The 42,298-nt window shown below is 46.4% G+C and carries 31 protein-coding genes and 1 tRNA gene; 15 read left to right on the plus strand and 17 right to left on the minus strand.

Annotation, left to right across the window (positions count from 1 at the left end; genetic code table 11):
• Positions 1–160 precede the first annotated feature (160 nt).
• Both QUA77_RS18860 and QUA77_RS18865 read right to left on the minus strand, forming a co-directional pair.
• On the minus strand, positions 161–349 hold the full coding sequence (locus QUA77_RS18860) for a chlorophyll a/b-binding protein (protein ID WP_006634850.1): 189 nt from the start codon (positions 347–349) through the stop codon (positions 161–163).
• A 94-nt stretch (positions 350–443) separates the two neighbouring features.
• Positions 444–1,460, minus strand: coding sequence for a succinate dehydrogenase/fumarate reductase iron-sulfur subunit (locus tag QUA77_RS18865; protein WP_333451768.1), 1,017 nt, complete (start codon positions 1,458–1,460; stop codon positions 444–446).
• A gap of 240 nt (positions 1,461–1,700) precedes the next feature.
• On the opposite strand from QUA77_RS18865, the gene QUA77_RS18870 reads away from it, so the two are divergent.
• The 3 genes from QUA77_RS18870 (at position 1,701) to radC (ending at position 3,867) form a co-directional block, all read left to right on the plus strand.
• On the plus strand, positions 1,701–1,943 hold the full coding sequence (locus QUA77_RS18870) for a hypothetical protein (RefSeq protein ID WP_333451770.1): 243 nt from the start codon (positions 1,701–1,703) through the stop codon (positions 1,941–1,943).
• Positions 1,944–2,389: 446 nt separating this feature from the next.
• Entirely contained in the window at positions 2,390–3,013 is a 624-nt protein-coding gene (locus tag QUA77_RS18875; RefSeq protein ID WP_333451772.1) for an excalibur calcium-binding domain-containing protein, read from the plus strand.
• A gap of 122 nt (positions 3,014–3,135) precedes the next feature.
• On the plus strand, positions 3,136–3,867 hold the full coding sequence (gene radC / locus QUA77_RS18880; protein ID WP_190736147.1) for a RadC family protein: 732 nt from the start codon (positions 3,136–3,138) through the stop codon (positions 3,865–3,867).
• A gap of 32 nt (positions 3,868–3,899) precedes the next feature.
• Here radC and QUA77_RS18885 read toward each other — a convergent pair whose 3' ends face one another.
• Positions 3,900–4,028, minus strand: a complete 129-nt coding sequence (locus tag QUA77_RS18885; RefSeq protein ID WP_333041245.1) for a hypothetical protein — start codon at positions 4,026–4,028, stop codon at positions 3,900–3,902.
• A 156-nt stretch (positions 4,029–4,184) separates the two neighbouring features.
• On the opposite strand from QUA77_RS18885, the gene QUA77_RS18890 reads away from it, so the two are divergent.
• Complete coding sequence (locus QUA77_RS18890; RefSeq protein WP_015176985.1) at positions 4,185–4,523, plus strand: DUF1815 family protein; 339 nt, start codon at positions 4,185–4,187, stop codon at positions 4,521–4,523.
• Positions 4,524–5,351: 828 nt separating this feature from the next.
• Here QUA77_RS18890 and QUA77_RS18895 read toward each other — a convergent pair.
• Complete coding sequence (locus QUA77_RS18895; protein WP_333451775.1) at positions 5,352–6,440, minus strand: endonuclease/exonuclease/phosphatase family protein; 1,089 nt, start codon at positions 6,438–6,440, stop codon at positions 5,352–5,354.
• Positions 6,441–6,651: 211 nt separating this feature from the next.
• Between QUA77_RS18895 and QUA77_RS18900 the strand changes: the two genes are divergently transcribed.
• The 3 genes from QUA77_RS18900 (at position 6,652) to QUA77_RS18910 (ending at position 10,099) form a co-directional block, all read left to right on the plus strand.
• Positions 6,652–7,131, plus strand: a complete 480-nt coding sequence (locus tag QUA77_RS18900; RefSeq protein WP_333041247.1) for a DUF4079 domain-containing protein — start codon at positions 6,652–6,654, stop codon at positions 7,129–7,131.
• Positions 7,132–7,342: 211 nt separating this feature from the next.
• Positions 7,343–9,952, plus strand: coding sequence for a ComEC/Rec2 family competence protein (locus QUA77_RS18905; protein WP_333451777.1), 2,610 nt, complete (start codon positions 7,343–7,345; stop codon positions 9,950–9,952).
• A gap of 60 nt (positions 9,953–10,012) precedes the next feature.
• Positions 10,013–10,099, plus strand: a tRNA-Ser gene (locus QUA77_RS18910).
• A 409-nt stretch (positions 10,100–10,508) separates the two neighbouring features.
• Here the strand turns inward: QUA77_RS18910 and QUA77_RS18915 are convergent.
• From QUA77_RS18915 to pilM, 8 genes are all read right to left on the minus strand, one after another.
• On the minus strand, positions 10,509–15,986 hold the full coding sequence (locus QUA77_RS18915; protein WP_333451778.1) for an AAA family ATPase: 5,478 nt from the start codon (positions 15,984–15,986) through the stop codon (positions 10,509–10,511).
• A 620-nt stretch (positions 15,987–16,606) separates the two neighbouring features.
• Positions 16,607–18,082, minus strand: coding sequence for an NAD(P)/FAD-dependent oxidoreductase (locus QUA77_RS18920; RefSeq protein WP_333451780.1), 1,476 nt, complete (start codon positions 18,080–18,082; stop codon positions 16,607–16,609).
• A gap of 162 nt (positions 18,083–18,244) precedes the next feature.
• The gene (locus tag QUA77_RS18925; protein WP_333451782.1) at positions 18,245–19,510 is read right to left on the minus strand and encodes a threonine-phosphate decarboxylase; all 1,266 of its coding nucleotides are present in this window, start codon (positions 19,508–19,510) and stop codon (positions 18,245–18,247) included.
• Between the two features lie 15 nt (positions 19,511–19,525).
• Positions 19,526–19,834, minus strand: coding sequence for an HU family DNA-binding protein (locus tag QUA77_RS18930; protein WP_278187376.1), 309 nt, complete (start codon positions 19,832–19,834; stop codon positions 19,526–19,528).
• Positions 19,835–20,723: 889 nt separating this feature from the next.
• On the minus strand, positions 20,724–23,111 hold the full coding sequence (locus QUA77_RS18935; RefSeq protein ID WP_333451784.1) for an AMIN domain-containing protein: 2,388 nt from the start codon (positions 23,109–23,111) through the stop codon (positions 20,724–20,726).
• A gap of 369 nt (positions 23,112–23,480) precedes the next feature.
• Entirely contained in the window at positions 23,481–24,281 is an 801-nt protein-coding gene (locus QUA77_RS18940; RefSeq protein WP_333041253.1) for a pilus assembly protein PilO, read from the minus strand.
• The gene (locus tag QUA77_RS18945) at positions 24,278–25,177 is read right to left on the minus strand and encodes a PilN domain-containing protein (RefSeq protein ID WP_333451786.1); all 900 of its coding nucleotides are present in this window, start codon (positions 25,175–25,177) and stop codon (positions 24,278–24,280) included. The genes QUA77_RS18940 and QUA77_RS18945 overlap by 4 nt, the downstream gene beginning before the upstream one ends.
• A 406-nt stretch (positions 25,178–25,583) precedes the next feature.
• The gene (gene pilM / locus QUA77_RS18950; protein ID WP_333062549.1) at positions 25,584–26,678 is read right to left on the minus strand and encodes a type IV pilus assembly protein PilM; all 1,095 of its coding nucleotides are present in this window, start codon (positions 26,676–26,678) and stop codon (positions 25,584–25,586) included.
• A gap of 172 nt (positions 26,679–26,850) precedes the next feature.
• Between pilM and QUA77_RS18955 the strand changes: the two genes are divergently transcribed.
• From QUA77_RS18955 to QUA77_RS18965, 3 genes are all read left to right on the plus strand, one after another.
• Positions 26,851–27,141 carry a hypothetical protein gene (locus QUA77_RS18955; protein WP_333451788.1) on the plus strand — a complete coding sequence of 97 codons (291 nt, stop codon included), beginning with the start codon at positions 26,851–26,853 and terminating at the stop codon, positions 27,139–27,141.
• Complete coding sequence (locus QUA77_RS18960; protein WP_333451790.1) at positions 27,131–28,414, plus strand: sugar ABC transporter substrate-binding protein; 1,284 nt, start codon at positions 27,131–27,133, stop codon at positions 28,412–28,414. The genes QUA77_RS18955 and QUA77_RS18960 overlap by 11 nt, the downstream gene beginning before the upstream one ends.
• 390 nt (positions 28,415–28,804) lie before the next feature.
• Complete coding sequence (locus QUA77_RS18965) at positions 28,805–29,380, plus strand: Uma2 family endonuclease (RefSeq protein WP_190737295.1); 576 nt, start codon at positions 28,805–28,807, stop codon at positions 29,378–29,380.
• Positions 29,381–29,538: 158 nt separating this feature from the next.
• Here the strand turns inward: QUA77_RS18965 and QUA77_RS18970 are convergent, their stop codons facing one another.
• From QUA77_RS18970 to QUA77_RS18980, 3 genes are all read right to left on the minus strand, one after another.
• On the minus strand, positions 29,539–29,991 hold the full coding sequence (locus QUA77_RS18970; protein ID WP_333451792.1) for an Imm30 family immunity protein: 453 nt from the start codon (positions 29,989–29,991) through the stop codon (positions 29,539–29,541).
• The gene (locus tag QUA77_RS18975) at positions 29,991–30,278 is read right to left on the minus strand and encodes a hypothetical protein (RefSeq protein WP_333184189.1); all 288 of its coding nucleotides are present in this window, start codon (positions 30,276–30,278) and stop codon (positions 29,991–29,993) included. Before QUA77_RS18975 ends, QUA77_RS18970 begins: the two co-directional genes overlap by 1 nt.
• A 235-nt stretch (positions 30,279–30,513) precedes the next feature.
• Complete coding sequence (locus QUA77_RS18980; RefSeq protein ID WP_333451794.1) at positions 30,514–31,776, minus strand: folylpolyglutamate synthase/dihydrofolate synthase family protein; 1,263 nt, start codon at positions 31,774–31,776, stop codon at positions 30,514–30,516.
• Between the two features lie 142 nt (positions 31,777–31,918).
• Here QUA77_RS18980 and QUA77_RS18985 point away from each other — a divergent pair, with 142 nt between their 5' ends.
• The gene (locus QUA77_RS18985) at positions 31,919–32,908 is read left to right on the plus strand and encodes a DNA cytosine methyltransferase (protein ID WP_333451795.1); all 990 of its coding nucleotides are present in this window, start codon (positions 31,919–31,921) and stop codon (positions 32,906–32,908) included.
• A 192-nt stretch (positions 32,909–33,100) separates the two neighbouring features.
• Here QUA77_RS18985 and QUA77_RS18990 read toward each other — a convergent pair whose 3' ends face one another.
• Together QUA77_RS18990 and rsmI are read right to left on the minus strand one after the other, a co-directional pair.
• Positions 33,101–34,318: a glycosyltransferase gene (locus tag QUA77_RS18990; RefSeq protein ID WP_333451797.1), complete on the minus strand. Its 1,218-nt coding sequence runs from the start codon at positions 34,316–34,318 to the stop codon at positions 33,101–33,103.
• 129 nt (positions 34,319–34,447) lie between these two features.
• Positions 34,448–35,299 (minus strand): 16S rRNA (cytidine(1402)-2'-O)-methyltransferase, encoded by an 852-nt coding sequence (gene rsmI / locus QUA77_RS18995; protein WP_333451799.1) that lies wholly within the window; start codon positions 35,297–35,299, stop codon positions 34,448–34,450.
• A gap of 49 nt (positions 35,300–35,348) precedes the next feature.
• On the opposite strand from rsmI, the gene QUA77_RS19000 reads away from it, so the two are divergent.
• The 4 genes from QUA77_RS19000 to QUA77_RS19015 all read left to right on the plus strand — a co-directional run.
• Positions 35,349–36,206, plus strand: coding sequence for a PfkB family carbohydrate kinase (locus QUA77_RS19000; RefSeq protein WP_333451801.1), 858 nt, complete (start codon positions 35,349–35,351; stop codon positions 36,204–36,206).
• A 232-nt stretch (positions 36,207–36,438) separates the two neighbouring features.
• Complete coding sequence (locus tag QUA77_RS19005) at positions 36,439–37,563, plus strand: cupin-like domain-containing protein (protein ID WP_333451803.1); 1,125 nt, start codon at positions 36,439–36,441, stop codon at positions 37,561–37,563.
• A 99-nt stretch (positions 37,564–37,662) separates the two neighbouring features.
• Positions 37,663–38,541, plus strand: coding sequence for an inositol monophosphatase family protein (locus tag QUA77_RS19010; protein ID WP_333451805.1), 879 nt, complete (start codon positions 37,663–37,665; stop codon positions 38,539–38,541).
• 404 nt (positions 38,542–38,945) lie between these two features.
• Positions 38,946–42,298: DUF4347 domain-containing protein (locus QUA77_RS19015; protein ID WP_333451806.1), on the plus strand; the 3,353-nt coding region annotated here is incomplete at its 3' end.

Consider the following 42,298-nt stretch of genomic DNA (forward strand, 5'->3'; position numbering starts at 1 on the left):
TGATAGCTGGTATTTATAATTATGAACTTTCTTTGAAGACAAATTAGCCATCGCCTGAGACTTTCGCAAGAGGTCTACTGTATTTTAAATAACTCTTAAAAGTAGAAGGGAAGTTGAAAGAGCTATAAATTTTCAACTTCCCTTCTTGATTTAGATTAATTTAACGAAAACCCAGCCAGGTAAAAAAATCCTGGCGGGTGAAGAATTCTAGCAGCAAAAGTCCCACGAATCCCACCATCGCAAATCTGCCGTTGATTTGTTCTGCATAGGCATTCCACCCAAAGGCTGGTTCTGGTTTTGGGGTATTTGGGGTTGTCGGTTTTGGGGAGGGAGGAGTTTTAGCAGTCATTTAAAAGTTTTGAGTTTTGAGTTTTGAGTAATGACTTTTGGGAAGCTTTGCGATCGCACAACTTGTAATTTACCAGGAAAATGACAGCCGATCACTAATCTGCTGACTTTTCTAAACTTTGAACCGATTCGATCAGATTTCGCACGGTTTCAGTACCTTCTGAAGGTTCAAAAAACAGCGGGAACTTGCCGCGAGCGATCATTCTCAAACCCAAGGGGCCCAGACTCAGCAAACCTTTAACGTCGCGGAAGTAGTTTCCTACTACTTCGATGCCAAATTTGCGCTCGTCTATCCAGCCGCCTTCTTTGACGAGATCGATTAAAACTTTGCGGTGGCGGATCGATCGACTGGCTTGGTCGTCTTTGCGATCGAGAATCTCTTGTTTAATCTTACCAATTTGATCCATCGGCGCAACTTCCATCGGACAAACCGAGTTGCAGTAGTAACAGCGGGTGCATCCCCAAACGCCTGCGGTGCCTTCGTTGTATTTTTCCAGTCGATTTTCGGTTTCGCTGTCGCGGGAGTCGGCGATCGTGCGGTAAGCTTTGGCGAGGGCGTGGGGGCCGACAAATTCCTGATTGACTTCGCGGGCGTTGCACTCCGAATAGCAAGCGCCGCAGAGGATGCAGTTGCCAGTTTGGTCGAGTTTCGATCGCTCTTCTGGAGTTTGCAGAAATTCGCGTTCTGGAATTGCTCGCGAGGCTGTGCTGATATATGGTTCAACTGCTTCTAGGTTGTCCCAAAAACTGGTCATGTCAACAACCAAATCTTTAATTACCGGCATATTTCCCATTGGGGCGACGGTGATTTCTGGGATGAAATCGGCCGGCTTTTCTGCTGAGCTGGAATCAGCTATTTTTTGCAGTCTTGCGAGTTCGCTGGCGACATTTTCTTTGCAAGCTAATGCCGATCGACCGTTAATTCGCATAGAACAACTGCCGCAAATTGTATTGCGACAATTTTTGCGAAAAGCTAAAGTGCCGTCGTGTTCCCACTTAATACTGTTGAGGCAGTCGAGGATAGTATTGCTCTCTTCAACGTCTAGAGTGTAAGTGTGAACCCGGGGAGCCTCGTTTTGATTTTGGCGGACTACGTTAAAGCGGACTTTCATATTTTGAGTGAGGAATTTAGTTTCTATTTTAAGCTGATTTTTCGGGTTCGGTAAAAAGCTCTTATTTTTTTAAACCACTATCTAAAGTAAGAGATTTAAGCATTTTTATTATTGTTTAATAAGAGGCAATAAGTCCAAAGTCATAAATTCTAAATTATAACTTTTTTTAGCGGATTTTTTGAGATGTTAAGTGGAGAGAACAGTAATTGATCGCTGCAGTTTGCGAGTCGGAGGTGCCTTATGTCCAGCTTGTTTGTATTAACTTTCATGTTTTCAACGCCGGCTTTTTGTCTGGGTCTGCTAAATCCTCAATGGGTGGGACAGGGAAATCGCAAGCGCTCGGCTGCCTTGTACGGCGGAGTGATGGCAGTTTCGTTCCTTTTGCTTGGAGTTACAGCACCTAAGCCGCCGCAACCAGTTTCCTCGGGGCTGCTGGCCTCAACTGAATGGCCAGAATTTACGGTAAGCGCACCTTTGCGCTGAACGTAGCTGGGTATGCATCTCACTTTTCTGCCAGCATTACGAGAAATTTTACCAGGACTTACGCCCGGTTAGGGCGAGAAACGTAGTTTTTTAATAAAAATACTTGGTTCTACTCATTTACTGCAATTAAAAACCCCGGTTTATAGGCGTCGGAGTGCGATCGCGAACTGTAGGAAAAAATCGTGGGTTTAGTAAGGAAAAATACACTCACCAACCGAGTTTCACCAGCGTCCGGTGTCTAGGGTTATATTTACGAAGTAAATCCTACGGATTTGTGAGTTGTTTGCTGATAAATAAGGAAGTTAACTTCTCAGGACTTACGCACAGAAATTAAAGAAATCGGGTTGTTTAAACATATATCCTTCGTGCTTCACCTCGGATTTTGGGAAAAGAAACCCGGTTTCTGCGTCCTGGATTACTTCTCTTTTTTACTGTTAAAAGTCGCGATGTTTAATTTTTTCGTCTTAAGCTTTCTATTGTCGATACCTGCCTTCTTTCTGGGTATTGTTAATCCGAAATGGGTGGGCGCACCAACCCGCAAGCGATCGATCGCGATGTACGGCGGGTTGATGGCGGCTTCGTTTGTACTTGTTGGCGTCACCGCACCCCCTCCGTCTCAGGAAGTTTCGGTGGCGCTTTCGGCCCCAAGCGATCCGCTAGTATCCTCTCAAACCGCTAAGCCGTCACCGCTTTCGGCAGCGCCGACACTGAAGCCGGAGACTGTGAAAACGCCGACACCAACACCGAAACCTGCCATTTCTGCGGAGGTATCTCCACTTGCCAAACCAAGGCCCGATCGCAAATTGCCATCTTCGGTCAAATCTGTTGAACGAACCGCAGAGATTGCTGTTGATGCACAGCAGCCAAAGAAAGACACCAAGAAAGTTATTGACGAGTCTTCTAAAGCGAAGGTTAAAAGTGCCGATTTTCCGAGTTGCGTTAACTCGGATTGCAACTGTTCTGACTTTGCGACTCAAGCTGAAGCGCAGCGAGTTTTAGAGGCATATCCGGGCGATCCGTTTAAGCTCGATCGAGATCGAGACTCGATCGCTTGCGAAACGCTAGGTTAGATTTGCTCTGCCAACAGCCTCGGTTAATGATGAAGGCTTTTTTGGGTGATTGTACGAATTGAAGAACGCAAATCGATCGGCTAAAATTGTCTAATTGTTGAGCTTGCGGTGCGGGTGCAGCTATGACTTACAGCTTGAGAATTGTCGATTTGCCAACGAGTGAACGGCCACGGGAACGGTTGATGGCGGGTGGCCCGAAAAGTTTGGCGACTGCAGAATTGATTGCGATTCTCCTGGGTACTGGTCAGGGACCCGGCAAGCTTTCCGCCGTCGGGCTCGGACAGTATATTTTAAATCAGTTGAGTTTGCACCACCGTGATCCTCTGGCTGTGCTACGCACTATTAGCGTTCAGGAGTTGACGCAGATTCACGGGATTGGCCCTGCTAAGGCGACTTCGATTTTGGCGGCGGTGGAGTTGGGGAAGCGGGTGTTTCAGTCGCGGCCGCCGGAAATGGCTGTGGTTGACTCTCCGCAAGCGGCGGCGGATGCCCTGAGTCAGGATTTGATGTGGCAGTCTCAGGAACGTTTTGCTGTGGTGTTGCTGGATGTAAAAAATCGGCTGCTGGGTACTCAGGTAATTACGATCGGCACAGCAACGGAAACTTTGGCTCACCCACGGGATATTTTTCGCGAGGTGATCCGCCAGGGGGCGACGCGGGCGATTATCTCGCACAATCACCCATCGGGGATTGTGGAACCCAGCCCGGAGGATATTGCTTTGACGCGGCAGTTGCTGGCGGGAGCGCAGTTTTTGTCGATTCCGCTGCTGGATCACTTGATTTTGGGGAATGGCGATTTTCGGAGCTTGCGGCAGACGACGACGCTTTGGGACGAGTACCCGCAGGGTGATTGAACTCTTATACTTAACTAATTTCATTACTATCATTAGTTATTTGTATCTTTGGGCTCTCCGACGGCTGAATCACCCGTGACAGCAGGCAAATTTTCCGGCTGGAGTACCCCGCTAGAGCCTGTTTTGGCTGAATGTCGCTGCTGATACTTCGTTTCGATCACAACTCGGTTAATCTAGTATAGGTAGGCTGAAGAGGTCGCTAATCCGATTTTTTTTGAGCATACTAAACGTATACTGAACCAGCACCTAAATACCCACTTATTAAGAAATTATTAAATGGGATGTAAAATACACGGTGTGGTGATAGGAGGAGAACTGTGTTTCTGAGACTTGCAGAACAACACCGTAAATTCGTTCAAGATTTGGTAATGAACCTTCAAGCTTTAGCGATCGTGCTAGAGCATCGGGGTTATCTGGCATCCTGCTACACTTGCGGGGGTCAGATGAACAGTGCCTCATTTATGGTCAGTTTGACGGACAACCATCTGATTCGATTTTTAGTGTCAGATTACGGTATCACTTGGACTGAGATGCGGGACGACCGCGAACTGATGAAACTAGAAGGTGCAGAAGCGATTAATCAGTTACAAGAACTGGCAAATCTCGTAAAGTATCAAATCCAACCTTCGGAAGCTACTTTAGCGACGGCGCAGTGAGTGTAGCGATTGCACGGTTCCGAGGAAGGCGACGCAAGAAAGTGGGTGCTTGTCTGCTAAAACCGAATCCCCAGCGAGTTAGTTGAGAGGGTTCATTTAGGTGCACAGCGATGGCTGCTCAACAGACAAGGGTGCTATCAGGGTGCCTTCAGACGGTTTAGCGCTCAGTCTATCGAAGTGAGCCTGGGCAGACGGCATACTTTATGCCAGAAGTCTCAAACTTGGAACCTCTAGTTTTTTTTCAGCAGTTGGTTCTCCCTTGAGAGCGATTAGCAAAATGTAGAAGTGGGAGTGTTCGTCGGCTGCGATGTTAATTTCTAACTTTGGCATTCAAAAGTCAAGGAATTGAAATTAACTTTGAGCAGGCAGGTAGGATTTAACATCCAGAGTGAGAATGAGGCTGTGAAGATTGGGTGAAGCGCAGACCCAGGGCTATGGCATACGGGCGATTCAGCAGTCAAGTGCAAAGCCAGTAAGGCTTAATTCGAGCCATTCGTCTGTGCTTGGTTGAAAACATCTTCATTTGTCTAAAATTCCCTGTTTGTATAATCGCGCATTCCATGAGACTGTTGGCGAATCAATACTTTGTTTCTTTGGGGGGTTTAATAATGAACCGCCAAGACGCCAACTACGCCAAAAAGGAAGAAGAAAGAGGAAGAAGGATAGAAAAATTAATTGCGGGCAATTATCCGGACACGCTCTAAGAGGGGTGCGACGGGAGCAAATGTAAAATGTCACCCTTCACGGATTCGCCAACAGCATCACGGCGCGGAGCTTAAATTGATACCAATGCCCTTGTGGTTGCCCCACCAAAGTGTTGCCAACCCCCTACACTCGTCCAAATTCCGGTCGCATCCGCAGTTGGGCCGACACCGGCAGATGCTCTGAACCAATTGGCGGTAAAACATTGGCTGATTTTGCCCCCCAGTGGTGAGAATACCAAACATAGTCAAGCCTCACCAGGGGAAAAGTTAATTTCCAGTTTAACTGTTTAACCAGTAAACTCAGATCCCACCCGTGCGGAAAAGTAAAGCCAAAACCCACTCCTGCTGTTCGGAAAGCATCTTGCATAACGGCTCTCAAATAATAGTAGTCTTGAGATTGGTCAGTCAGATTAAAGTCCCCGGCAGCAATAGTCGGCAGCGTTTCTTTCTGGAGTCGCCGCACTAAATCTTGAATTTGTGCCGGTCGGTCGCCGTACTCGTAAACTGGGATTTTGAGGAAAGGCAAAATTTTATGCTGGCGAAACCACGGTGGGGTGGTTGAAATGTTATAAAGAACTACATCTTGCTGGTTCATTGCGATAATAGCTCGTTCCTGTGGTTCGTTCCCACCCGCTAGCTTTAACTTTTGGAAAGAGCGAATGGGATATCTGCTGAGAATCACATGGTATCCGCGCCCCAGGTTGTGCGGGTATAATGCGGCCAACTTAGAGAATACTTCTTTGGCGTAATCCTCCTTAATTTCTTGCAAACAAATGAGGTCTGGTTTTTCTTCTTCAATTAGGTTGACCAAAGCTTGTGGGGATTTGTGATGCCAGCCGAGGTTGAGAGAAAAAATCTTGAGGGTTGGCTGGGAATCACTGATGTTCGTCTGCTGGGGAGAAAAGTAGGTGACGTGTAGCCAACCCAGCAAACAGATGCCAGCGACAGAGGAAACAATCGCGAACCAGCGTTTCTTTATGATAAAAAACCCTAGAATTGGCAGCAGGAAGATTGGCAAGAAAATCCAAGGAACAAAATCCCCCATCAAGGCAATCGGCCACAGCCTGTCCCAAAAGATCAGTCTCAGAATCAGATAGCTGACAATCAGTGCGGAGTAAGCGTAGGCGAGCAGTTGAGCAATTCGCTGCAAAAATCGGTAAGGCTTAATCATAGCGCCGTCTGCAATAGCATCCTCTTGCGGGTGTGGGGACAAAAAACTGGATTGTGATCAGCTCAAATTAACTGAAATGGGCGCTCCCCGGCTGATGCTAGGGAATACACTTCTCCTGTGTCCGGCTCTTTTATTTTATACAGACTTCTGGCTGGAAACAGTGATGGAAAATCGCGATCGATAATATTGCTATTTAGAGTAAGTTGTTGGTTAAAGCAAAATTAGCGATCGCAAAGTTAGGAATCTCAAGCAAATGATCAATCTCAGCGAACTACTAGAACCCATCGCCAGTCAATTTCGCAGTCTGGGAATTCCCGAACCAATTACCCATTGGGGACACCCTGTAATGATGGGGATCGTGGTGGTGGCGATGGGCAGTTTTGTCGGGTATACGGGATGGCAGGGACGTTTGGCCGCCGATAAAGATGTCGCACTCAAAAGTCGCTCGGATCACCGCAAGCTTGCACCCTGGATGTTTCTGTTTCTAGCTTTGGGCTATACAGGTGGCTTGCTGTCGCTGGTGATGCAGCACCAGCCAGTCATGGAAAGTCCGCATTTTTGGACGGGTTCGGCAGTGCTGGTTTTGCTGGCTGTTGGCAGCTTGATTTCGCTAACGGGTTTTGGGGGCAATAAGCTAGCACTGCGCGCGGTTCACGCCTATTTAGGCACGACGGCCCTTGCACTTATGGTGCTGCACGCGGCTTTCGGTTTAAAATTGGGGCTGTCTATTTAGAAGAGGAAGAGGAAGGGGAAGGGGAAGGGAAAGAATGTAAGGAAAGAAATTTTCCCATAACTTACGCAGGGGTAGCCAGAAACTGGGTTTTTTATCTAAATACACGGCGTTTAGCTTTTTACTCCGATTGAAAAACCCGGTTTATTTGGTAAGTATTGCATAATTCCTGCATCGGTTTCCCTGAAATATTCCCCCTCTGAATTACTAATTAATGAATCAAGCAACGGGTGCCATTTTCTGTCTTGCCTACATTTTGGGATTGATTTCTACAGCGGTTCCTTGGGGGAGATACGGGATACTTGCTTTGGGAATAGCGGTGGCGATCGCCATGCCGAAATTGTTGCGAAAATTTACTCTAAATTCTGTAAAAGTTACTAAGAAAAGACGCAGCCGACAAAAGGAAAATACTCTAGAAGAGCCATTAGATACGAGGGAAGAGTTGAGTTTTTTGGAAAGGCTGCCGAGAGCGAAATGGGTGTGGGCAGTGGCGGGTTTGGTGGCATTTCTAGCTAGCATTTATTTTGCAGTTCGATCGCCCCAACCGGCAGTAGATGACATCAGCAAACTGATTCCGGCTGGCGGGAACACTCAAGAAGTGGCGGTGACAGTTCGCGGTAGAGTTGTCAGTACGCCTCGATTGACTCGATCGGGTCGATCGCAATTTTGGCTAGAAACAGATTTAGTTAGCGAAATCAACGGCGGCGAGGGAGGAGCAGTCGTAAACCGCCCAGTATCCGGCAAACTCTACGTTACAGTGCCGCTGCTGCAAGCAACGGGTTTGTACGCCGACAATACGATCGCAGTTGTGGGTTCTTTGTACAAACCGCAGCCGCCGTCGAATCCAGGGGCTTTTGATTTTCAAGCATATTTAGCCAGAGAAGGGGCTTTTGTCGGACTCAAAGGTCGTCAAATTGACTGGACGAGAGAAAAGGCGATTGCGGATGTAAATCGAGTTAACAGCCAAACGGCTGCTTTCTTGGAGCCCAGCGGGATGCAGCCATCGAAAATTCAAGCGATGCGGCAGCGGATCGTGCGATCGCAACTATCGCAGTTAAATGTTCCCGAAGGGCCCTTGATAAGTGCGATCGCCCTCGGCAAACAAGCAGTAGATTTACCTTACAATATCCGCGACTATTTTGTGCAGGCTGGATTGGCCCACGCGATCGCAGCTTCCGGCACGCAAGTTTCAATGGTTTTGGCTTTAGTTCTAGGTTTGACCAGACGTTTTTCCAAACAATTACAATTTAGTTTTGGCGTCGGTGCTTTATTTTTGCTAGTGGCATTAACTGGCTTTGAAGCTTCAGTATGCCGTGCTGCTTTGATGGGATTTGGAACATTATTTGCTTTGGTGCTGAGCCGCCAAGTTAAGCCGCTGGGATTGCTGTTAATCGCTGCTACTATTTTACTGCTGGTTAACCCTTTGTGGATTTGGGATTTAGGTTTTCAACTGAGTTTTTTGGCGACTTTGGGGTTAATCGTGACAACGCCCCCGCTGATGGCAAAGTTGGACTGGATGCCTCCCGCGATCGCTTCGATTGTTGTGGTTCCGATCGCCGCTTCAGTTTGGGTGCTACCGCTGTTACTTTATGTTTTTAGTGTGGTATCACCTTACAGCATTTTAGTTAATATTATTGCGGCTCCTTTGCTGTGGATTTTGAGTATTGGGGGGATGGTTAGCGCTTTAGCGGGATTGATTTTTCCGCCGGCTGGCAGTATTTTAGCGCAACTGCTCGATTATCCGGCAAAGGGGTTAATTGCGATCGCCCAATATTTCTCGCAATTACCTGGTAATTCGGTAGCTGTCGGTCAAGTATCAGTGTTTCAACTAATAGCGCTTTACAGTTTAATTTGCTGGGTTTGGATCGGGCGAAGTTCGGCAACGAGCCATGTACGGGATGTAACGGATAGAAAAAGGAAGGAAGAAAAAAGACGGAACCCGGAAGCAGTCAGAGGGAAAAACCAGGAAAAAGGGAAAGGGAAGAAGGGGAAAAGCAGAGTTATTGCGCTGCCGGTTTTTTCTGCGGCTTGGATTTTACCGCTGGCGCTGGTGGCGGGAATAAGTATCATAGTTTTGCCAGCTTGGCACGTTCAAGCATCTTTGTTTCAAGTTACTTTGCTGGCGACATCTGGCGAACCTGTTTTAGTAATTCAAGATAGGGGAAAAGTGGCGCTAATTAATAGCGGTGATGAAAATACCGTAAGGTTTACAGTGTTGCCTTTTTTGCAGCAGCAAGGAGTTAATTCTGTGAATTTTGCGATCGCCACTCACGGTCATTTAGGTTTGAGCAGTGGTTGGGGAAAATTACTAGAACGCTTGCCAATTAAAACATTTTATGATAACAAGGCTCCGAAACAAATTCACCGCGGCAACAATCAGGAATTTATGACGGCTGTGCAATCTCGCCAAGGCGTTTACTTTCCTTTAGAAACTAACAGTACAGTTGATCTGGGTTCGACGCGGTTGCAGTTGGTGAATGCGGAGATTCCGGTGGTAGAATTCCTGGTGGGAAATCGAACTTGGTTGCTCGTCGGTGAAATGACACCGGAGGCGCAAAAACAATTGGTCGCAACGGGAACCTTGAAGCCGGCTCAAGTGCTGTGGTGGTCGGGAAAAGCCCTGACGGCTGAGTTATTGGGCGCAGTTGGGCCGCAAGTGGCGATCGCATCTGCTGACGAAATAGACCCAGAAACCGCAGCCCAACTGCGTCAAAGCAAAACCCAGATTTTCTGGACAGGGCGCGACGGAGCTCTCCAGTGGACTCCAGCAGGGGGATTTAAGACCACTTTGGAATCTGAAGAAAATCAAACTTCTTTTTTATAAAGATTTACAATCTGGCGCACTGTGCGGTAAAATACTTTTAGCTCACATCTCAAATCAATTGGAGAGGTGGCAGAGCGGTTGAATGCGGTAGACTCGAAATCTACTTTAGGGGTAACTCTAACGTGGGTTCAAATCCCACCCTCTCCGTACATCTCAGCGTCAAGCGTCAAGCGCGCACCTTATTAACCTAGGGTGCGCGCGCCTTATCATATTATGAAATTTAACTCCAAAATCTCAGTAGCATGATAGCTGCTTTCATTTCGGTAAGGTAGAGGCTTAAAATCTCAAGGAAACTCTTAACTCTAAACAGGGCACAAAAAAAGGGAAGAGTGTTGGTAAAGCGGGCAGTTGCAAACCGCTGTCTCAATCACGAATAAGGTGCGGGCGGATGATGGGGGAATTAGTCTAGATTCTTTGTTTCCCTAGTTTGTAGTCGCTAGTTCCTAGCCTGAGAGCAAGAGAGCCTGTTGCCCGTTACCCGTGTCCTCTTTCTTCTAATAACGGGGTTCCGAGTTTGGAGGCGGTGTTCTATGCGTTAAAGCCTAGCACGAACTGCTCATACTGGAATAGAAATCACAAACTCCGAACCCTGCCCCAAGGAGGAATTCACCACTAATGTACCTCCATGTTTTTCCACAACAATTTGGTGGGCTATAGACAATCCTAATCCGGTTCCTTGACCCACAGACTTGGTTGTGAATAAGTGGTTAAAGATGTTTTCCTTGACTTCATTCGACATCCCCACTCCATTATCCTTAATGCGAATTAAAACCTGATTTTGGTCTTTGCTCAGAGCAGTTTGAACCGTGATTTGATTAGGTCTGACTTTAATTTCCTGAAAAATGCGTCCCTTATTTGACTCCTCCAGAGCGTCAATGGCATTTGCCAGTACGTTCATAAATACCTGGTTTAACTGTCCGGGAAAACATTTCACTAAGGGCAAGTTACCATACTCTTTCACAACTTCAATGGCAGGGCGGAACTCGCTCGCTTTTAAACGGTGCTTGAGAATCAGGAGAGTGCTTTCGAGTCCGTCGTGAATATTGAAAGAAACTGGTCGATCGCTATCTGCCCTGGAAAACGTTCTCAAACTCGTACTGATATTGCGGATGCGATCGACTCCTTCCTTCATTGAGCCAATCAACTTGGGCAAATCTTCTCGCAAATACTCCAAGTCCATATCCTTAATTTCTGCTTCAATTTCCCCTCCCGGATTGGGAAAATTTTCTTGATACAAATCAATCAAATTGAATAAATCACCCACGTATTCTTGAGCAGGCTGCAAGTTGCCGGCGATAAAGCCTACGGGATTGTTAATTTCGTGGGCTACCCCTGCGACTAAATTGCCGAGAGCAGACATTTTCTCACCCTGTACCAATTGCAACTGCATCTGTTTGAGATCGTGGATAGACTGCTCTAGTTTTTGGGCGTATTCCTGGGATTGTTGATACAGTCTGGCGTTTTGTAAGGAAATTGCTGCTTGCGAGCACAGGATATTGAGGATGGCGACGCGATCGCCCGTGAATACCCCTGTTGCTAAATTATTTTCCAAATACAAAATCCCGATCATTTTCCCTCGCTCGCTGATGGGAGTGCAAAGCAGGCTCTGAGGTTGGTGTTGGATTATGTAGGGGTCAGATGCAAATCTTGGTTGATTGCTCGCATCATCAAAAATTAGGGTTTCTTTTGTACGTTTGACGTAGTTGAGCAGGCTCAGAGGAATTACTTCGCTCTCCTCAACCGGAATTGATTGCAGAAGGCAGTCTTGACGGTTTGTGCAGTGGACGTTGAGCCTCCAGTTTCCCTCTTCATTCAACATTAATGCTCCGCTTTGTGCTCCGGCATTCTTCACCACCACTTGCAGGAGGGTAGTGAGCAATTGATCGAGTTTAATTTCGCTAGATAGAGCTTGAGAAGCTTTGATAACTGTCGGCAAATCTACTAAGCCCCAACTGCTGGTGCTACCGATAATTGTTCTATTCGTGTTAGATACGGATGATTCACTATGGGTGGATGTGTGAATTGTTTCGCTCGACGAATTCTGGCGAGTTCGCTCTTGTTGCAGGATCACAGCAAGCAATTGAGGATAGCGCTGTTCTAGATGGTCAATCTTTGCTTTTGCTCCCCAACGAGCGTAAGCATAGTAAGCATCAATTAAATAGGGTTTTGCCAGTTTTTCTTTACCCCATTCTAAATAGAATTTAGCAGCTAGTTCGTGAGCAAGAGCTTCCTCGTTGATGTATTCGTTCTCTTTGGCGAGGGCAATAGCCTTGTCGTACATCTCAAGCGCTTCTATTTTTTCGCCTAACACCCGATGCCGTTCTGCCTCTACTAGATAGAATTTATGCAGATGATTCATGGGGGCATGATGTGCCCATTTCTGCATTTTTTCTTGATTAGCTTGTACTCGGTCGAGAAGTTTCTCTTGTTCTGAGTGTGGAGTGTCAGAATACACCGCCAACCGCACCAAAGAATCGTAGAAATGGAAAACAGGAACAACGGGCATTCCTATTACTGCATTTAAATAGTTCTCTGCTAGAGCGATATTATCAATCGCTTCTGAGTATTTTTCAAACCAATAACAAAGTAAAATTTTGTTTAAATATATGTATGCAACTCCCACTTTATCGTTCGCTTTCTGGTAAAATGGCAACTTCATCTGCTCATCACAGGCTTCACCCTTTAGAAGGTAGTAATTATCACTTCTCCCCAGCAAATTCAAGATAGCCTGCCAATAAATTTCTATATAATTAAGCGCTGTTTCTTGCTTGATTTTATGAATAGCATCTCTGTTTCTTGCTATCTCTCTTTCAAGGAGATTCAGTTCTTTGCCACTATAGTAACCTGAACAGGAAGACTGTAATAAATTATAGCCGGCATATTCTAAATCTCCTGCCTCCAGTCCGCTAGAGTAAGCTGACACCAAAGGCTCTAAGGTTTCCCTGAGATGCTCTTTGCAATGTCGGATAAATAAATTTACTATGAAGGCTGTCTTTGTTTTGATTTCTTGAGAATTTAACTTTGACACTAGACTTAAAGCCAATTGACCGAACTGATAACCTGAATCAATATCTTCCACAACTCCACAAAGAAGAAAACCATAATTGGCGTAAGCAAAGGGAGAAACAGAAGCATTCCCATATTGGACTGATAATTGTACTTGTTTGCACACAGTCAAAGGCAACAGTGCAGGAGCAGCAATGTATGCAGGAGCAAAGATACTTGATAAAAGTCTCATAGCTGCTAGTTTATAAAGATCGCTCATTTGAGGCAGCTCAATTAAGTCCTCAATTCGCGTTCCGCTCAAAATTGACCCGGTTTCCCCTAATGCCTGCCCAATATCAGACGGATTTGGCTCGCAGGGAAACTCTACCCCCAACTGTTTTAAAACTTGTAGTCCCGTATTCAGCGCTTCCTGTAACTTATTTTGCGCCATGTAAGCTTGCATCTGTACTTCATATACCTTCACTTTGTCCAGTAGCATTTTGGCGCAGCTTTCCACAACTGATGCCAATTCTTCCATCCGCTCAAAGTCACCGCTTAGATAGGCCGTTTCTGCTGCTTCGGTATGCAACGCTAATGTTACTTCGTACTGATTATGCCAACTATTTGCTGTCAGTAATTCCCTGCCAATCTTGAAATAGTCAACCGCAGCAGGATAGGCAGTAGCCGCTTTGGCTTTCTTTCCAGCAACCAGATTCAATCGTGCTAATTTCTCCCGTTCTGCCTCCGGGGTAATTAGCTCAACTCCCACATTTAAGTGATTGACAATATCAAAAATTCTTTCTTCTCGATCTGCTTCTGGCGTATTTTTTAACAGCAGTTGACCTATTTTTAAGTGAGTAGAGCGCTTTTGGTCTTCAGGAATGAGAGAATAGGCTGCTTGTTGGACGCGATCGTGTAAAAACTTATATTTGGGTAATTGGTCATGGGTAAATGATAATTGGTCAGTTTCCTTCCCATTACCGATTACCGCTTTGCTATTCCCCTCTGCTTGATAAAACTTATAAACTTCGGTAATGGGTAAAATTAGCCCATCTTCTAGTACCTTCCATAAAGCTGTTGCGGTTTCTACGGGCGAATTTTCATCAACAATTGCTAAAGTCCCTAAATCGAACTGATTGCCAATACAAGCAGCTAACTTTAAAACTTCCTGTGTCTGGGTTGGCAACTTTCGCAACTGAAGTGCCATAAATTCTACTACATCATCTGTTAGTGCCAAGGTTCGCAGTCGGGCAATATCGCACTGCCAATACCGCTCTTCAAAATTAAATTTAATTAGCCCATCTTCATGCAAAGATTTGAGGAATTGTGTGCTGAAAAATGGATTGCCTTGGGTTTTCTGATAAACGAGTTCTGTCAAAGGCAGAGCCAACGCTCTAGAACAAGCTAGAGTATCGGCTACTAAACTATTTACGTCGGCTCGATCGAGCGGAGCTAAGGTAATCGCATTCACCTTTGCTTCAGTTTTTTGAATATCTGCTAAGGTCAGCATCAATGGATGTGCTGGAAACACTTCGTTATCTCGATAAGCTCCAATTAATAAGAGATAGCAGTTATCGGTAGCACTCATCAGCAGTTTAATTAATTTTAACGATGCTGAGTCTGCCCATTGCAAATCGTCCAAGAAAATCACTAAAGGATGTTCTTTTGTTGTGAATAATTGAATAAACTTTTCCAATAACAAATTGAAGCGATTTTGACCGGCACTGCCAGAAAGTTCTGGGACTGGCGGTTGCGAGCCGATAATACGTTCTAGTTCGGGAATGACTTCAACTATCACCCCAGCGCTATCGCCCAAAGCTGCCAAAATTTTTAACTTCCATTCTTCAATTTTAGCATCTGTTTCTGACAGCAATTGTCCCATTAAATCGCGAAAAGCTTGGACAAATGCACTAAAAGGAAGGTTACGTTGGAATTGGTCGAATTTGCCTTTAATAAAGTATCCTCGCTGTCTCACAATTGGTTTGTGAACTTCGTTGACAACAGCGGTTTTGCCAATGCCGGAGAAACCGGCAACGAGCATCATTTCGGTGCTTCCCCCACTGACGCGATCGAAGGCCGCTAGCAGGGAGAACACTTCCCTTTCTCTACCGTATAATTTTTCTGGAAGAGTAAAGCGATCGCACAAATCTCGCTCCCCTATTTTAAAGTTAGTCAGCGTCCCTGTCTCTTGCCACTGGGATAAACAAGTTTCCAAATCAAACTTGAGTCCTAGGGCGCTTTGATACCGACCTTCAGCATTCTTCGCCATCAGTTTGCTGACAATCTCAGACAGCACCAATGGAACACTCTGGTTGATCGTTGAGGCTGGGATAGGTTGTTTGGCGAGGTGGCAGTGTACCAAATCCATTGGATCATCTGTTTGAAATGGTAACTTTCCTGTTAGTAATTCGTAGAATGTTACTCCTAGAGAGTAGAAATCTGTGCGGTAGTCAATACCCCTGTTCATCCGGCCAGTTTGTTCTGGAGATATGTAGGGTAAAGTGCCTTCGAGGATGTTAGGATTTTGAATTTCTTGGGTTTCGCGAGGCAGCAGGGAAGCGATGCTGAAGTCAATCAGCTTCACTTCTTTGCTGGTGGGGTTAATCAGAATGTTGGCGGGCTTGAGGTCTTTATGGATGACTCGGTGGCGATAAAGTCCGTCAAGGGCGTTGGCAATTTGAATGGCAATGGGAAGAAACTCGTTAACGGGCAAGCCTTCTAGAGGTTCGTTGTTATCGGATGTGAGACTAGCAAGGTAGTTACTTAAGGAAATTCCGCCAAAGTCTTCCATCACCAGAGCATAGTGGTTATGGTAAGTCTCCAGGCTGTATGCCTTAACACTGCCAGGGATATCTAAGTTTTTAGCAATGATGTACTGGTTGCGAAAATGAACCAGTTCGTTGAAGCGGGGAAAGTCATTTCGCAGCAGTTTGATCGCGACTGGCTGCCCATTTTCCGAGCGAATGCCACGATAAACTAGAGTTCGATTACCTGCGTATATTTGCTCGTTTATGTGATATCCTAGAACAAGATTTGTGATGCTAGTCATACCTACGTATTCCTACTACTTCTATAAAGCCTGAAGTTTCTGAGAGTTGATATCTACTATTGTCGCTCTATCTGCTGTGGTATTTATTCTATTACATTTTTCTTAATATACTTTGTGGTTCAACTTATGAAAGCACGAGTTTAAAACAATACTTGAATTGTTTATGTAAGAGCTGTTTATACTTGAGTTAAGACGAAGTAGAAAATGAAGGAGGCTAAGGCTGATTGAAGGACAGCAGTTGATAGAAGAGGAATCTAAGAGACTAATCAGGTACTTAAGAGTATTTTTGACACCGATGCTTGTATGCGATCGCCTATTAAATGTTAATCTATAGTTTAGGTGATAATTTAATGTCATTAATACAATTCGGGCGGAGCGTAATTTAAAGCTATAAGCAGAGAAAATTGAGTTTGTGTGTCAGATTTGGGATAAATAGGGATTCATGGGATCGCCAGCCGAATTATTTGTCGAGATGCCACAACAAGCTGCCCCACTCTAATAAGTGAATCAGGCATTAAATGCCAAAGTTCATAAGTAGACTATGGAAGTAGCCCAAGTCAATTATATTTTGCCACTCACATACTTACAATTACGAATTACCAATTACCCCTTGGATTTTTTTACTTCCAATACCTGCGCCAGTGAAACAAATTCTCCCACAAATTCTGCATAAAAGTGTTGCTGCTCAAGCGCTGCGACTCCCAAACAGCAGCAGTTTGACCGTTAATTGCCGAAAAACTCGACCAAATATAAGGAAGTTCGGCGATCGCCTCAACCTTCATCCCGTGACGCACAGCCAAGGCGATCGCGTGAATCAACTCAGCAGCTTGCGGCCCCACAATACTCGCTCCCAAAATCTCCCCGTTGCGACGCCCGACAATCTTACAAAAACCAGTTGTATCCCCCGACATTTGAGCTCTTTCAACATTCTTGAAATATTCCCGACAAACAATGAGATCGTCTCCAAAACGGCGCCTTGCTTGCGCTTCAGTCAAGCCAACCCTCGCCAATTGCGGGTCAGAAAAAATCGCCCAAGGAATCCCGCGATAATCTATTTGAAACATCGGCAAAAACAAAGCATTTTTCACAGCAACCGCAGCTTCGCAATTAGCGATGTGAGGGAACGGATAACCCCCAGCAAGATCGCCGATCGCGTAAATTCGGTGATTAGTTGTTTGCAGCTTTTCATTTAAAATCACCCCGCGATCGCTGAATTTAACCCCAGCCGCTTCGAGATTTAACGATGAAAAATTGTGTCCTCTACCGGCGGCCAGAAAAATCTCCTCAGCTTCGATCGCCCTTGGCCCAGCTTGAATCCACTTCTTACCATCAATCACCCTCGCTTGAGTCACCTCAGTAGCAGTCAGAATTCGCACTCCCTCAGCTTCCATTGCAGCTTGAACCAACCCAGCAGCCTCCCGGTCTTCTTTAGCCAAAATGTGCGAACTTTTCACTACCAAAGTGACAGCAACCCCCAGCCGAGCAAAAGTCTGAGCCACTTCAACACCGCTGGGATCTGCGCCAATTACAGCCAAACTTTTAGGCAACTGTGGAAGTTTTGCTAATTCCCCAACAGTTTCCGAAGTAAAAAAGCCAGCAGATGAAAGTCCTTCAATATTAGGAATCGTCGGCAGAGTTGGACAAGCCAGCAAATAACAGAGCGATCGCAATGAACGCCCGCCGACAACAAAAGCCAAATCCGGTTTCGCAACAAACTCGCCGTTGCCAAAAATAACATCGACCCCGCGAGCAGCCAAAAGGCCGAGAGAATCAATTTCTGACAAATTAGAAACAACATCATCTGCCCACTTGAGAACCCCCTCAAACCGCAATTTGAGCGGCATGGAGGAATTCGCGACTTCCCAACGCACCCCCAACTGCTGGCGGCTGATCTGCTGGGCAAAACGAGCAGCCTCCCTCAAAGTTTGGCTGTATCTCAAACCAAGGTCGATCGACTCTTTCCCCCCAGTCGGCGAATCTTGGGAATTACTTAGCGGTTCCACCAAAGCAACGCGAGCCGGGAAATTAGTTGCAGTCAAAGCAGCATAACGTCCGGCCGGAGTTCCACCAATAATCACTAAATCATAGTCAAGCATAAATAAAGAAGTCAGTTGTTAGCTATCTGTTAGTTATTTGTTATTTATTTATGAGTTATTTGTTATTTATTTATGAGTTATTTGTTATTTATTTATGAGTTATTTGTTATTTATTGTAAAGAGTCAACTGACAACTGACAACTGTCAACTGTCAACTGTCAGCTAACGAATAACTTCGGCAAGTCCAGCAATCAGCCGCAGATTGTCCGCCCTTGAGCGCACAGCCACCCGAAAAAACCGATCGCCCAACTCAGGAAAACTCAAACAATCCCGAATCAAAATCCGGTGTCGTTCCAACAGACTTTTTTGAATTGAAGAAACCGACATCGACGACTCAACCAACAAGAAATTAGCCGCCCCTGCAAAAGGCTGCAAACCCGGCAAATTAGCCAAACCCTCAAATAGCTCTCGGCGAGCAACAGGCAGCCAATCCCAAGTTTGCCGCTCAAAAACAGTATCTCGCACCACAGCAGCAGCAGCAGCAGCAGCCAAAGCATTTACAGGCCAAGGATCGCGCTGCTGCTGCCAGCGACGCAGAATATCGGGATGGGCGATCGCGCAGCCCAACCGCAGTCCCGGCAGAGAATAAAATTTAGTGAGCGATCGTAAAATCACCAAATTCGGAAACTCCTCAACAGCATCGATCAAAGTTTCCTGCTCAGAAGGCGGTAGAAAGTCCATAAAGGCCTCATCCACCACCACCATACCTAACTGCTTCAAATAAGGCAAAATCGCCTCCCTACCAAACAGCAAACCCGTAGGATTGTGCGGGTTGTTCAGGAGCAAACCTCGTCGATGATTGGCATCGAGAGCAAGAGGAACCGGGAGACGCAAAGAAGGGGAGACAAGGGAACGGTTAGAAACCGACAAATCATCCGTTACTAATCGGCTTCCAGCCTCCGCGTCCAACGATTTCAGTTCCAACTGAGAAGTTGCACCATTCTCGATTACTTGTTTAGGAACAGGCATCTTGACTGTTCCACAAGAAAATTCATCTCTTGTGGAATGGGCATCTTGCTCGTTCTTGACAATGGTGCAAGATTTAAGATCCAAAGGACATTTGAGCACCTGCGCGCCGAAAGCCGAAAGGGCCCGCGAGTAATCGCCAAAAGCCGGAGTCAGCAAATAAGTCGCCTCCAGCTTCGACAAATCCCAAGCCGCCCAAGTCAACAATTCCGCCGAACCATTCCCCGGCAAAATCCAATCCCGGTCAACATTCAGAGCCTCCCCCAAAGCAGTCCTGAGCTCCCCATAATCCGGGTCGGGGTAAGCCGTCAGACTGCTCAAGTGTGATTGAATCGCAGCCAGGGCCGACTCAGGAGGGCCCAAAGGACTGATACTCGCAGAAAAATCGAGAATAGCAGAGGGAGGGCAGCCTGCCAGTGCGGCTGCCCAAGCTAAATTCCCACCGTGTACAGGTCTAATCAAGACTCAGTTCGCCAGCTATTCCGCGTTTTTCGGCGGTGCAACTCTGTCCTTAAACAACTTCCCTGCGGAAAATGCAGGAACTCTGGTTGCCGGGATTTCCATCTTGTCGCCAGTTTTGGGATTGCGACCCTCGCGGGCCTTGCGTTCCCGCGACTCAAACGAGCCAAAACCGACCAGTGTCACCTTGTCGCCATCGGAGACAGCTTCCATGATTGCTTCGAGGGCGGCACTCAAAACAGCATCTGCCTGTTTTTTCGTCACGCTAGCCTTTTCCGCGACTGCATCAACCAATTCACCTTTGTTCATTGCGAACTCCTTCTGGATTTGCAAAATTACGTTAAACAGAGTTAGTTCAACTATTAGCCGTGAGTTATCAACTCGATTGAGGTGTGGATTGGGAGGTTTGGGTGGTGCCCGATTGCTCCCGTCCGCTTCCCCGAATCACAACTCCTGCTGAATACCAATTACCCTAGGATAATTGGTCAGAAAAGGAATTTTTGTTTCTAACTGCTGAAAACCCCACAGCATCTAATTTTCACTGCATTATTCTAAAGTCTTGCCGACCGTTATGGATCGGTGGAACCTTTAATTTATATGGAACTTGCTAATTTTTGTAATTAATCCCAAAATTTAGGTAAAAAAATACCACCTTCGAGAGAAGATTTCTCGCCTCGGTGGATTTGAAAGCATAAAAAAAGAAGAAATAGAAGGAATAAAATGTAATTTGTCAAGGGCTAAAGGAAAAGTTTTTTCCTTCTTCCTTCTTTCTTTCCCATCTTTCTTTCCCCCCTGGGGCAGGGCTGTTTCATTCTCCCGAAACCCGCCAGGGACTGAAGTCCCTGTCTCATAGCTGAAGTCGTTTGAAGACGACTGAAAGAGTGATTGATAGTCCTTTTGCATAGGACTAATGAGTTCTTTAGTCCTCTTTTAGAGGACTTTAGCTTTGAGGCAGGGGTTTCAACCCCTGTCGGACTGTCGGACTCAGGGGAAAGAGCGTGGAAGGTTGAGAGCAATGCCTTCTTCCACCGCCAGGGACTGAAGTCCCTGTCTCATAGCTGAAGTCGGTTTTAACCGACTCAAATACTAATTTTTAGTCCTCTGTTAGAGGACTTTCGCTGTGAGGCAGGGGTTTCAACCCCTGTCGGACTGTCGGACTGTCGGACTCAGGGGAAAGAGCATGGAAAGTTGACAGCAAGCCATTTTTCCTTTGTGCCTACTGTCTGGGCTGGACTGGCTGACTGCGCTGCAACAGTTGGCGGGCATCGGGACTAATGTTGTTTTGGTAGCCAAAGTTCGATCGATCGCTATCATCCAAAATCTGCGGAGTCAGCAATACAATCAACTCCGCCCGCTGGTTGCTCTTATTGGTTCTCCTGAACAGCGAACCGATAATCGGCAAATCTCCTAAAATCGGAATCTTGTTGGCTGTAACCCGTTCTTCATCGCGGATAATCCCCGAAACAATCAAAGTCTGACCGTCCCGCAGGCGAATTAGCCCCGATTGCAACGAACGCTCGCCCAGCAGCCTGATAGTATTCGTGTTCGCGCCCGTGGCCAGGTCTTGCTCGCCGCCAGGTGTCCTGATAATCGGGTTCACCCGCAGAGAGACAAAGCCATTATCGTCAATCCGATCGATCGCCACCCCCAACTGCAAACCAGCCCTGTCTTTGACAGCCGTCACCGTTTGGGTACTTGTATTTCCGGTAGTCGTCGTTTGCGACGTGATGTTAGTGATCACCTCATCAGTAATATTCACATTTGCCGTTTCTCCTTCTTGAACCACCAGAGTCGGATCGGTCAGGATTTTGGCATTCTGGCTCTGAATAGTGGCCTGCAACGCCGACAGGAACCTCCTCGGATACTGGAACGCCGGGAACAGGCCGAACTCTGCACTTCCCGAAGCGGTTGCCGAGCCAGGCTCGTAATCCGTAATTCCAACTCGCGTGGGGTCATTAGTAATTGGGGCTGTCGGTCGGAGGAACACACCTTTGGCGGCGGTATCGCGACCTTGACCTGTAAGCGGCACGATACGCCGGCCGTTCGCATCGTAGAAAGGCTCCAGGTCTGCTAAAGGGTTGCCGATGATCGGCCGACCGGTCAAGCTCCCATCGAGAGCGTTTGCATTGGGCGGATTGATGCCGCCAAAATTGAGACTTGCCGCCCCATTGTCATTGACAAAGAAACTGTTATTAATTCCGAAAGAGAAGCTGCTGCTAGTTCTGTTGTCTCCCAACAAGTTTATATCGATCACCTTGACGTTGACAGCTACTTGACGGCGGCGCAAATCTAGCTGTGTCAAAAAAGCCACAGCCATGTCAACTTTGCGCGGGTCTCCCACCAAAGTGATGGAATTGAGCCTAGAATCCGCCAGCACCGACAGTCCCCTCAGCAAGAGCGGGCCGGTGCCTTCCCTAGCGCCGATCGCCTTAATGTCGGGTTCCCGAATTTCCACATCCCGCGCCGCATTTCCCTGGCCCACGCTTTGAATAGTCACCCGAGTAATCGGCAGTTGAGTTTCCGCGCCTTGAGCGCTCAAAAAGTTAGCTGCATCGGTAGATCTGACTTGATTGAGTCGCAGAGTCCGAATGATTATATTGCGCGAGTCGATCGGCAAGCTAGTCCCTACAAAAATCGTCCGCCCCTGGCGGTTAGCTTGTAATCCGCTGAGCCGCAGCACGTAATTAAAGACATCTTGCACCGACTCATTTTCGATGTCCAAAGAAATCTTTGGCCCTTCATCTGAGCCAGAGGCTCCTGGCTGACCAGGCACTGCGGGCTGGCCCGGTTGAGCAGGGGCCCCGCCGCCTGTAAAAGCAATGTTCAAGCCAGCAGCGCGGGCCAGCAGAGCCAAAACGTCCCGGACTGGGGCATCCCGCAGCACCAAGCGGGGGATGCGTTCTCCCGAACTCAGTTCAATATTTCCCGCGCCGGGGGCGATGTTAGACACCGCGATATCTCCCAAGGGCGGCGCCACGGCCCGCGGCTGGAAAGGCGCAGCCTGATTTGTCTGGGATTGTATTTCGCTGGGGAGGGGGGGGCGATCGTTTCTGGTAACACTAACTTCTGGATTTGGCAGCAGCACGCCTGGGTTTTGCGAGGTGCGGACTTGGGGAGCCGGCCGGGGAGCTGTTTGGCTCAGCGGCAGTCCCGGAGGCGGAGGGGGTGGAGTTTGGGCAGACTGTGCTGTGCCACCCTGTCCGGCAACGCTGAGGACGATGCTTTGGCCTTGTCCCGGAACAATTTGTCCGTTGGGAACTCCGTTGCTGCCGGCTACCACAACGCGGATGCTGTTAGCCTCTACCTGGGTTATTTCTACTGAAGAAATTCCCGGAGCGGGGTTATCTTGACGGAAGCTGTTGCCTTGTGGCAAGCGGAGCTGGGTGTTGATAATTGTGGCTTGGTAAGTATTGCCGTTATTGATGGCGAAAACTTGCGGGCGATCGCCCTTTTCTGTCGCCATGACAATATTTACGCCATTATTACCTTGACTTACTTGCACTCCTGTGACTTGAGTCGGCACTGCCAAGACGGGGGCTTGGGCGATCAGAACTCCTGCAACGCTGCATAAGAGTCCTCCACTTAAACGTAGATGCTGTTTCACGTTCTCTCCTCAACTACAATTTGTATTTGTTGTTCGCAGTCTTTTGTCGCTAGCTGCTAAACTGACTGAAAGATTCTCGCTTGGAGTCTATTTAAAAGCAGAAGTTATGCCCTTTTCGATTTTAGATTTTCGAGGGAATAACCGCTGACATAATGGTTAGAAACTATCCTACAGTTCCCTTTTTGGGAAACTTGGTATTAGAAGAAAGTCGGTTCTAGAGCAAATTTTTGATTGCCATATATTTTTTTTTGTGGCATTCATATTTTTTTACTTCTACCTTCAATCTTCAAAATTAAACCTTCTGCCTTCTCCTTTTTTTTGAAAAAGCAAGTTGGGAACAATAGCTAATATCTATCCGCCCAACAACCGCTACTTAGCACCAGGACTCGGAGCCGGAGTTGGCGGTTTTTCTTCTTGCTTTAACGGCAGCAGCGCGTGCAAGTCAAAAGCAGTTTTAATTTTAGTTGGCGGCTGCTCCACAGGAACTATTTTCCCCTTCAAAAAATCAACCTCAATTGGCTGATTTGATGCTAGCAATTCAGATTTCAAATTCCTAACTACCAACAGCGACTGCATCAACTCCAAGTTACGCATAAAATTGCGGGTTTGAGCGAAAGTGCCTTCAAACTCTACCTTAAATTTTTTGCGTCTGAGCTTGCCAGCCAGGGACGGTCCGAAGGAGGTATCTGCCAGAATATCAGGGTCTGGAGCTCCCGGCGCGGCGGTTGCTGCTGCTGGGGGCATATCCGGCTCAAATTTGGTAATTTTAGCCTTGAGGTCATCTCCTTGCACGCCGGCGTTGATTCTATTAACGAGTTGGGTCATGTCAAGCAAAAGCGTGTTGGCGCTGGCGTCGCTGGCAAACATTGCCGTCACGTTTGCCCGGCGCTGTTTTGCTTCTTCTTGCTTTGCTTCTGCTTCTGCCTTTTTTTGAATTTGAGTTTGCAATTGCAGTTGCGTTTGCTCGCTTTCGCTAAGTTTTTGCTTGAATGCGTCTCTTTTTTGGAATTCGGGCAGTACGAACTGGTAGCCAATGCCACCGGCAATGACGAGGCCGAGAACCGCGATGCCGATTGCTTGGACTTGGGGTGTCAGCTTAATGCCGAATATTTCCTGACCCCCTGTCTCTTCTGCTTGTGCGCCGCTGGGAATAAACTGATTTGCTGTCATTGTTTTTTCACCTCTGGTTTTTGTGGTTCTAGCACTCCTTTTTCTTGAAGTGTTTCTATCCGTATTGCTAGGCCGTCTGCTTGCTTGCTTCGCAGCTCGGGGAGCAACTCGGAGGCCCCCGTCGGGCTGAGTGTCGTTTCAATTTTATATTCCACCACCGGTCGCAGTTTGGGAAGTTCTGCTGGTGCTGCGTTTTCGTTACGCACTTGTAATTGTGCGGGGTTGTTTTTTAATGTGGCCGCTATCAGTTTTGTATCGGTGTTAAGGAAGAAAGGAGAGCGCTGGACTAGCAACATAAAGTCGTTAACTTGAGCAAAGGTACTGGCTATCCCTGAAATTTGTACTTTTGATGCCTGCTGCGGGACGACGGGGGGGGGAGGTGCTGCCGGGGTGGGGCTGGCTGCTGGAGACGGACTCGCCCCTGGGGAGGCTGCGGGAGTTGCAGCAGGGGGTGGGGGTGCTGCTGCAACGGGGGAGGGACTTGGGTCGATTTGCTCGATTTTGCCAATTTGGACTCCCGCCGGAGTACGAGCACTGAGGTCTTGCAGCATCGCCGACCAAGGCTTAATTTGGTCGAATACTCCGGCTAATGCTTTGTATTCCGCGGTAACTTGGTCGGTTTCGGCGTTGATGGCTTTGATGGTGTTGGCTTGAGTGTTTAACTTGGCCAGTTCTTGGTCGATGGCTTCTTGTTTTGTGGCCAAGCTGGTATTTTCGCTAGTCGCCCACCACCAGGCGCCCATGACTGCGGCGATGATGCCAAGGGCAAACAGCGTCGCCCCATATATGGGCAGTTGGTCTTTGGCTCCACCGGAACTTTTTTTAGCTGGGCTTTTGGTTGCAACGGGTTTGTAGTCGGGACGGTCGTTGAGAAAATTAATATCTAGGCTGTACATGGCTTCACTCGATTTTATAGCAGAAGGTAGAAGGCAGAAGGCACAAGGTAAAAGGTAGAAGGCACGAGGTAGAAGGTAGAAGGTAGAAGGAAAAAGTGATCTAGCGTTTATGTTTCAGGAATTAAGAATGTCCTAACAGTCTTGGCTGTTGCTATAGATTTAAATTTGAAATTTGAGATTTTAGACAGAACGCAAGATTGCTGGTACAAGTGAAGGATTTATTTAGGGAAGAAAGAAACAACTTTCTGCCTTCTACTGAAGGAAGGGGCTGCTTCTACCTCAGATATATTCTACCTTCTATCTTCTACCTCCAATATTCTACCTTCTGCTTTCTGCCTTCTTCTTTTGGAAGGGGTTTTTACCTAAAATTCTCAAATCTGTTTTTCTCTCATCTAAAACTGTTAGGTCACATAACCTCCCTTAGTCCTAAACCTAGGGCGACTCCTAAACCTGCTCGCTGTTCTGGGGTAATTTCTTGGCTGATTTCGAGTCCTAGGGTTTCGATGGGATCGACTTGAGATGCGGGCAAGCTTAATCTTTGCATAAAAAATTCGTCTAGTTTGCCGATCGCAGCTCCAGGACCTGCTAGCAGCAGTTGCGCTACTTCGAGTTCTTCGCTCTGGTTGAGGTAAAAGTCTACTGAGCGGCGCAGTTCGTCTGCTAGTTCTCCCAATACTTTAATCATCGCATTTGTGCCGGGATTGGCGTCTCCCGATGCGCCCATTGTATCTGTGACAGGCAGGGTCATGCCTTGCAGTTCGCTGGTGTCTCTGGTTGGCGGCAGGTTCATGGCTTGGTTGAGGGCGGTCTGGATTTGGTAGGTGCCGATCGGGATGGTACGGTTGAACTGAGGTATGCCGTCCACTACTATAGCTAACTCGGTGCTGTCAAATTCTATGGCGGTGAGAACTGCTGCTTCTTGGGAGGAAAATTGTTGCAGTTGTTCTTTGAGGGTGCGGATTAGGGCAAAACTGGTTACTTCTAATACGTCTATAATCAGTCCGGCTTCTTTGAATGTTTCGATGTATGTGTCGGTAACTTCTCTGCGGGTTGCTACTAACACGACTTGCACTTTTTCTACTCCGTCGTCATCTACAAAAAGGCCTATTTTTTGATAGTCTACGTCGGCGTCTTCTCTGGGAAACGGCAAGTACAGTCCTGCTTCTGCGTTCATGTAATCCCGCAGTTCTTCTTCGTTGAGCTCTGCAGGAACTGGGATGAGACGGATGACGGCTTCGCGGCCGGGAATGGCTGTGGCTACTCGCTTGGCTTTGATTTTGTTGTCGGCAAGGACGGTACGTATTAGTTCTGCCATTCCCGGCGGATCGACTATTTGTCCTTCTTGTACATAGTCTTCTGGAACTTCTATGGAGGCTAGGATGCCTAATTTTAATGCCTGAGCTTTCTTTTCGAGCTGAATGATGTTGATGCGGTCTGGGGCTATTTCGATCCCGATTCCTGGCTGGCGTTGGGAAAGTAGACCTTTGAAAAAGTTAACCATGTGATTGGGTCGCCGATAATTGCTATTTTTTTCTTTTGTTGTTGGCCAGCCTGATTCAGCGTGCCCGGTGTTGGAGGGTTGGTTTCCAACTGCCGCAAGAGTGCTGTAATCTCGGTATCCCGCCGTAGCTACGCAGCTCCGTCTGTGTTGCGTGATCGCTAGTTCCGATTTTATGCTATCCAATTTACTTGACAATAGCTATTCTGCTGCGAATGTCAATAAATTCCAGCAGAATCGACCGAAAACCTGCCGATTCTGCACAAAAACAGACTATCTCGCTCCTGGGCCCAGGTACAAAACTCTGTTACTGACTCGATCGCGCTTGATTCGGGCGATTCCCTACCCTACCCTACCGGAACCCCTACGGGGAACGGGAACCCCTGCGGGGAAAGGGATAGCTTCGCTTCACGCTTTTTTGTCTGACGGTTCCGATAACTCTCAAATTTTATTCTATGAAACGTAAATCTTGGCAACTGTTTGCTGTTTTTGGACTGGTGGGGCTGCTGCTGGCTGCGGTGGTGAGTTGCGGCAAGCCTGCTGTTAATTCCCAGGCAAATAATACGCAGGAAATCGAGTTCTGGACTATGCAGCTTCAACCTCAGTTTACTGAGTATTTCAACAAGACGATCGCCGGTTTTGAAGCGGAAAATCCGGGGGTGAAGGTGCGTTGGGTGGACGTTCCTTGGTCGGCGATGGAAAGCAAGATTTTGGGGGCTGTTTCGGCTAAAACTGCGCCGGATGTGGTGAACCTAAATCCCGATTTTGCTTCGCTGTTGGCGGGACGCAATGCTTGGCTGGATTTGGATTCTCGAATTCCGCAGCAAGTTCGATCGACCTATCTGCCAAATATCTGGAAAGCTAGTGTACTCGACGGCAAGACTTTTGGCATTCCTTGGTATCTCACGACTGGGGTGACAATTTACAATACTGATTTGTTGAAGAAGGCTGGAATTGCTAAGCCTCCTGCTACTTATGCAGAGTTGGCAACTGTTGCCAAGCAGGTGAAGGAAAAGACTGGTAAGTTTGCTTTTTTTGTGACTTTTGTGCCGGAAGATTCGGCGGAGGTTTTGCAATCTTTCGTGCAGATGGGTGTGCCTTTGATTGACGCTAAAGGCAAGGCGGCTTTTAATACTGCTAAGGGCAAAGCTGTTTTTCAGTATTGGGTAGATTTGTACAAAAACGGACTTTTGCCCCAGGATGTTTTGGTGCAGGGACATCGCAGGGCGATCGAGCTTTATCAAGCTGGGGAAACTTCTTTGTTGGCTTCCGGGCCTCAGTTTTTGAAGGCGATTGCTGAGAATGCTCCTAGTATTGGTGCTGTTTCGGCTGCTGCGCCTCAAATTACGGGGGAAACCGGCAAGAAGACTGTGGCGGTGATGAATTTGGTTGTGCCCCGCGACAGCAAGCGCCCTGATGATGCTGTCAAGTTTACTTTGTACGTGACTAATTCTCAAAATCAATTGGCTTTTGCTAAGGCTGCTAATGTTTTGCCTTCTACGGTTGAGGCTTTACAGGACGATTATTTTAAGAGCGTTCCTGCTGATGCTCCTGCAGCTGATCGAGCTCGGGTTGTTAGTGCTTCTGGGTTGAGTTCCGCCGAGCTATTGATTCCGCCTCTCAAGGATGTTAAGAAGCTGCAAAAGGCGATTTATGACAATTTGCAGGCGGCAATGTTGGAGGAGAAATCGGTAGAACAGGCTGTGGCTGATGCGGCTAAGGCTTGGGATCAAAGGTAGTTTTTAATTGAAGCTGGGGCGGATTTTTTTTGATATCGCCCTTGCTTTTTTGGGCTACTTGACGTATTATTAAATAATGGAAATCTGTGTCGTCATATATAAACAGATATCAGCTTTTAAGTTATTATCGAATGATGAAATTACCGCCTCTTCACAACGCGGAGTCGGAGGAGAACTCTCGATAAGTCAATCTGGACTATTTTAGAGGTAAATGTTTGTTGATAAGAAGGCTCCCTCATCCCAGAAACCGGGTTTCTTTATCCGGTGCGATCGCCTTTCTCAATTCAGCTTGATTGAATATTTGTAGGAATATAGCCTGAATTACTCAAATATTCATAAATTTAACTCGTGTTAAAATCAAAGCTCAGCTCAGAATAGGATAAAATTCTTATGCCAGCGATGACACTCAAAGATTTAAACCAAGTTCAAACCCTTTTTTCCGAAGCGGGCTTAGATTACAAAATTGAACTAGAAGACGGGAGACTTTCAATTGTGGGGCCATCAGACATCGTATCCAGTGAAATCAGCAGTATTTTGATTCGCTTGCTGGGTAACTGGGTTTATCCCCGTCGCTTGGGAAGAGTCTTTGACTCCGCAGGCGGTTTCATCATGCCGGATACGAATGTCAAAGCACCGGATGTTTCTTTTGTGCGCGCCGCCCGCTTGCGCCAAAGTCCGCGTTATTTTGGAGAACTTGTCCCCGATTTGGTGGTTGAGATTAAATCTCAGAGCGATCGCATTAAGCTTATAGAAACCAAGGTTTTGAAGTTTATAGAGCTGGGTGCGATCGTCGGAATTCTGATCGATCCTGATGAAGAAACAGTGACTATTTATCGCTCTACAGGTGAACCGACTGTTTTAGGAAATGGCGATATCTTAACAGTCGCAGAACTTTTTCCCGGTTGGGAATTGCCCGTTTCGGAATTGTGGCCTCCTATCTTTACTGAGGAAGAAACACAAGGTTAAAGAAAAAAGAGCGTGAAGCGAAGCTATCTTCCCGCAGGGGTTCCCGTTCCCCGTAGGGGTTCCCGTAGGGTAGGGTAGGGAATCGCCCACTCTACTTATCGAGCTTTTCCTTCAACGCGATCGCACTTCCAAATATTCATCAGCGGTGGAGATAAACGCTAATGAACTTGTCCAGCTAGCTCAATCGGTGAATCTTGATGAGTCAATCGATAGGCAGCACTTTCTTCCAGCAATTGTCGAATAAAATGGGGGCTGTGAGCATTAATTGAATGTAACAGATTTCTATACAAGCGGCAGGCAACCTCATCATTCAAAATGCGACTGTGGAGTATTCTTGTCCAATCCGAGGCAACAACAATTAATTGTGGAATGACACGGATAAATGCTTGTAACTGCTGTTCCATTTCAAAAGATTCTAAAAAATGAATTAGGCTAAACATCACCTCCGGCTGTTGGCAGCGATCGTCTAAAATCAGATGTAAATCTGCTAAATGTTCACTCTCAGGATGCTTCGCGAATTCCGCTAAAGCATTTTCAAAAGCTGTTACTTCTTCCGCAGATCGCATTAATTTATTAGCGACCAAAATGGTAATCCAGCTATTCTCCTTCATCACCTATTTACTCCCTTTTCAAAAACGCCCAACCAAGCTAACTTATTTGACTGAATAACTTGCTGTAAGCTGCGCCTAATTAGTGGCGTGTAAAGTCCCTGACGGCGATAAATTGCTCGCGCATCGCTAATTTCTCTAGCTAGTGCTTCCCTTGGTAACAAGCTGAGATTCGGAGATTGTCCGTAAGAGATAGTCTGGCGATGACGACCTCCTTTACCGGGCAAAGGGTGTTCCATCATTATAGCAATACCCATTTCTCTGCTGTAACCAAGAACCTTTGCTGCCATAAATCCATTAGAAGGAATGTGATGTGGTGTCAGATTATCGCCTCTTCGTCCAGCTTTAAGCAGGTCTCCGTAACATCCAACTGCGCCTTCCCCTGGGAGAAGTCTGTTTGTATAATTAGCTATTTCTATTCTCCTATTCGCTGCTAACGGACATGATATTACCACAAGAAACCCAGTGTCTATGAAGCATCTCTTGCTAGTTTACCCGAACAATTCATCTTAAGGCAGGATGCGTTTAAGCTTGGGATTGTTGTTGCAGAAAATAGCCCACGAGATAAAGCGAACCGCAAAGGATTGTTAGGTTGTCGCCTGTAACAGCAGCATCTAAAGCTGTTGTTAAGTCGGGGAAGGCTTGACAGAGAGTTAATTCGGGGCAGATAATTTGAGCGAGGGTGGCTAATTCTGCGGGTGATGATGAGTTGTGATCGGGTACGGGTACTAGGTAAAGTCGATCGCCCTTTTTGAGTAATGCTTTCAAAATATCATCGCAGTCTTTAGTCGCCAGAATGCCGATTACCCAGTTAATCGGTGACGGGTGATTGTTCAGGCGATCGACATATTCACGGAGGGCGATCGCTGCGGCGGGGTTGTGCGCGCCGTCAATTAATATTTTGCGGTTTTTCCAAGTAGTCTGTTGGAGTCTTCCGGGCCATTGGGTTTTGGCGATACCGTTTTCGATGGCGGTTGGGGAAATTTGCCATCCTTGGTTTTGGAGAGTTTGCAAAGTTGCGATCGCAATTGCTGAATTCATTAATTGAATTTTTCCCAGCAGCGGCAATTGATATTTTATTTTATCCGCATTTTGATTAAACTGATATTCTGCGAATCCTTGTCCTAAATCTATTGCTGGTTTTACCCAAGTTGCCGGACAGTCTAATTCTTGAATGCGTTTTTCTACTACTATTCTAGCTGATTCTGGCAATTCTCCGATAACTGCCGGACATTTTGCTTTAAGAATTCCCGCTTTTTCCCCAGCAATATCTGCCACGGTGGGGCCGAGTATTTGCCAGTGTTCTAGACTGATAGAAGTAATGACGCTAGCGAGAGGTGTTTCGCAAACGTTAGTCGCGTCTAATCTACCGCCCAATCCAGTTTCTATGACGGCGATATCTGTTTTTTGTTCGGCGAAATATAGCCAAGCTGCAGCGGTGATTATTTCAAATTGAGTGGGAGTTTCGGTGTTGTTTTGAGTAGTGGCGACAACTCGTTCTAGACACTGTTGCAATTCTGTTGGGGAAATCGGTTTTTGGTTGATGCAAATTCTTTCTGTCCAATCGATTAAGTGCGGGGATGTGTAGCGTCCAACTCGATAGCCTGCTTCTGTTAGTACGGAAGAGAGATAAGCGCAAACGGAACCTTTGCCGTTTGTGCCGGCAATGTGGATAATGGGTACTTTTTGGTGGGGGTTGTCTAGTTTTTCGAGAAGTTGGTGGATTCTTTCTAGACCCAGGTGGACGCCGAAGTGTTGGTAGGATTGGAGGAGGGATTCTGCATTCATTGAGGATGATAAATTCTGTTTGTGTGTGTAAATTATTTTTTTATTAACCGCAGAGGGCGCAGAGTGAGAGAAGAAAGAGATAGATATCTAAGAAAAGAGAGGTTTATAATTGATTTATTATATTTATTGCGGGTGAAAAAAGGTGGCTTTGGATATTATTTCACTGTTTTCTGGTTGTGGCGGGTTGGATTTGGGTTTTCGCTTAGCTGGGTTTAATCCGGTTTGGGCGAATGAATATGATAAGTCTATTTGGGATACGTATAATTTCAATCATCCTGAAACTATTTTAGATCGCAGAGATATCAGAAAAATTAATTCTGATGAAATTCCCCACTGTATTGGGATTATCGGCGGCCCTCCTTGTCAAAGTTGGAGTGAAGCGGGGGCAAAACGGGGGATTGATGATAGTCGGGGTCAACTTTTCTGGGAGTATATCAGAATTGTGCGGGACAAGCAGCCTTTGTTTTTTTTAGCTGAGAATGTTAGCGGTATCTTGGCTCCCAGAAACAAGGATGCTTTCACTTATATATTATCGCAGTTTGAGGACATCGGGTATCGGGTTTCGTACAAGTTGTTGAATGCTAGAAATTTTGGTGTACCGCAAGATAGGCAAAGGGTGATTGTTGTTGGTTATCGGGAAACTATGGGTTTTGGTTTTGAGTTTCCCGAACCTGGAACCGATGTTTTGACGCTGAAAGATGCGATTTTTGATTTGCAGGCGATCGCCCCTATGTCAGTTAAGGGTAAATTAGATAATTATCACGATTCTGTCCCAAATCACGAATGTGCGGATTTGGGGTTTTCCAGCATTTATATGTCGCGCAATCGAGTGCGAAGTTGGTCAGAACCTTCTTTTACAATTCAGGCAAGCGGCAGACACGCACCTCTCCATCCTCAAGCGAGTAAAATGATTTTGGTTGGCAAAGACAAACGCATTTTTGACCCCAATTCGCCTCAGCCTTACCGTCGGCTTTCTGTGCGAGAGTGCGCGAGAGTTCAGACGTTCCCGGATGAGTTTATTTTTAAGTACAAGTATATTGCTGATGGATACAAAATGGTCGGCAATGCTGTTCCTGTGAATTTGGCTAGAGTTTTTGCAAGTAAGATTTTTGAGGATATTTCGACCTTCTGAAACAACACTTACGTCAAATCTCTCTATGTTGATTTTTTTACTCCGCGTGGGGGAAGCCAACGCTTAGGTGGCCGAAAGTTTGTTTAGGATTAGTTTCAACCACCGAGTTTTACTAAAAATTATCTGCGTTTATCTGCGGTTTCCCTATTAATCAAAGATTGATGCAATAAGTCTAGTTTGCTGTACAGATTCTCACAAAAATTTTGTTAACTCGCCGAGATTGTGCTGAATCGCATTTATTCCGCGCAGGTGAGAAATGGGTGAACCTCCGTACAAAAAGCTATTCAAGCTGACTTGATAATTTTGCTGAACTGCTAAATCTAGCCACAAATTGTTAATCGCATCTCCGGGCTTGTAGTCGGGAATGTTGTGCTGATAGTAAGGAAAACTGTCTATACAAGTGTTAAAAAAGTTTTTGCGCCCGGAATGCTTTAAATACTGATATCGTGGTCTGAATTCTGTCCGATTTTCCAATACTGTATATATAGTATCGGCGAGAGATTCTGGGTTGAATTTAGCATAAAGCCCTGCACCTTCGGGGAAAACGGGCGAGTCTCCTCTGGCGTATTGATTGAATTCTTGGAAACAAATTACTGGTACGTTGCAACTCATGGCTTCCATGATGGCTCGGTTTTTTCCTTCGAGGAGAGAACCGAGTACAAATGCTTTTGCTCGCGAATAATACAGGGGCATTTCGCTGTAGTAGTCTACCCTCGGTAGTAAGCTAATGTAGTCCTTGGGATTGGTTAAAATTGTCTCGATTTGTCGCCATTCGTTTAAGGCGCATTCGTCGAGAGTGTTCAGGTTGCTAGGATCAAAGTCGTGTCCGGTGATAACTGTTAATTTTATCGGTTTTTGCGGGTATTTTTGGCGGTAAACTTTTAAGGCTTTGGCAATTGTTGGCAAGTTCTTTTCTTCGGAAATTCGGGCGACGGCGAGTAAATCGATGTCTTTTTCAGGGACATTCCTGGGGGAAATCCAGTATTCGTTGATGAAGTCGCAGTCTTGTAAGGGTATAGTTGGTTTGTGCGCGCGATCGGGATAGGTTTCGCGAAACCATTTATCCCGTTGCGGGTTTTTGTACAAGCTGGAGTAAGCATCGGCTATCGGTGCCCAGGAATATCCAATCCAAGGGGCATAGGTAAAGGAATGAAAGACTGATGATAATCCGGGAAATAGTTTGTTGATTAGTTCGACTGCTTCGCTGAAGTAAATTCCTTTGATGAATTTTCCTTCGTACATCAATGGGGGAAGCAAGACGTAAAAACTGACGGTCTCGAAGCGGTGGGGTTGATCCTCAAATATCTCCCAGGTAAAGGCGTCTAAGTCTGCATAAATCTCGGCGATTGGTTTGTTGATGTGGGGGTTGCGTAAATATGGTTTGTGTCGCTCGTAGTTGCCGCGTGCCATAGGTTTTTATAGTATGATTGTAAGTATTACTTCAACTTCGGTCTTCTTTCTGACTACTGACTTGTGGTCAATAATTAATCCGTGTATGCGTGTCAAAATCGGTGTCGTGCATTCCTTCTATTATAATCATTAACTGTCGTCTAGTGTCAGGGCGAGTTGGTAGATTTGGCGGCGGGGGAGGGATGTTTGTTGCGCTAGCTGGCGGCTGGCTTGGGAACGACTTATGCCTTCTGCAATTAATGTTTGCAATTCTGCTTTGATGGCGTCTTCGGAAAATATTGGTGCGGCTGTTTGGATGCCGGCAATTACGAGGGTAAATTCTCCCTGTGGTTCGCGATTGGTGTAAAGCTCGATCGCACTTTCCATACTACCACGCCAAAACTCTTCGTGCATTTTAGTTAACTCTCTCGCCAGCACAATCGGTCTGTCGCTTCCTAAACTATTTGCTAAATCTTGTAAAGTTTGCCGCAATCGGTGGGGAGATTCGTATAATATTATAGTGCGAGATTCTATTTGCAAAGCTTCTAAACTCTGTTGGCGTTCTTGACCTTTCACGGGTAAGAAACCTTCAAATACAAATCTCTCTGTAGGTAATCCTGATGCAGTTATGCCAACAATGCAGGCGGTCGGGCCGGGAATCGGAATAATGTTAATATTAGCATCCGCGCAAGCTTTGACCAACTCGGAACCGGGGTCAGAAATCCCAGGCATTCCGGCATCTGTGACGAGGGCGATATTTTTGCCTAAATGCAGTTTGTTGATGAGTTCGGGAAGTCGCTGTTGTTGGTTGTGTTCGTGATAGCTGATTTGGGGCGTTTTGATTTGAAAATGGTGCAAGAGTTTGCCTGTATGGCGGGTATCTTCGGCGGCGATGAAGTCTACTGTTTGCAAGATTCGGATGGCGCGAAAGGTCATGTCTTCCAGGTTGCCGATCGGGGTTCCGACGATGTAAAGTGTTCCTGTGGTGGGATTGGCTTGCATTTTAAGAGTGGGATTTTTTAACCGCAGATGAACGCGGATTAACGCAGATATGAAAACGGGATTGTTTTTGGGATTGGCAACGTTAGATTTAGTTTATTTGGCCCAGAAGCCGCCGGGTGAAAATCAGAAAGTTGTTGCTTCTGATTGTACCATTGCTGCGGGCGGGCCGGCGGCCAATGCTGCGGTCACTTTTAGCTATTTGGGAAATGCGGGGGTATGGGCTGGTGTTTTGGGCACTCACGCGATCGCTCAATTAATTCGTGCAGACTTAGCGGAGTATAATGTCAGGATAATTGATTTGCAGCCAGGGCGATCGCACTCGCCGCCAGTGTCCTCGATTATTGTAACTGAAGCAACGGGCGATCGATCGGTAATTTCCATCAATGCTACGAAATCGCAAGTTGACAGTCAAACAATTAACCCAGATATTTTAACATCAGTTAATATTGTACTACTTGACGGACATCAAATCGCAGCCAGCAAAGAAATTGCTCAACTTGTCAAGTCAAAAAACATTCCCATTGTCCTCGACGGTGGTAGTTGGAAGCCCGGATTAGAGGAAATATTGCCTTTCGTTGAATGGGCGGTATGTTCGGATAACTTTCATCCGCCCGACTGCGACAATTCAGAACAAGTCTTTGCTTACCTGTCAGCAGCCGGAATTTCCCATATTGCCATCACTCGCGGTGAAAAATCAATTTTATACCTCAGCAATGGCAGTTATGGCACTGTAGAAGTACCTCAAATTCAAGCCACAGACACTTTAGGCGCTGGCGACATCTTTCACGGGGCTTTCTGTCACTACATATTGCAAAATAACTTTACCGATACTCTCACCGCAGCGGCTAAAATCGCTTCCCATTCCTGCAAAAACTTCGGAACCCGCGCCTGGATGAGTAACAGTTAATTTTAAATTAAAATTAACCCAACTATCCGGTTAAAACCGATCAAAACTAGAAAACTTGAACTAGGAACACTTGCTGAGTTAAAATCCTGACAGCAACCTCGAAAAAATTTGTGAACTTCCCTCTTCTCTTCCTTCGCGCCCTTAGCGCCTGCGCGGTTCGTTAACAAAATTGCTATATTAGTAAGACAAGTTAAAGTCACACAAAACACTCCCAAAACAGCATACCCGAATCATGTCTGACACCCAACCCCTAACTATTACCCTTCCCCCTTTGCGGATTACCCTAACAGAACAACAGCAAGTTAACCTAGAATGGCTGACACAAAACTTGCCAAATCTACTCACCCCAAGCAAACAAGAAGTCCCCGACAATATGAAACAGTGGGTGGCGGCCAACAAATTATTAAATCAACCAGATGCAGAAATCATTCAAGCCCTAATAAGTACGGGCATAGATGCGGAAACAGCCACGGCAGAAGTTAGGGAAATATCCTCTCATCCCTACTTTCAAGCAGGTAGCCATTACGTACAGTTATTGCAGAAATTAGAATCGCATCTCAGGATTAGCAATCAATTAGCTGCATTGTCTTCCAAGTTTGGCACAATCGAACGCAAAAGCAGCCTTTCTAGAGAGTATTTTCTCGAAAATTACTACGCCAAAAATACTCCTGTAATTATTACCAACATTATGCACAACTGGAAAGCATTGCAGTTGTGGACGCCAGAGTATTTGCAGCAAAAATACGGCGATACAGAGGTACAAATTCAAGCCAACCGAAATTCCGACCCGAATTACGAAATTAAGATAGAAAATCACAAAAAAATTGTCTTGTTCCGCAAATATGTAGAGATGGTGGTCAAGGGCGGGCCTAGCAACGACTACTACATGGTTGCTAACAACAAAACTCTGGAAAGAGAGGAATTTAAACCCCTATTCGACGACATTGAAATTTTCCCAGAATACCTAAATCCAACGGACACAAAAGGCAGAGTTTTCTTTTGGTTCGGCCCGAAAGGCACAATTACACCGCTGCACCACGACCCAGTTAATTTAATTTTAGCGCAAGTGTCGGGCCGCAAACTAATTAAATTGATTTCTCCGCAGCAAACACCTCTGCTGTACAATCATGTCGGCGTTTTCAGCAAAGTTGACGGCGAAAATCCCGATTATGACAAATACCCGCTTTACAGAGATGCGAAAATTATTGAAGTGATTTTGGAACCGGGAGAGGCTATCTTTATTCCTGTCGGTTGGTGGCATCATGTAAAATCATTGGAGGTTAGTATTTCGGTTTCGTTTACTAATTTTGTGTTTCCCAATTATTATGAATGGAAATATCCTCATATTAATTGGTAATTGCTAATGTATGGTTTCCCGGGGCGGGTACAGGGGGCACCGCCCCTCCTGAAATCGGCGTTCATCCGCGTTCATCTGCGGTTCAAAAAAAAGAAATTAATGAAAACTCTCGAACAGTTAAGTGAAATTGCCCGATCGATCGCCTGGAGTGCATCAGATATCCTACAATCCTATTATCGCCAGGATTCCAACACTCCTAACCTCGACATCCAAGAAAAAAAAGATGGCCCCGTCACCGCCGCCGATGTCGCTGTCAATTCTTACATTCTCGACGAATTGCAGTCGGCTTTAGGGAATGCAGAATTTGGCTATCTCAGCGAAGAAACTTACAAATCTTATTTAGAAACTTATGGCAAAGTTCCCTTACCCCAAAGTTGGGTTTGGATTATTGACCCTTTGGATGGAACGCGAGATTTTATTGACAGGACAGGGGAATTTGCAGTACATATTGCTTTAGCATACCAGGGAAGACCGGTATTGGCAGTTGTGGCTTGGCCCCAACAGCAAAAGATTTATTACGCGGTGCAAAATGCTGGCGCTTTTATGGAAAGTCGGGACGGTTCAGCGGTCAAATTGCAGGTTTCGGCGCGAAATATAGTGGCAGATTTATCTATAGTAACCAGCCGCAGTCACCGGGGCGAGCGCTTTAATCAATTGTTACAAAAACTGCCTTGTCAAAATCAAATAGCTATCGGTAGTATCGGCTGTAAAATTGCGACAATTGTCGAACAAAAAGCTGATGTTTATATTGCGCTTTCGGGAAAGTCTGCGCCTAAAGATTGGGATTTAGCGGCACCGGAATTAATTTTGACTGAAGCGGGCGGTCAATTTACTCGTTTTGACGCTTCTACTTTGCAATATAACCGGGGAGATGTGAGTCAGTGGGGGGGATTGTTGGCGAGTAACGGTTGCTGTCACGCTGCTTTGTGCGGGCAAGCTGAGCAGATTTTAGCGGGGATAGATGGGGGTTTGCGGTAGTCAAAAGTTTAGTAGGGTGTGTTAGAAGAGCGTATTTTATGCACGACTAATTGCTTACGCACCCTAAAGTATGTATCAAAATTTCTGAGTTTGAATTTACTGTAGAATTGCACTTACGTTTCACAAATATTTGTGGTAAATCAATATAGTATTGGTTACAGTAATAATACTTAAGTATTTTCTCTGTCTTTATCAAAATTTTAATTAACTAACCAGGTTTTTTTTTAAGAAAACTTTATATATATCCTCGGATAAAACTGTTATAGTTACGACAAAAGATGAGGACTCATTGGGTTTTTACAGAGAAAGGGTGTGTTTGTGTAAATGAAAATTGATAGATAGTTTCGAGCGAAAGTCGCGAAACTGGGAAATCATTGTATTTTTTAATCCCCAGTAGGTGTATTATGAGAAATATAAATAGTCAAGCTTCAGGAAGTGCGATCGCCTTTATCGACCCTCAAGTTGAAGATTATCAAAGTTTGATTGCCGGAGTAACACCGGGTACGGAAGTAGTCGTTTTGGATGGGAACCGGGATGCGATCGACCAAATTACTCAAATTTTAGCTCTTCGTACCAATATTGACAGCATTCACATTGTTTCTCACGGTGCTCCCGGCAGCTTGCAACTCGGCGACGTTCGCTTTAGTTTAGATGATATAGAGTGCGATCGAAATTCTCTACAGCAGTGGTTTTCGCAACGAACCGACTCAAGGAGCAAAAATCGACGTAATATCCTCCTCTACGGGTGCTGTGTAGCAGCAGGCGAGACAGGTAAAGCATTTGTCAAACGCTTGAGTGAGTTAACCGGGGCAAGAGTTGCAGCTTCCCAAAACCTCACCGGAAGTGTAGCAAAGGGCGGCGACTGGGCACTGGAAGTCAGAACCGGGAAAATAGAAACACCGCTGGTATTTGAAGCCGAAGTGTTAGCGGGTTACGAGTACGTTCTGTCTACTTTTGGTGCTGCGACTAATTTTCCCATAACCTACAGTCTCCGTAAAGTTGCCAGTGGCGATTTTAACAAAGACGGCAACCTTGACCTAGCCTTTGCCAGCACAGGACCTGATCGCAACGTCTCGATCGCACTGGGAGATGGCACTGGCAAATTTGGCGCTGCCATTAATCTTAACACCAGCCCGCCGACCGCGCTCACTACCTTCTCTGTCGCTGTAGGCGACTTTAACAACGACGGTAATTCTGACCTGGTTACGGCCAATTCTTCTTATGCTAACAACGTTTCTCTCCTGTTAGGGAATGGCGATGCCACTTTTGGTGCAGCCACCTACTTTGGTGTGGGGTCAAGTCCCAATAGCGTAGCTGTGGGAGACTTCAACGGGGACGGCAATTCAGATGTAGCTACAGCCAATCAAAGCTATGATGGCACCGTCTCCATCTTGCGGGGAAATGGTAATGGTACTTTTGGCGCAGCTACTACTTTGAGCGTGGGGTCAAATCCCTATTTTGTGCTTGTCGGCGACTTTAACAAGGATGGCAAGTCTGACTTAGCGACAGCGAACTTTGGTTCTAACAGCGTATCCATCCTGTTAGGGAAGGGCGATGGCACTTTCGGCGCCGCCACTAACTTTACCGTTGGAAATAGCCCTAATTACATTGCTTTAGGAGACTTTAACGGAGACAATAATCCTGACTTAGCAACGAGTAACGAAGGTGGCTCAAACAACGTATCAATACTGTTAGGAGATGGCACGGGAAACTTTAGTGCAGCTACCAACTTTGGCGTTGGAACACAACCCCTTGCTATTGCTAGTGGTGACTTCAATGCAGATGGAAAAGTCGATTTAGCCACAGCCAACAATACATCGAACGATGTCTCCGTCTTGTTTGGAAGTGGCAATGGCAGCTTTGGGACTGCCACTAATTTTATTGTGGGAACCAATCCCCAAGGTATTGTTGTAGGCGATTTTAACAAAGATGGCTTATCTGATTTAGCTACGGCGAACTTTGGCGGTCAAAACACCTCAATTCTGGTGAATACAACACCTGTGGTGAATTTCGGTGCGGCAACCTACGCTGGCACTGAAGGAACGGCAGATACAGTTGTTAATATTCCCGTCACTCTCAGTGCCACTCCCTTGAGCGATGTAGTTGTACCGATCTCAATTAACCCCAGCAGCACAGCCACCACTTCAGAGTACACAATTTCGCCTACCACTGTTACTTTCCCCGCCGGCACTACTACTCTCACCCAGAATGTTGCAGTTACTATCAAACCCGACAATCTCCCTGAAAACGCCGAAACAGCAATCCTTGACATTGGCATAATTACTACTGGAAACTTTGTTGGTACAACAAATCAAGCGACACTGACTATTGCAGCTAACCAGCAAATTTCTTACGCCATTGCGGCTGATATTCCCAGTATAGTCGAAGGCAATAGTGATACAACTCCCGTAACTTTTACCGTGACTCGCAGCGGTGGCACAGATGTAGCAAGTAGCGTCAATTATACGATCGCCGGAACTGCTACAAACGTCAGCGATTACAACAGCATCGGCGACACTTCTGGGGCAACAGGTATTAGCGGGACAATCAACTTTGCTGCGGGTGAAGTTTCTAAAACTATCACATTAAATGTGGTAGGCGACGGATTAGTAGAACCCGACGAAACAGTTGCGGTTACGCTATCGAATCCTGTGGCACCTGGGCCGACACCTATCATTACTACTGCAAGTGCGACAACTACCATCACAAATGATGACTCTGCCGGTTTCAGCATTGCACCTACGAACATCACTGCTACAGAAGGCGGCGCAACTGGCAGTTACAAAGTCAAGCTAACTTCAGAACCGACGGCACCGGTTAATATTAGCTTTAATACTGGCAATGCCATTAGCCCGATCGCCACACCGATTACTTTTGACAGCACTAACTGGAATGTCGATCAGACTGTCACTGTTAGTGCGATCGACGACAATGTAGCACAAGGAACCCACAGCGGCACGATCGCTCACACAGTTACCAGTACCGATGCCAGTTATAACGCCAAAGCGATGCCCGATGTGACGGCATCGATTACTGATAACGATAGTCCTGGTGTTTCCATTGTGCAATCGGCAGGCAGTACAAATATTGCTGAAGGCGGTGTAACGGCTACCTACGGCGTGGTTTTGACTACCGCACCTGCTGCCAACGTTACGATTAATTTTGACACTGGGACTCAAATTAGTGCGATCGCACCTCTGACTTTCACCCCAAGTAATTGGAATGTTGCTCAAAATGTGACCGTTAGTGCGATCGAGGACAGCATAGCCCAAGGAACCCGCAGCGGCACGATTGCTCACACTTCTGTCAGTACCGATACTTTGTATAATGGGCTGGCGATTTCTCCTGTGACTGCCACGATTGCTGACAACGATACCGCAGGCGTGAGTATTTCACCTACGAGTACAACTGCTACCGAAGGCGGTGCAACAGGCACGTACAGCGTCAAACTAACTTCTGTGCCGATCGCGCCTGTGACGATTAGCTTTGACGCAGGAAGTCAAATAAATGCGATCGCACCGATTACCTTCGACACGACTAACTGGAATGTGGCGCAACCAGTCACAGTCACGGCTACAGACGATGCGGTTGTGGAAGGGCCGCACACAGGCAGTATTTCTCATACGGCTGCGAGTGCTGATAGTAAGTATAGTGCGATCCCGATTCCGGGCGTGACAGTGGAGGTTACTGATAACGATGTAGCACCGACACCGACACCAGTCACGCCGACACCGACACCAGTCACGCCGACACCGAC

It is taken from the genome of Microcoleus sp. K5-D4, assembly GCF_036704575.1.
Lineage (GTDB): Bacteria > Cyanobacteriota > Cyanobacteriia > Cyanobacteriales > Microcoleaceae > Microcoleus.

What these genes read in the sequence shown, in the direction of transcription:
- QUA77_RS19010 (WP_333451805.1), top strand. Translation starts at nt 37,663, where the DNA reads ATGAAAACTCTCGAACAGTTAAGTGAAATTGCCCGATCGATCGCCTGG.
- QUA77_RS19005 (WP_333451803.1), top strand. Translation starts at nt 36,439, where the DNA reads ATGTCTGACACCCAACCCCTAACTATTACCCTTCCCCCTTTGCGGATT.
- QUA77_RS18945 (WP_333451786.1), bottom strand. Translation starts at nt 25,177, where the DNA reads ATGTACAGCCTAGATATTAATTTTCTCAACGACCGTCCCGACTACAAA.
- QUA77_RS18860 (WP_006634850.1), bottom strand. Translation starts at nt 349, where the DNA reads ATGACTGCTAAAACTCCTCCCTCCCCAAAACCGACAACCCCAAATACC.
- QUA77_RS19000 (WP_333451801.1), top strand. Translation starts at nt 35,349, where the DNA reads ATGAAAACGGGATTGTTTTTGGGATTGGCAACGTTAGATTTAGTTTAT.
- QUA77_RS18990 (WP_333451797.1), bottom strand. Translation starts at nt 34,318, where the DNA reads ATGGCACGCGGCAACTACGAGCGACACAAACCATATTTACGCAACCCC.
- QUA77_RS18870 (WP_333451770.1), top strand. Translation starts at nt 1,701, where the DNA reads ATGTCCAGCTTGTTTGTATTAACTTTCATGTTTTCAACGCCGGCTTTT.
- QUA77_RS18960 (WP_333451790.1), top strand. Translation starts at nt 27,131, where the DNA reads ATGAAACGTAAATCTTGGCAACTGTTTGCTGTTTTTGGACTGGTGGGG.
- QUA77_RS18975 (WP_333184189.1), bottom strand. Translation starts at nt 30,278, where the DNA reads ATGGCAGCAAAGGTTCTTGGTTACAGCAGAGAAATGGGTATTGCTATA.
- QUA77_RS18980 (WP_333451794.1), bottom strand. Translation starts at nt 31,776, where the DNA reads ATGAATGCAGAATCCCTCCTCCAATCCTACCAACACTTCGGCGTCCAC.
- QUA77_RS18865 (WP_333451768.1), bottom strand. Translation starts at nt 1,460, where the DNA reads ATGAAAGTCCGCTTTAACGTAGTCCGCCAAAATCAAAACGAGGCTCCC.
- QUA77_RS18900 (WP_333041247.1), top strand. Translation starts at nt 6,652, where the DNA reads ATGATCAATCTCAGCGAACTACTAGAACCCATCGCCAGTCAATTTCGC.
- pilM (WP_333062549.1), bottom strand. Translation starts at nt 26,678, where the DNA reads ATGGTTAACTTTTTCAAAGGTCTACTTTCCCAACGCCAGCCAGGAATC.
- radC (WP_190736147.1), top strand. Translation starts at nt 3,136, where the DNA reads ATGACTTACAGCTTGAGAATTGTCGATTTGCCAACGAGTGAACGGCCA.
- QUA77_RS18970 (WP_333451792.1), bottom strand. Translation starts at nt 29,991, where the DNA reads ATGAAGGAGAATAGCTGGATTACCATTTTGGTCGCTAATAAATTAATG.
- QUA77_RS18915 (WP_333451778.1), bottom strand. Translation starts at nt 15,986, where the DNA reads ATGACTAGCATCACAAATCTTGTTCTAGGATATCACATAAACGAGCAA.
- QUA77_RS18955 (WP_333451788.1), top strand. Translation starts at nt 26,851, where the DNA reads ATGCTATCCAATTTACTTGACAATAGCTATTCTGCTGCGAATGTCAAT.
- QUA77_RS18940 (WP_333041253.1), bottom strand. Translation starts at nt 24,281, where the DNA reads ATGACAGCAAATCAGTTTATTCCCAGCGGCGCACAAGCAGAAGAGACA.
- QUA77_RS18920 (WP_333451780.1), bottom strand. Translation starts at nt 18,082, where the DNA reads ATGCTTGACTATGATTTAGTGATTATTGGTGGAACTCCGGCCGGACGT.
- QUA77_RS18965 (WP_190737295.1), top strand. Translation starts at nt 28,805, where the DNA reads ATGCCAGCGATGACACTCAAAGATTTAAACCAAGTTCAAACCCTTTTT.
- QUA77_RS18905 (WP_333451777.1), top strand. Translation starts at nt 7,343, where the DNA reads ATGAATCAAGCAACGGGTGCCATTTTCTGTCTTGCCTACATTTTGGGA.
- QUA77_RS18875 (WP_333451772.1), top strand. Translation starts at nt 2,390, where the DNA reads ATGTTTAATTTTTTCGTCTTAAGCTTTCTATTGTCGATACCTGCCTTC.
- rsmI (WP_333451799.1), bottom strand. Translation starts at nt 35,299, where the DNA reads ATGCAAGCCAATCCCACCACAGGAACACTTTACATCGTCGGAACCCCG.